57 protein-coding genes and 1 other RNA gene (1 of these 58 running past the window's edge) are annotated in these 57,671 nt (G+C 35.5%); 37 read left to right on the forward strand and 21 right to left on the reverse strand.

The window, feature by feature from the left end; translation table 11 throughout:
* The 25 genes from A3EE_RS21200 to A3EE_RS21205 form a co-directional block, all read left to right on the forward strand.
* Positions 1-941, forward strand: a 941-nt coding sequence (locus tag A3EE_RS21200; protein ID WP_211208922.1) for a c-type cytochrome, incomplete at its 5' end; no start/stop codon positions are given.
* A 195-nt stretch (positions 942-1,136) separates the two neighbouring features.
* On the forward strand, positions 1,137-1,718 hold the full coding sequence (locus A3EE_RS0105885) for a hypothetical protein (protein WP_157446903.1): 582 nt from the start codon (positions 1,137-1,139) through the stop codon (positions 1,716-1,718).
* Between the two features lie 188 nt (positions 1,719-1,906).
* On the forward strand, positions 1,907-2,419 hold the full coding sequence (locus A3EE_RS0105890; RefSeq protein ID WP_018342512.1) for a hypothetical protein: 513 nt from the start codon (positions 1,907-1,909) through the stop codon (positions 2,417-2,419).
* A gap of 213 nt (positions 2,420-2,632) precedes the next feature.
* A complete protein-coding gene (locus A3EE_RS0105895; RefSeq protein ID WP_018342513.1) occupies positions 2,633-3,511 on the forward strand; it encodes a hypothetical protein in 879 nt (292 codons plus the stop codon).
* Between the two features lie 189 nt (positions 3,512-3,700).
* Positions 3,701-4,600, forward strand: coding sequence for a hypothetical protein (locus tag A3EE_RS0105905; protein ID WP_018342514.1), 900 nt, complete (start codon positions 3,701-3,703; stop codon positions 4,598-4,600).
* Positions 4,601-4,793: 193 nt separating this feature from the next.
* On the forward strand, positions 4,794-5,396 hold the full coding sequence (locus tag A3EE_RS0105910; protein ID WP_018342515.1) for a hypothetical protein: 603 nt from the start codon (positions 4,794-4,796) through the stop codon (positions 5,394-5,396).
* 162 nt (positions 5,397-5,558) lie between these two features.
* Positions 5,559-6,005 (forward strand): hypothetical protein, encoded by a 447-nt coding sequence (locus A3EE_RS0105915; protein WP_157446904.1) that lies wholly within the window; start codon positions 5,559-5,561, stop codon positions 6,003-6,005.
* 167 nt (positions 6,006-6,172) lie between these two features.
* Complete coding sequence (locus tag A3EE_RS0105920) at positions 6,173-6,559, forward strand: hypothetical protein (RefSeq protein WP_018342517.1); 387 nt, start codon at positions 6,173-6,175, stop codon at positions 6,557-6,559.
* Between the two features lie 224 nt (positions 6,560-6,783).
* Positions 6,784-7,386, forward strand: a complete 603-nt coding sequence (locus tag A3EE_RS0105925) for a hypothetical protein (RefSeq protein ID WP_018342518.1) — start codon at positions 6,784-6,786, stop codon at positions 7,384-7,386.
* Positions 7,387-7,667: 281 nt separating this feature from the next.
* Positions 7,668-7,901: a hypothetical protein gene (locus tag A3EE_RS0105930; RefSeq protein ID WP_018342519.1), complete on the forward strand. Its 234-nt coding sequence runs from the start codon at positions 7,668-7,670 to the stop codon at positions 7,899-7,901.
* Complete coding sequence (locus A3EE_RS0105935; RefSeq protein WP_018342520.1) at positions 7,883-8,185, forward strand: type II toxin-antitoxin system RelE/ParE family toxin; 303 nt, start codon at positions 7,883-7,885, stop codon at positions 8,183-8,185. The genes A3EE_RS0105930 and A3EE_RS0105935 overlap by 19 nt, the downstream gene beginning before the upstream one ends.
* A gap of 255 nt (positions 8,186-8,440) precedes the next feature.
* Entirely contained in the window at positions 8,441-8,971 is a 531-nt protein-coding gene (locus A3EE_RS0105940; RefSeq protein WP_018342521.1) for a hypothetical protein, read from the forward strand.
* Between the two features lie 2 nt (positions 8,972-8,973).
* Positions 8,974-9,138: a hypothetical protein gene (locus tag A3EE_RS21805; protein WP_018342522.1), complete on the forward strand. Its 165-nt coding sequence runs from the start codon at positions 8,974-8,976 to the stop codon at positions 9,136-9,138.
* Positions 9,139-9,386: 248 nt separating this feature from the next.
* A complete protein-coding gene (locus tag A3EE_RS20080; RefSeq protein WP_018342523.1) occupies positions 9,387-9,743 on the forward strand; it encodes a hypothetical protein in 357 nt (118 codons plus the stop codon).
* A 105-nt stretch (positions 9,744-9,848) separates the two neighbouring features.
* Positions 9,849-10,724: a toxin-antitoxin system YwqK family antitoxin gene (locus A3EE_RS0105955; protein ID WP_018342524.1), complete on the forward strand. Its 876-nt coding sequence runs from the start codon at positions 9,849-9,851 to the stop codon at positions 10,722-10,724.
* Between the two features lie 245 nt (positions 10,725-10,969).
* The gene (locus A3EE_RS0105960; RefSeq protein ID WP_018342525.1) at positions 10,970-11,425 is read left to right on the forward strand and encodes a hypothetical protein; all 456 of its coding nucleotides are present in this window, start codon (positions 10,970-10,972) and stop codon (positions 11,423-11,425) included.
* A gap of 188 nt (positions 11,426-11,613) precedes the next feature.
* The gene (locus A3EE_RS0105965; protein ID WP_018342526.1) at positions 11,614-12,102 is read left to right on the forward strand and encodes a hypothetical protein; all 489 of its coding nucleotides are present in this window, start codon (positions 11,614-11,616) and stop codon (positions 12,100-12,102) included.
* Positions 12,103-12,270: 168 nt separating this feature from the next.
* Positions 12,271-12,648, forward strand: a complete 378-nt coding sequence (locus A3EE_RS0105970) for a nuclear transport factor 2 family protein (RefSeq protein ID WP_018342527.1) — start codon at positions 12,271-12,273, stop codon at positions 12,646-12,648.
* A 290-nt stretch (positions 12,649-12,938) separates the two neighbouring features.
* Entirely contained in the window at positions 12,939-13,337 is a 399-nt protein-coding gene (locus tag A3EE_RS0105975; protein WP_018342528.1) for a hypothetical protein, read from the forward strand.
* 73 nt (positions 13,338-13,410) lie between these two features.
* Positions 13,411-13,968, forward strand: coding sequence for a DJ-1/PfpI family protein (locus A3EE_RS0105980; protein ID WP_026209620.1), 558 nt, complete (start codon positions 13,411-13,413; stop codon positions 13,966-13,968).
* Between the two features lie 210 nt (positions 13,969-14,178).
* On the forward strand, positions 14,179-14,604 hold the full coding sequence (locus A3EE_RS20085) for a hypothetical protein (protein ID WP_026209621.1): 426 nt from the start codon (positions 14,179-14,181) through the stop codon (positions 14,602-14,604).
* 1 nt (position 14,605) lies between these two features.
* Positions 14,606-15,247, forward strand: a complete 642-nt coding sequence (locus tag A3EE_RS0105990; RefSeq protein WP_211208923.1) for a Crp/Fnr family transcriptional regulator — start codon at positions 14,606-14,608, stop codon at positions 15,245-15,247.
* A 79-nt stretch (positions 15,248-15,326) separates the two neighbouring features.
* On the forward strand, positions 15,327-15,755 hold the full coding sequence (locus A3EE_RS0105995; RefSeq protein ID WP_018342532.1) for an ester cyclase: 429 nt from the start codon (positions 15,327-15,329) through the stop codon (positions 15,753-15,755).
* A gap of 170 nt (positions 15,756-15,925) precedes the next feature.
* A complete protein-coding gene (locus tag A3EE_RS0106000) occupies positions 15,926-16,498 on the forward strand; it encodes a hypothetical protein (protein WP_018342533.1) in 573 nt (190 codons plus the stop codon).
* A 218-nt stretch (positions 16,499-16,716) separates the two neighbouring features.
* Positions 16,717-17,526 carry an SMI1/KNR4 family protein gene (locus A3EE_RS21205; protein ID WP_018342534.1) on the forward strand — a complete coding sequence of 270 codons (810 nt, stop codon included), beginning with the start codon at positions 16,717-16,719 and terminating at the stop codon, positions 17,524-17,526.
* 1,251 nt (positions 17,527-18,777) lie between these two features.
* Here the strand turns inward: A3EE_RS21205 and A3EE_RS0106015 are convergent.
* Together A3EE_RS0106015 and A3EE_RS21940 are read right to left on the reverse strand one after the other, a co-directional pair.
* On the reverse strand, positions 18,778-19,572 hold the full coding sequence (locus tag A3EE_RS0106015) for a thymidylate synthase (protein ID WP_018342536.1): 795 nt from the start codon (positions 19,570-19,572) through the stop codon (positions 18,778-18,780).
* An 85-nt stretch (positions 19,573-19,657) separates the two neighbouring features.
* Entirely contained in the window at positions 19,658-19,819 is a 162-nt protein-coding gene (locus tag A3EE_RS21940) for a hypothetical protein (protein WP_018342537.1), read from the reverse strand.
* A gap of 182 nt (positions 19,820-20,001) precedes the next feature.
* Between A3EE_RS21940 and leuS the strand changes: the two genes are divergently transcribed.
* Positions 20,002-22,767: a leucine--tRNA ligase gene (gene leuS, locus A3EE_RS0106025; protein WP_018342538.1), complete on the forward strand. Its 2,766-nt coding sequence runs from the start codon at positions 20,002-20,004 to the stop codon at positions 22,765-22,767.
* Positions 22,768-22,819: 52 nt separating this feature from the next.
* Here leuS and A3EE_RS21210 read toward each other — a convergent pair whose 3' ends face one another.
* Entirely contained in the window at positions 22,820-23,398 is a 579-nt protein-coding gene (locus tag A3EE_RS21210) for a T9SS type A sorting domain-containing protein (protein WP_018342539.1), read from the reverse strand.
* A gap of 85 nt (positions 23,399-23,483) precedes the next feature.
* Between A3EE_RS21210 and A3EE_RS0106035 the strand changes: the two genes are divergently transcribed.
* Positions 23,484-23,870, forward strand: a complete 387-nt coding sequence (locus tag A3EE_RS0106035; protein ID WP_018342540.1) for a hypothetical protein — start codon at positions 23,484-23,486, stop codon at positions 23,868-23,870.
* Positions 23,871-23,947: 77 nt separating this feature from the next.
* Here A3EE_RS0106035 and A3EE_RS0106040 read toward each other — a convergent pair whose 3' ends face one another.
* The gene (locus A3EE_RS0106040) at positions 23,948-24,373 is read right to left on the reverse strand and encodes a hypothetical protein (protein ID WP_018342541.1); all 426 of its coding nucleotides are present in this window, start codon (positions 24,371-24,373) and stop codon (positions 23,948-23,950) included.
* A gap of 226 nt (positions 24,374-24,599) precedes the next feature.
* On the opposite strand from A3EE_RS0106040, the gene A3EE_RS0106045 reads away from it, so the two are divergent.
* A complete protein-coding gene (locus A3EE_RS0106045) occupies positions 24,600-26,153 on the forward strand; it encodes a helicase HerA-like domain-containing protein (protein ID WP_018342542.1) in 1,554 nt (517 codons plus the stop codon).
* On the forward strand, positions 26,154-27,368 hold the full coding sequence (locus A3EE_RS0106050; RefSeq protein ID WP_018342543.1) for a BaiN/RdsA family NAD(P)/FAD-dependent oxidoreductase: 1,215 nt from the start codon (positions 26,154-26,156) through the stop codon (positions 27,366-27,368).
* Here A3EE_RS0106050 and A3EE_RS0106055 read toward each other — a convergent pair.
* The 6 genes from A3EE_RS0106055 to A3EE_RS0106080 form a co-directional block, all read right to left on the reverse strand.
* Positions 27,355-28,302, reverse strand: coding sequence for a hypothetical protein (locus tag A3EE_RS0106055; protein WP_157446905.1), 948 nt, complete (start codon positions 28,300-28,302; stop codon positions 27,355-27,357). The two genes, A3EE_RS0106050 and A3EE_RS0106055, sit on opposite strands and share 14 nt — an antisense overlap.
* A gap of 111 nt (positions 28,303-28,413) precedes the next feature.
* On the reverse strand, positions 28,414-30,183 hold the full coding sequence (gene cel9C / locus A3EE_RS0106060) for a calcium-dependent endoglucanase Cel9C (RefSeq protein WP_018342545.1): 1,770 nt from the start codon (positions 30,181-30,183) through the stop codon (positions 28,414-28,416).
* 101 nt (positions 30,184-30,284) lie between these two features.
* Positions 30,285-31,409 carry a CHU_1279 family cellulose-binding protein gene (locus tag A3EE_RS0106065; protein ID WP_018342546.1) on the reverse strand — a complete coding sequence of 375 codons (1,125 nt, stop codon included), beginning with the start codon at positions 31,407-31,409 and terminating at the stop codon, positions 30,285-30,287.
* 21 nt (positions 31,410-31,430) lie between these two features.
* Positions 31,431-32,570: a hypothetical protein gene (locus tag A3EE_RS0106070; RefSeq protein WP_018342547.1), complete on the reverse strand. Its 1,140-nt coding sequence runs from the start codon at positions 32,568-32,570 to the stop codon at positions 31,431-31,433.
* A 21-nt stretch (positions 32,571-32,591) separates the two neighbouring features.
* Positions 32,592-34,400 carry a CHU_1277 family cellulose-binding protein gene (locus A3EE_RS0106075; RefSeq protein ID WP_245553809.1) on the reverse strand — a complete coding sequence of 603 codons (1,809 nt, stop codon included), beginning with the start codon at positions 34,398-34,400 and terminating at the stop codon, positions 32,592-32,594.
* Positions 34,401-34,424: 24 nt separating this feature from the next.
* Complete coding sequence (locus A3EE_RS0106080; protein WP_425386819.1) at positions 34,425-36,635, reverse strand: CHU_1276 family cellulose-binding protein; 2,211 nt, start codon at positions 36,633-36,635, stop codon at positions 34,425-34,427.
* Between the two features lie 630 nt (positions 36,636-37,265).
* Here A3EE_RS0106080 and A3EE_RS0106085 point away from each other — a divergent pair.
* Positions 37,266-38,549: a citrate synthase gene (locus A3EE_RS0106085; RefSeq protein ID WP_018342550.1), complete on the forward strand. Its 1,284-nt coding sequence runs from the start codon at positions 37,266-37,268 to the stop codon at positions 38,547-38,549.
* 154 nt (positions 38,550-38,703) lie between these two features.
* Here the strand turns inward: A3EE_RS0106085 and A3EE_RS0106090 are convergent, their stop codons facing one another.
* The 6 genes from A3EE_RS0106090 to hisC form a co-directional block, all read right to left on the reverse strand.
* Positions 38,704-39,441, reverse strand: a complete 738-nt coding sequence (locus A3EE_RS0106090; RefSeq protein ID WP_018342551.1) for a prephenate dehydrogenase/arogenate dehydrogenase family protein — start codon at positions 39,439-39,441, stop codon at positions 38,704-38,706.
* Positions 39,442-39,513: 72 nt separating this feature from the next.
* Positions 39,514-40,269 (reverse strand): imidazole glycerol phosphate synthase subunit HisF, encoded by a 756-nt coding sequence (hisF, locus tag A3EE_RS0106095; protein ID WP_018342552.1) that lies wholly within the window; start codon positions 40,267-40,269, stop codon positions 39,514-39,516.
* 138 nt (positions 40,270-40,407) lie between these two features.
* On the reverse strand, positions 40,408-41,130 hold the full coding sequence (hisA, locus tag A3EE_RS0106100) for a 1-(5-phosphoribosyl)-5-[(5-phosphoribosylamino)methylideneamino]imidazole-4-carboxamide isomerase (protein ID WP_018342553.1): 723 nt from the start codon (positions 41,128-41,130) through the stop codon (positions 40,408-40,410).
* A gap of 53 nt (positions 41,131-41,183) precedes the next feature.
* Positions 41,184-41,765, reverse strand: a complete 582-nt coding sequence (gene hisH / locus A3EE_RS0106105) for an imidazole glycerol phosphate synthase subunit HisH (RefSeq protein WP_018342554.1) — start codon at positions 41,763-41,765, stop codon at positions 41,184-41,186.
* A gap of 73 nt (positions 41,766-41,838) precedes the next feature.
* The gene (gene hisB / locus A3EE_RS0106110; RefSeq protein ID WP_018342555.1) at positions 41,839-42,957 is read right to left on the reverse strand and encodes a bifunctional histidinol-phosphatase/imidazoleglycerol-phosphate dehydratase HisB; all 1,119 of its coding nucleotides are present in this window, start codon (positions 42,955-42,957) and stop codon (positions 41,839-41,841) included.
* A 22-nt stretch (positions 42,958-42,979) separates the two neighbouring features.
* Positions 42,980-44,026 carry a histidinol-phosphate transaminase gene (gene hisC, locus A3EE_RS0106115; protein ID WP_018342556.1) on the reverse strand — a complete coding sequence of 349 codons (1,047 nt, stop codon included), beginning with the start codon at positions 44,024-44,026 and terminating at the stop codon, positions 42,980-42,982.
* 150 nt (positions 44,027-44,176) lie between these two features.
* On the opposite strand from hisC, the gene A3EE_RS0106120 reads away from it, so the two are divergent.
* The 3 genes from A3EE_RS0106120 to A3EE_RS0106130 all read left to right on the forward strand — a co-directional run bounded on the left by A3EE_RS0106120 (position 44,177) and on the right by A3EE_RS0106130 (position 50,395).
* Positions 44,177-44,413, forward strand: a complete 237-nt coding sequence (locus A3EE_RS0106120) for a hypothetical protein (protein ID WP_018342557.1) — start codon at positions 44,177-44,179, stop codon at positions 44,411-44,413.
* Positions 44,414-44,493: 80 nt separating this feature from the next.
* Positions 44,494-45,351, forward strand: a complete 858-nt coding sequence (locus A3EE_RS0106125) for a hypothetical protein (protein ID WP_018342558.1) — start codon at positions 44,494-44,496, stop codon at positions 45,349-45,351.
* A gap of 130 nt (positions 45,352-45,481) precedes the next feature.
* Positions 45,482-50,395: a T9SS type B sorting domain-containing protein gene (locus A3EE_RS0106130; RefSeq protein WP_018342559.1), complete on the forward strand. Its 4,914-nt coding sequence runs from the start codon at positions 45,482-45,484 to the stop codon at positions 50,393-50,395.
* A gap of 191 nt (positions 50,396-50,586) precedes the next feature.
* Here A3EE_RS0106130 and A3EE_RS0106135 read toward each other — a convergent pair whose 3' ends face one another.
* Together A3EE_RS0106135 and A3EE_RS0106140 are read right to left on the reverse strand one after the other, a co-directional pair.
* Entirely contained in the window at positions 50,587-50,955 is a 369-nt protein-coding gene (locus A3EE_RS0106135; RefSeq protein ID WP_018342560.1) for a SpoIIAA family protein, read from the reverse strand.
* Positions 50,956-50,990: 35 nt separating this feature from the next.
* Entirely contained in the window at positions 50,991-51,776 is a 786-nt protein-coding gene (locus A3EE_RS0106140; RefSeq protein ID WP_018342561.1) for a mechanosensitive ion channel family protein, read from the reverse strand.
* A 384-nt stretch (positions 51,777-52,160) separates the two neighbouring features.
* Here A3EE_RS0106140 and A3EE_RS0106145 point away from each other — a divergent pair, with 384 nt between their 5' ends.
* Positions 52,161-53,549 (forward strand): GAF domain-containing protein, encoded by a 1,389-nt coding sequence (locus A3EE_RS0106145; protein WP_157446906.1) that lies wholly within the window; start codon positions 52,161-52,163, stop codon positions 53,547-53,549.
* A 116-nt stretch (positions 53,550-53,665) separates the two neighbouring features.
* Here A3EE_RS0106145 and A3EE_RS0106150 read toward each other — a convergent pair whose 3' ends face one another.
* The 3 genes from A3EE_RS0106150 to ssrA all read right to left on the reverse strand — a co-directional run bounded on the left by A3EE_RS0106150 (position 53,666) and on the right by ssrA (position 55,123).
* Positions 53,666-54,049 carry a hypothetical protein gene (locus A3EE_RS0106150; protein WP_018342563.1) on the reverse strand — a complete coding sequence of 128 codons (384 nt, stop codon included), beginning with the start codon at positions 54,047-54,049 and terminating at the stop codon, positions 53,666-53,668.
* 60 nt (positions 54,050-54,109) lie between these two features.
* A complete protein-coding gene (locus tag A3EE_RS0106155; protein ID WP_018342564.1) occupies positions 54,110-54,625 on the reverse strand; it encodes a hypothetical protein in 516 nt (171 codons plus the stop codon).
* 94 nt (positions 54,626-54,719) lie between these two features.
* Positions 54,720-55,123, reverse strand: a transfer-messenger RNA (tmRNA) gene (ssrA, locus tag A3EE_RS21615).
* Between the two features lie 366 nt (positions 55,124-55,489).
* Here ssrA and A3EE_RS0106160 point away from each other — a divergent pair.
* The 3 genes from A3EE_RS0106160 to A3EE_RS0106170 all read left to right on the forward strand — a co-directional run.
* On the forward strand, positions 55,490-56,635 hold the full coding sequence (locus A3EE_RS0106160; protein ID WP_018342565.1) for a DNA polymerase III subunit gamma/tau: 1,146 nt from the start codon (positions 55,490-55,492) through the stop codon (positions 56,633-56,635).
* Between the two features lie 68 nt (positions 56,636-56,703).
* Entirely contained in the window at positions 56,704-57,219 is a 516-nt protein-coding gene (locus A3EE_RS0106165; RefSeq protein WP_018342566.1) for a hypothetical protein, read from the forward strand.
* 165 nt (positions 57,220-57,384) lie between these two features.
* Positions 57,385-57,671: the 5' portion of a hypothetical protein gene (locus A3EE_RS0106170; protein WP_018342567.1), read on the forward strand. It continues 253 nt past the right edge of the window; only the first 287 of its 540 coding nucleotides appear in the window; its start codon is at positions 57,385-57,387; its stop codon lies beyond the right edge, outside the window.

Here is a 57,671-nt window from a genome sequence, read left to right on the forward strand (position 1 = left end):
AGTTAGCTGCTATTTTAAGTAACATCACACTTATGAAATTAAATCTAATACTATTTATAGTTTTAATGTTTTTAATTATAGCATTCAATTCCTTTACAAGTAGTCAAATTGATAGACGAATTACATTAACTTCTGTTGATACAACAAAGAGTTATTTGACTCTATATGGACAGTATGTTTATAATCGAGAAAAATGTTTTAATTGTCATTCATTAAATCAAACAAAAGACCCTAAAATAATAAGCTTGGATGGATTAGCTAATAAATACCCAAAGAGTTGGCATTATTGGCATTTGGTGGATCCTACTATTGTTGTTGTAAACTCAAAAATGCCTTCATTTTCCATTCTATCATATAAGATTTTTAATAAGGATTCTATAGATAAAATCATTCATGAAATTTCTCTTGAAGAATGGGATAAAGAACTTGCAGAATCAAAATTGATTAATGCTGAATTGAATTCAAATGGTATAGAGGTAAAGGAAAATTCAGAAATTATAGCATTAATTTCATATTTAGATAATATTCAAGAAAGTGAAGAATTAAAATTAATTAGAATAAAACAGCACGAGGAAACTTTAATTCAAAATAAACTCGATGACAGCTTATGGGCACGTTCAGAATTTCTAATTAATCAATCAATAAATGAAAAACATAGTTCAAAAAAAGGACAACAGGTTTTCAGTATAAATTGCACAGCTTGTCATGGAAGACAAGGCGAAGGCGGTGTTGGTCCAAATTTAACCGATAATTATTGGTTACATGGTAGTAGTAATGAAAATATTGCGAATACAATAATAAATGGTGTGCCAGATAAGGGGATGATTGGTTGGCGATATGAACTTACTCCGAATGAAGTTGGATATCTAGTATCCTTCTTAAAATCAATTAAAGGAACTAATCCTCCAAATGCAAAAATGCCACAAGGAATAATTGAATAAACACCAGCTAACAATAAGTAGCATTTATTGTAGACTTCTTTGATAATATTAATAGCGGTGCTTTCAAGTCCGCACGAAATAATTAAATTTAAAAGGTTGTGCGGGTTCGGTGTTAAGGAAATCTTGGCGCTTTCAAGACCTACAACAAATGCAACCACAAACGTTAGCGGTTATAGCAAAACGACAAATACGACCATGAAAAAACTTTTTTTATTCGGACTTATTAATCTTCTTTTAATAAGTTGTTTTTGGGATGAACCAACAAACACGACACATTTAGTAAAAGACTTTAATTTGGGTTGGTGGGCGGAACCTCGATATCAATCATTGTATTTGAATTCTAATCATAACGAATACGGTGGTGGAGTAATAATTTCTGAGACAGTATTTGCGATTGGTTTTGACGATAATTTTATTATTGCTAAACAACATCCAAATAATGATGATACAATTTCATGGAACAATATCAATGAATATAAAACTTGGAAGTTAGATAGTATTCCATCAGACACACTTGGAGAACAACAGAGTTATGTAAAAATAAATGGTGAATGGCATGGAATTAGTAATGGCAGGAATACACACCGTGACTTATTTCCGGATAAAAAAATCACATACTATTACATCGTTGACACAAGAGATTACGATACACAACAATGGAGCTCTAAAAACAAAGTTCACAAGTTTGAGAATGAGAATGATTTTAAACAAAGTAGAAAAAAACTAGGTGTACCTGATAACTTAAATTTTACTATTGTAGATAAGGAATTGGAATAAAGGAAAGCCACAAACCGCTAACAATGTATTGTTGTTAATGCAGGTTTACATTCAAGGATATTTCAGTGCATCAAACCCGCATAAATAATTTGTATATTAAAGCATGCTTTCGTTTGTTTAAGTGGAAAGATATAAGGACTAACACCTGCATCAACAAACAATACTAACCGTTATAAGCAAGTTTAAAAATGAACTTTATACCTTACGATAAAATACTTTTGACAACCAGACAAGATGTTCGTTTTGTTCAGGAAAGATTAATAGAAAAGACAGAAAATTGGCAGAATGGATATTTACGACTATATAAAAATTTGAGTGAGGGACAATATTCAGATCCAACAAAATTTGAATTAAAAAAAACTAAGAATAAATTCACATTGAGACGAATTAATGATAGGTATTCAAACAATGGTTTAAGACCTATTGTTAAAGGAAAAATTGCTAATGAAAACGGGACAACCAAGATTCATTTAACAATTAGACAGAGTTTTCAAACTATTTTATTTTTTGGTTTTTGGTGTTTCATTACATTATTTCTTAGTTTATTAAGTTTTAATACTAACAAGGGCATCTCGATAATTGTTTTTTTGTTTTTTGTAGTTGGCTATTCAATGTGCCTTTTTGGTTACAATACAGAAATAAAATATTACAAAAGGTTTCTTTTAGATACATTCAACTTTGATAATACGATAGATAAATAGATAAAATAAAACTAGCTTATAACAATACATACAATTTATAGCGGTTCGTTGGTTAGGAAACAGTAAAGCTCTTTCCTACTCCGCCAAATTCCTGCGGAATTCTGATGGCAAAAATATAATATGATTTTCCGCAGCAATTTGTCTACTCTGTTACTTTAAAGTTATTATCTTTAAATACCGCTACAAATTGCATAAACCCCGTTATAGCCAATTATGAAAAGAGTCATTTTAACCATATTTATACTTGCTAATAATATTTTGTCCTTTTCTCAAAAAAATGAAAGGCTTGAAATACCAGCGGGATTAAATGCATTTAAATTTGCCGATATTATAGAATCAAAATATGAAAATGGCAAAGTAAAAAAATCTACTCAAATCGAAATCTATGGTTTTGACGATAGAAAAAATTTAATCTACAATATCGATTCAAAAGGACTTTATTTAGAGTATAAATATGATTCTACTAATAATTTAACCGAGGAGTTTTTTTATGAAAAATTTGATTCCATAGGTAAAAGAATTCCTTCTTCAAAATGGAAATATGAATATGAAAATGGTTTGCGAAAAAAGATAATTCGATACAAATACTCTTATGGTACATGGAAATACGAAGAAACTGTAACAGACCAATACCTTTTAAATTCAATCGGACAGATTATAGAGCATAAGTACTTTGATAGCGAAAACAAAATTAAAGAAATTGTATACTCATATTATCTTGACCCATTACCAATTCATAATAAATATTTTGATTTCAATGACGAAGGAAGAATTACAAAATACTATTGCAGAAAAGAAGTTACAACAGATTCATTAGGAACCATTAAGGATTCAACTATATACAATTATGATACTGATTACAACATAATTAAACAGATAGAGTATACAACAAACAGTTCTACTCCAAGAGTGGAAACATATAAATATGACAAATCAAAAAATATAATAGAGGAAACACTATATATTGGATTTGTTAACCAATATTTCACAAAACGCCTCTTTGAATATAACAAGGAAGGGTTTGTAACCAAGTATACTTCGATAAATTCGAATGGAGATGTTAATTGGATAAGGATATATCAATACAAATAACTGGCTATAACAATGTATTGTTGTTAATGCAGGTTCGTATTCAAGGGTATTTCAGTACATCAAACCCGCATGAATAATTTGTATATTAAGGCATGCTTTTGTTTCTGTTTGTGGAAAGATATAAGCACTAACGCCTGCATCAACAAACAATACTAAACGTTGTGGGTAAGTTAGTGAAACCATTAAGCTATGACAATAATTGAATATTTAGAAAAAATAAGGTTTGATAATTTCAAGCTGTACTATCGAGAGCATAAGTATTCAGAATATACATTTATTGATAATGTTCACAAATCTGAATTGCTAAAACAATATCAACATATTGAAAACTCAATTCTGTCTTCAAATTGTGTAGTAAATAATACATTTCAACAAATTGCTACTTCATCAAATAAGGCAGAATTAATTCATGTATTCGAAGACCTTGAGCAAACTTTTTTTCCTTCTAGAAAGAATACTGTTTATAATGTAGCAATAGTCTTAGAATGTGAAAAAACTATTGTAGGAGGTATTAATATTGATATACGAAATCGAATATCCAAAAGTATTGACGAAGATGTATTATTTATTTCAAATTTAAACGTCGAAAGATTAATAGAAATTTACAATAAGTACAATTGTCAAATAACAAAATTCTACTTGCCTCCATCAATACCAATGATCGATAATTGGAGAAACTATGAATTTCCAGAGGAGTTTGGATTTAATCCAGCCTTTGGAGTTTTTGAAACACGAATTAATTCAGGTCTAATGTGTGATAACTTTGTACATGCTAGACTCGAAATTTCACCAATTAATGGTAGTGTTACTCAAGAACAAATTAAAAGGGTTTATGGAATTGAAGGTAGAAAACATAGTATTAATAATTATTTGTTAGATAACTTTTGGCTATCATATAATTCTTTAAAAGGAGATTACGAATTACCTGAACTAACTGATAAAAAACAGTTAATGTACTTTGTGAAAATGGATGGATATATTGTTCCTGAAAATGATGATGAGCCCATTACTATTTCATTTCGCACTTGGGATCAAGAGCATGGACAGACAGTTTATTTCTACAACGAAAATAGAATTGAATTCGAATAACCTACCCACAACAATAGGTAGCATTTATTGTAGGCTTCTTTGATAATATTGATAGCGGTGCTTTTAATTCCGCACGAAATAATTAATTTTAAAGGTTGTGCGGGTTCGATATTTAGGAAAGCGCAGCGCTTTTAAAGCCTAAAACAAAAGCCACCAACCCCGTTGTGCGTCACTTTATGAAACTCGAAACTGAATGAGAATTCCAACTGACATATTAGAAGTAAACAGACAGAAGCTTCTGAACGCTTTTCCGGTTGAATTAAATGAAGATGTTGAAATTGTCGTGAACTTTTTGCTTGACAAAAACTTTGACATCCATCCAACAGACGAGCAAGAATTAATATTAGATGGACACAAAATAAAAATTCCAAGGCGAGTTTATTTTGACAATCCAAAAGAAACAACGGGAGATAATTTGACAGTTAGGCAAAAAAACATTTTGGACTGTATTTATTTAAGACATCATAACGGATTTGTTAGACAACAGAGATTAGAAAGATTAATTGATAACGAAGAAGACTACTTTGTAATTCCTTATATTTTTCAACTTTTAGGAGAGTATGTAATGGAAATTTTAGAAGTTGCGGACAAGCATATTAACGATAAGACAATTAATAACTATTTGAAATTTTTTAATGAAAATCCAAAATACAGACAACAGACAGAAAGTAGAATGGTAAGTTATTGGGACATTTATTATAGAAGAGCAAAATACAAGAAATTAAACGAATATGTTGGACGACAAATATTTAACAGAATAAATAAAAGCGAACGCATAACAACAGCTTATAATTAGTGCAAGTTCGGTTTTAAGGAAACTTCAGTTCGTTACAACCGCATAAATGATTTGAATATTAAGGCATGCTTTCAGTAGTGGTGCGGAAACTGATTAGCATTAACATTTGCACCAATTACAAGCACAACCGTTAGCGTTCATTATATAAAAAAAACAGAATCTATGAAACTTATATTATTTTCAACAATGCTATTTTTATCACTTTTGTCATTCGGACAAAGTACTGTTTCTATAAAAATCAAATTAGATGAAACTTCTGTAGATAGCCTCACGAATGATTTAGTAGTTAAATTGAAATTTAAAAATGAAAATGACACTTTGACAATTAATTCTATAGGAGGGAAAATAAATATGCCTTGGATTTATAAGGATATTGTTTTTTTTGAAGTCTTTTATAAAGGATATTTTGTAAATATGACTGAGTATGCAGCTCAAGTTGAAGGAAAGTCATTGTTTAACGAACGTATTCGTAACTGGTTTATCACGATAGATAATTTTCCATATTCAGCAATTACAAAGCAGACATTTCCCAAGATTATTAAACCTGAATATTCATTTATAATCAAAACTGATAAATATTATGATTTTAATGGGATGGGGAAAAAATAACAGCACGACAACAATAGCTAGTAATTAGGGTAAGTTTAGGAAACTTCAGTACATTCAAACCGCATGAATATTTGAATTATAAGGCATGCTTTCAGTAGTGGGGAGGAAATCGTTAAGCATTAACATTTGCCCCAATTACCAGCACAAACGTTACCTGCAATTTTACGATGCATATCCCATACGAAATAAAATTAGGACACATCGCAGACTTTAAAGTAGAATATAGATTTTATTCAAAAGCTGAAGGTGGAAGAGAAACCATTCCATTCCAAGGATATCGTTCAGATTTTTGGTACGAGCATGTTGATAATGTAACTAATTCGATTTTTATGATTTGGCCAGAATTTGAAAATGAAATCGGTGAAGTTATTATTGAATCAGAAATTTTAAATGTAGGTGTAGCAAGAATGTGGGTGATTGACCCTCAAAGACGAGATTACCATAAGGATAAAATAAAGCTTGGAATGACAGGATATTTTATGGAAGCAAGTAGAAAAGTTGCAGAATGTAAAGTAATAGAAATTTTAGGTCTGCATGATAATCCTGTCACTTAATGCATTTACAGAAATAAAAACAGGTGGTAATAACAAGTAGCATTTATTGTAGGCTCCTTTGATAATATCACCAGCGGTGCATTTAAGTCCGCACAAAATGATTAATTTTAATTGTGTGCGGGTTTGGTTTTGAGGAAAGCGAAGCGCTCTTATAGCCTACAACAAACGCCACCATAAACGTTAGCGACTATATTTTCGAACAGTCTTCACTTCAAAAATTAATAATGGGATTATTTTATTTTCTGAAATTTTTCAAATCTAACAAAGTCTCGACAACAAACTTTGACTCTAACGAGTATGTTCCAGCCTTTTGGGAAGACGATTATTGTCAAGTTGAGATTGTTCCTTTTGAAAATAAAGCATTCATTTTAAAACAAACTAGACAAATTGATGAATTAGCTGGCAAATCAAAAAATAACTATGGCTTTTCAGAAATATTTAGCCGTGATGAAATGTTGACTGCCACAATATCAAAAAAAATCAGAATTGATTATTTAGAAAATACTCTAACTGCATTTCAGTTTCAAAAAGCTAAATATATTCGATACGATAAAAGCACAATTCTCAATTGTGAAACGGGAAAAACAAAAGCATTTGGGTTTTCAAACTTTACGATTTTTTTTGACACAGAAGACGAATTGGTAAAGAATATTTGGATTGATATCGGGCTTATAGTTTCTGTGAAGCAATTTGACTTAATTGAATCAGCTTTACATTCCTTAGGACAAAAATGTGGCTTGATACTAATTGATTGGAATAGTTTAAAGCTATTTGACCTTACAGACAAAACGCAAATTCAAAACTATTTGATGAGGATGTTTAAATAATACAGTCGCTAACAACAAGTAGCATTTATTGTAGACTTCTTTATTAATATTAATAGCGGTGCTTTCAAGTCCGCACGAAATAATTAAATTTAAAAGGTTGTGCGGGTTTGGTGTTAAGGAAATCTTGGCGCTTCCAAGACCTACAACAAATGCGACCAACACCGTTATGTGTCATTCAATGGATCAATCAACCTTATTTCTCTAAAAAATGATTTTTTTAGCACTTTAGTCATCTTTTTAGCATAACTTTTCGTTATATTTATAAATAAACCAAGAAATATATGACTTCTATAGACTTAAAAACCAAGCTAATAGAGATTATCAACGAGATTGAAGATGTTGAATTTCTTGAAGCTATCAAAACCATCCTAGATACGAAATCAGTAAATCACTATGCTCTTTCGGATAAGCAGAAGGAAAGTATTGAAGTAGGCAGACAGCAAATCAAAAACGGTGATTTTTTAAAAAACGATGAAGTTTTTTCCGAACTAAAAGAATGGATCAAAAAGAAGTAATTTGGTCAATAAAAGCCAAAGAAGAATTATATAATATTCTTGATTTTTACATTAACAGAAACGGCTCCCCTACTTATAGTCTGAAATTATTATCCGACTCAGAAGACATCACCCAATTGCTAAAAAGCAATCATTATTTAGGAAGACTCACTGAGAATCGAATAACTCGTGTGATAGTGAAGGACGCATATTTAATTTTTTATGAAATAGGCAAAGACTACATTGAAATTATTTCATATTGGGACAATCGACAGGATTCAGATAAAAGAATAGACAGAGAATAAGATAAGAACGCCACATAACAACAGGTAACATTTATTGTAGGCTTCTTTGATAATATTAATAGCGGTGCTTTCATCCGCCACGGCGGACCGCACAAAATGATTAATTTAAATTGTCTGCGTGTTTGGTATTGAGGAAAACTTTGGCGCTTTCAAGGCCTATAAAAAATACAACCAACACCGTTGTGCACTATACTTCGGAACCATATTTGACCATTCAAACTTGATTAATTCATTGATTTTTTGTAATTTAACTAAGTGAAAAAGACATCAGAAAAAGGGCTTGACTTCATTATTGATAAACTGACTAATTCAATTGAGAATGTCGTTACAGAGGATAGCTTCCCTACAGATATTACTTTAATTTCAAGAGAGGATTTGAAATTAATCACGAAAACCAAAGGGTGGCTTTTCAACTGGAAAGAAGAATTTAAAGAACCTGCAAGAGATATTTACAAACTTACTATTGTCAATAATCCAAAAGTAATTCAAGGATTGGTTAGTTTAGAAGTAAAGCAGGATCACGTTTATATGCATCTTGTTGAAAGTGCTCCATTCAATAAAGGCAAGAGTAAAATGTATTCAGGTGTTCCTGGAAATTTAGTGGCATTTGCTTGTAAATTATCATTTCAAAGAGGGCATGAAGGTAATGTTTCATTTCTCTCAAAAAATCAATTGATTGAACATTATCAAAACTCATTAGGTGCAAAACACTTTGGTGGTAGAATTATGATAATAGAAACTTCATCAGCTCTTAAACTGATTGATAAATACTTTAAAAATAGTTAGACATGAAAACTAAGAAAGAAAAACTGGAAGTGGATTTCATAGGCGGACAAGGAGCTTTAACCAAGTCTGAAGAAGATGCGTTGAGCGCATATTTTAAAAAGAAAAAATCGAAATCAAAAAAAATAATCATTTCTACAAATAAGAAATCCAATAACGCTACTGCTTGATTTTTATAAAGCACAGTGCACAACAATACATACAATTTATAGCGGTTCGTTTGTTAGGAAACAGTTGTGCTCTTTCATGCTCCGCCAAATTCCTGCAGAATTCTTATGGCAAAATAGAATGTAATTTTCCGCAGCAATTCGTCTACTCTGTTCCTTCAAAGTTCTTATCTTTAAAGACCGCTACAAATAGCATATTAAACGTTGTGCACAATGCCTGAAGCTATAAACCACATAGTAAAATTATAAAAATGGATTTAGAGCCTATACCCTACTTTTACGATCCGATTAATCGAAATGCAATTTTGGTTAGACCTAAAAAGCCATTTTTTGATTGGGTAAATAATGTTTTTAAAGATGATGAACCAATATCAGAATTAGAGGAATGTAACATTTATCTGATTCGAGAGATGGATAGTAATGATGCAATTCAAAAATGGTTAAAGAAGAATTTTGATAATATTTTCATAAATGAATTGAATGACTGGTACACCGAAGAAGATGTATGGCCTTCCAATAGAACCTTTAAAATGTTTTCAGAATGGTTCGACGTCGAATTACATTCGATGATTTTAGATTTAGAGAAGCTACCTATCATTAAGAATTAAGAGCTTTGTTCTTTTTGATAGATATGCAATGTGCCTAACAACAAGTAGCATTTATTTTAGGCTTCTTTAATAATTTTAAATTCGGTGCTTTCAAGTACGCACAAAATGATTAATTTTAAAAGGTTCCCGCTGAAGGGCGGGATAAATGGTGCGAGTTTGGTGTTAAGGAAACATTGGCGCTTTCAAGGCCTAAAACAAAAGCAACCACAAACGTTACCAACAATTAAAATGAAAAACTATATTCTACTTTTACTACTAGTCTTTTTTTCATGCTCGCAAGTTGCGAAACGTAAAACCATTGAAACTTTTCCCCAAGGACAGTTAAAAAAAGAAAAAGTATATCCTAATTCGGATGATACATTAACTTATACTGAAATTACTTACTTCCTGAATGGAAATGTAAAGACAGCGTTTGATTTTTATAACGGAAAATTCAATGGGAAATTGATTGAATATCATGAGAATGGCAAAATAAAATTTGAAGGACAAACTGTAATGAGTGATTTCATCGGCGTTAAACTTAATTATGACATTGATGGCAATATTTGCCAGGTAGATAGTTTATACGATAAATGTTATAATAAAAATTGTTGTTGCGATGGTGTTATAACTAAATTTTATTCGAATAGGCAAATAAAGGAAAGGTTTATTAATCGTTCTGGTTTAGTTAATGGTGATTATAAATCTTATCATTTAAACGGACAAATAGAAGTAAGTGGTCAATTTGAAAATGATAAAGAAGAAGGTCTTTTTAAGTATTGGAATGAGTCAGGCTATTTGGAGAAGGAAGTAAATTATCACAATGGATTGATTCACGGAGAAATTGTAGAGTATTATAAACATAAATATAATATACATGGCAATTATGTGAATGGTAAAGAAGAAGGAAGTTGGACTTATATTGACAGTTTAGGAAATGTTTTAAGAACTGATATATACAAGAATGGCAAATTGATAAAGCCGGGAGAAAAAATCAATTAAAAACTGGTAACAATAGGTAGCATTTATTGTAGGCTTCTTTGATAATATTAATAGCGGTGCTTTCAAGTCTGCACAAATTGATTAATTTAAAAAGGTTCCCGCTGAAGGGCGGGATAAATGGTGCGGGTTCGGTGTTAAGGAAATCTTGGCGCTTTTAAGGCCTATAACAAAAGCCACCAACACAGTTATAGGACATTTTAAAGGACGACATAGTAGGTAATTAACAAAAAAAATAATCATTAAATATGAAAAAAACGACCTTAATCTTATTGACAACATTTTTGGGGCTGTCTGCTTCAGCACAATTTGTTGCAAAAATGGAAGTTAAAGAAGACATACAAGGCATTTGCGACAAAAACGAAGTGTATGCTCTCTTCCCATCTTTTAAAGGACAAGAAGAGGCTATTTGTCCTGTGACCAAAGAAGAAATTTTGCAAAAGCTGAATACGGAAGTTTCATTTCTCAAAGACAATCCTAAGTACAAAGACACAGGAATGATAGGGTTAATAATTAATTGCAAAGGCGAAGTTGTAAAATGCAAAATGGACAACAAGACTAAAAGTGCGGAATTAGACAAACAAATTGAAATAGTTTTTAACTCTTTAGGTTCTTGGAAAGCTGGAAAATTAAATGGAAAGGAAGTAGATACATCTAAACTATTTAGCTTTAAAATAAAAAATGGAAAATTCACTTTTGACTAGACAATAAATGACCAAAGTTCGAAAAGAACAAAACGCCCTATAACACAGTTTTTGCGTTGGTGGGCGAACAGTGCGAATAAAACATTTGAGCAATTAATAAACTTTGGTGCTGGCAGACTGTTTACGGTTTCAAAAGCCTACCCTCGCAAAGCCCGAAACCGTTATAGCACATTATAAAAAATACCAGCATGAAAAATATACTTCGATACTTTTTGTTTGTACTAATAATTACAGCTTGCAGTAAAAAAAATAGCCTAAAAGAATTAGAGAAATTCCAAACTACATCTTTATTAATTACTTTAACGATTAATGACACAATCGCTGATAAAGATAATATTGATAAGAACTTTAGAATTTCTACATTCTATAAAGGAGAAAAATTATCATTTTATCCCTCAAATGAAAAAATAACTTTGCCAATTTTTGATACTATTCCTGAGTTTGATATAGAATACGAAGATTTAAGAACGGAATTTAAAGGGGATATGCCTAAATATGAAGGGAAGCATATATTTACAAAAAAGGCTAGCAAGATTAACCTGATAGTTGATACACATCCTTTTGATTCAACTTCAATTTCTAAGTTCAGAAACAGAACATTGACTCCGAAAAACTATTTTATGTTTATCGAAACAAATTCTATGGGATGGAATTGGAGAGCTTTAGAAGAAAAATAACGTGCCATAACAACAGGCAGCATTTATTGTAGGCTTCATTGATAATATTAATGGCGGCGCAATTTGGCGCTCTCAAGGCCTACAACAAAAGCTACCACAAACGTTAGCGGTCAGGTAACAATGAACATCTGGGAAGACTACAGGAGCAAAAAAATATAACAAAAATAAATGGGCGCAAGAAAACTAATTGACCCAACTTTTGCCGAGCATTTTGCGGAAGAATGGATTGCAGGTTGGAACGAACACGACATTGAAAAAATACTATCGCATTACACCGAAGACTTTTCTGTGGACACGCCATTAGCAATAAAAAGATTGCCAGAAACAAAAGGTCTTATACAAGGCAAGGACAACATCCGTGCATACTGGGGTAAAGCATTAGAAAACAATCCCAGTCTTCAATTTAGACTAATAGACATTTGTTGTGGAATAAATTGTTTGGCGATTTATTACGAAAGTTTGTCAATACAGAAGCAAGTAGTAGAAAATTTATTTTTCAATGACGAGATGAAAGTTGAAAAAGCAATAATGATGTATTCAAAATAATAAAACAAACCCAATGAGCAAGTAAAGTGTGGCGACAGAACAAACACAACGAAAAAATCGAATTGACAAATACCCGAACCGCTAACAATTTATATAAATAATAGGCGAAAAGAAAGCAAAAACAAGGGTTCTGACTCGTATCAAAGATCTTGTTCAACCGAAAGCTTGGTGCTTCGAATCGCCTACCCTTATATACTAGCCGTTTAGCGGTCAGTCTATAAGGGTATGTACGAATTAGACATTATTATACAGAATGAGGCACTTATTAAAATTAAAAAAAGTGGGCAGTTATGTCTGCAAAAAAATGGAATCCTAAAATGACTGAGTTAGAAATAAAGACAACAGAATTAAATAACTTAATTTCAAATGGGGAGACTTTGAAGGCTATTGAATTATTTTATTCGGACAATGTTTCTATGCAAGAAAACGAAGAAATACCAAGAGTAGGAAAGCGGAAATGCTGGGACAACGAACAACAAAATCTAAAAAACATAAAAGAGCTTAAATGCAAACTTCTAAATCAAGCAATCAATAACAAAGAGAATTTGGTATTTAGCGAATGGGAAATAACAATTACAGACAAAAATGATAAAAAAAATAGGCTAACAGAAGTATCGGTACAACATTGGGGCAAAGGACAAATAGAAAAAGAGAAATTTTATTACAAAGGATTTCATGCCGAAATTTGACAAAGACAGATAAATTAGTTTATGAAATATAAAGAATGAAACCCAAATAGCTAACAACAATTACTGATATTTAATGAGAGTAGCATACATAATTTTTGATAAGATTACTTGGCTAGATTTTTTTGGCATATACGACCCAATCAGTCGGTTGAAATCAATGAATTATTTGCCAAATTTAAAGTGGGATATTTGTGCATTTACAAATACTGTAGTTGATAGTTTTGGTCTTGAGGTGAGGCCGAATAAAATTAAGAATCCATTATCCGACTATGATGCAATAATAATTCCAGGTGGATTGGGAACAAGAACATTACAATATGATACTGATTTCATAAACTGGATAAAGACAGCTGAGAATGTTAAATATAAAATTTCGATTTGTACAGGAAGCTTAATTCTAGGTGCTGCAGGTTTTCTTATAGACAAACAAGCTACTACGAATTATCAAGAATATAAAGCATTAGAACAATATTGCCAATCAATCTCCACAGACAGAATCGTTGAAGATAGTAATGTTATTACATCTGGAGCAGTTTCTGCATCAATTGACCTTGGATTATATTTATGTAACAAATGGAGCGGGCATTATGCTGAGCAAGAAATTAGAAAGAAAATGGATTACAATGGATAAAGCCCAGCGCTAACAATGTATTGTTGTTAATGCAGGTTCGTATCCAAGGATATTTCAGTGCATCAAACCCGCATGAATAATTTGTATATTAAGGCATGCTTTCATTTGTGTCATTGGAAAGATATAATCACTAACGCCTGCATCAACAACAATACTAAACGTTATGCGGCATGCAATGACCGACAGATTTACATAAAAACAAACGGGATAATGAAAAATATTTTACTTATGCTTCTCCCTTTGCTTGGATTGGTACAAACCACAAAAGCAGACACAATTGATTTTTGGCATGTCTATTACAATCATACAAAAATTCAAGAATTCAATCAATATGGGACACATGAAATCAGATTAAAACTTGAAAGCCTTAAAAGTGGAGACTCAATAACTGTAAAATATTTTAGGGACACGCCATGTTCTCGCTGCGCTACTTATCTGACTGTTGAGGATGAAAAACATCATGTTTTTGTGACGAGTTCAGGCAAAGGCACCTTTAACCCAATTTCTTTTTCTATAAATAAGTTAATCGAACTTCGAAAACAAGGTTATATGCAGACTTTTGAAATATTTTATTTTGAAGGTGAGATTAAGAGTAGGTCGGATAAAATTTTAATCTTTAGAATAATACTTGAGTGAAATGCACGACCGCATAACACGGGTTTTGCGTTATGTGCAATACAGTTGGAGAACCCAAAACATGACAGATAACTCGAAAACATTGTTGTATAAAAAAATTACTGACTTGACTGAAATTTCCGTTTCAAGTCTTGACAAGTTATTTGAAATAGCTACTCAAAGACATTATAAAAAAGGGGAAACTATTTTAAAGCAAGGACAAATTTGTAAAACTATAACATTCGTTGAAAGTGGGTACTTACGGACTTTTATTGATAAAGAAGGTACAGAAATAAATACGGACTTTTCTTTTGAAGGCAGTTTCACAACTAACTTAAAAAGTTTGCGTTCCGCTTCTTCCTCTGACACTTCAATACAAGCAGGGGAAACTACAACCATCTACGAATTTGACAAAGACAGACTTTTGGAACTTTACAACTTATCAGCAGAAATAGAGTCATTCGGCAGAAAACTCTTAGAGCAACTTTTAATAGCCCAAGAAGAACACACAAACTTATTCAAAATCTATTCGCCAACGGAACGCTATCAATATTTACAGACTAACAAACCCGAAATATTGCAACGAATTAGTCTTTCTCAACTTTCATCTTATTTGGGTATTGCAAGGGAAACATTAAGCAGAATTAGAAAAAATAAAGAGTAGCCAAATTTTGTGACGATTATCACAGGTAAAATCAATTACGCAGTCTGACCTTTGTAATTCATTTAAACAAATTAAAAAGATGAATTCACAAAACAAATCAATCGTGACAAATTTTATAGAAGAAGTTTGGAATCAAAACCAATTTGAAAAAATTGACAATTACATTTCTGCCAACTTTATTGACCATTCCTTGCCACCAACTTTGCCTGCTGACAAAGACGGAATGAAACTTTGGATTATTGGAGCAGGCAAATCTTTTGAGCATAAAACCATAATTGACGACATTGTTTGCGAAGAAGATAAAGTTATGCTAAAAATGAGGATGCGACTTAAACACATTGGCGTTTGGAGAGATATTGAACCGACGCATTTTGAAATATCAACGGTTGGCTATAGGTATTACAAACTCGCTGACGGGAAAATTTTAGAACACTGGTCTTTGCTGGACGGCAACTCAATTGAAAACCAACTTAAGGAAGCCAAACACGGTTGTAAAATACAGGAATAATCGGACAAAATGCACTGCACATAACATCGGCTTGGCGTAATGGCGGGTTATGTTCTTCGTAGAAACATTTTTGCTATATTTGAAGTGTGCGCTTCGCACAAACATTTGTGGTTTAAATCCGCCACTGCACCAAGCTGCAAAACGTTAGGCACTATTTAAAAGATACGACAATGATTTGGTTCTGGGAACACGGACAACAACTTTTCATTCTATTTGCATTTCCATTAATCGGACTTGGGTTTGATTTTTGGTTGTCTGAAAAAAGGACAGTATACATATTAATCTTATCTCTTGTATTACTTACTCCCATCTTGACAGGTTATTCATACTTAGTTTCGTGGGCTTATCAATTTTTCGGACTTGTCGGATTAAGTTGCATATACTCGTTTTACTCAAGACAAATCGAAAATAAAGTGCCCAAATTTGTTTCAGCAATAATTATTTCTGGACTCCTTTTTCTAATACTTGGCTGGTTTTCTTTTATGGACGCTTTCTCCGGTTCTCAGACAGCAGAAAACGATTGGAACATTGGTCGGTATAAAATTGAATATATACGTGATCAAGGATTTGCTGGTGGACCGCTCATGAAATATCAACTGAGTGAATACGGACTTATTCCTATCTTCATAAAAGTAGTTGAAATTTCAGAAGAACGAGATACTGTTTACAATTGCGAAATTCCATTTGCGGATAGTAAAATAATTTTTAACAAGTGCAATGGGACAATAAAAAAACTTCCATAAAAACATTGGCTAGCAATACATACAATTTATAGCGGTTCGTTTGTAAGGAAATAGTAGGGCTTTTTCATACTCAGCCAAATTCCTGCGGAATTCTTATGGCAAAATAGAATATGATTTTCCGCAGGAATTTGTCTACTCTGTTACTTTAAGTTCTTATCTTTAAATACCGCTACAAATTGCATGTTAACCGTTGTAAACAATTGAATTTTAATATTATCGTGACTGAAAAAGATTTAAAAACAATTTGGCAAGTTCCCAAATATTTGCCCTACGTTCAACCAAGTTTGACCAATGATGTTATCGTAGAGGCTGAAAAACTAATTGGGTATAACCTTCCAAAAGAATATCTAGCTCTTTTAAAGATTCAAAATGGTGGCTACATACGCTTTACTATAGAGAATACAGTTCATAGACAAATATCTGGCATAGGACCTTACTTTCCTTCAATTACTGATTTTGAATGGTTAAATGATTATGATGATTTAAGTTATGATACTAAAGGCTTGTTTCCATTTGATGGAGATGGACACTGGAATATTTGTTTAGATTACAGAAAAAACAAAATTAATCCTGAAATAACATATATTGACACAGAGTCGGACTATGAAAAACTAATTGCAACGACATTTAGCGACTATCTTAATCTATTAGAAATTAATACAGAAGGTGAATATGTTATTGAAACAGATTTATCAATAGATGAATTATTAAATAAAATTTCAAAGATTACAAATAGTGAGTTTGAAGCTCCAGATATTTGGTCGCATGGCTACCCTCTCTACAGAGCAGAATTTAAAGATAGTTACGTTTTTATAAGTTCCAATAATGCCCCCACTGGATTTGTGCGCGAAGAAGATGCAAGATATGATGAATTGAAATCACATATGAATTCTACTGCATTAAGATTCCCTGAACTGTCGGAAAAAGTTTTTCTAATAAATGTTTTAGATGAAAATGAGAGAGAAATACTATTTGATAAATTGATTTCAAATGGATTGAAAATAAGAGGTCTGAGCGAATTTATATAAAAGCCCAAATCGCTAACAATACATACAACTTATAGCGGTTCTGCAAGGAAACAATAGAGTTGCATGTTAAACGTTAGCAACAATTACAAAAGTCAAAAAAAAGATGCGCTTTTCCACCCCGACAGTTGCTCTCAATCTGACAGTTTTATTTACAATAACAGTTTCACACAACAACAAAATTTAAATGAAATTCTTTACCCTTAAAAAAACACTTCAATATTTTTTACCAACGACACTTACATTATTCATGCTTATTTCAATTGAAAGAACTGTTGACACTGACAGTAGCTATGAAAAATTATACGGTCTACCATTCTCATTTATTTCAAGCAGCTTCGTCTGTACACATCATTTTGACGTTTACGTTCCAATGATGTTGATAGATTTCTTACTATATTTTATCGTAACACTTCTGTTTTTTAAAGGGCTTGAGATAATAGGATTAAAACTAAGGACACATTGGACCTTCATTACAACAGGGATTATAATAAATGTATTTTGGATTTTTGTGTTTTACTTAACAACTTTTAACAGTACTTTTAAATTGACAAATGATTTTTATATTAGGACAACAAGTAGTCGATTGCATTTTGGTACGTATCCATGGTAAATATACAGCACACTTAATGCTCGACAGTTCGCTCCATGACTGAAGAAACTGTTACTAACAGCGCACTGGAGCTATTGAGGCATTTCAGTAAGTTTAATAACAGGAGTTTGAAATTACATTTTTCTTACCGACAAATTTGATTTCGAAAAAACCAAACAGCGCCGGTGCGCAAAACGATATATGTTATCTACAGACAAAAATCAACTCCGTCTAATAAATCCTCCAGAAGTATGCCCTCTGTATCCCAACAGTATAACTTAAGCAATACATTCTTTATTTAACTACCCAATCATTACCCTATAAATACCATACAAATAGTATGAAGTATGTATGGCTTAAGTATGACGGAAGTATGGGGATAGTATGAAGTAAGTATGAGGATAGTATGAAGATAGTATGAGGTATGTATGAGCATAGTATGGATTTACCATATCACAAGCATGGGACAAGTATGCCAACAGTATGAAACCAGTATGCATATAGTATGGTACCTCTTTTAAATTATAATGGCCGCAACCCGGAACACTTATCACTGTGTTGTGACCCACAGAATGCCAAAAGCAATAAGATATATAACAAACACAGGTGCCTTCGCTTAAAGCAAAGGCACCTGTTATAATTCGTACGAATCAGCTATAATTTTATACTGCCACCGCAGCCTTAATATGCGGATGTGGATCGTAACCTTCCAACGTAAAATCTTCAAATTTAAAATCAAAGATCGACTTCACTTCCGGATTGATCTTCATTGTAGGTAACGGTCTGAAATCGCGGCTCAATTGCAAATTTGCCTGCTCAATATGATTGGAGTACAAGTGGGCATCACCCAGTGTATGTACAAAATCACCAGCCTGTAAACCGCATACCTGTGCAACCATCATCGTCAATAAGGCATACGATGCAATATTAAACGGTACACCTAAAAATACATCCGCACTGCGCTGATACAATTGACAAGACAACTTCCCATCCGCTACATAAAACTGAAAGAATGCGTGACACGGCGGCAATTTCATTTTTTCGATCTCCCCTACGTTCCATGCACTAACAATCAATCGACGTGAATCAGGATTGTTCTTGATCATATTCACCACATTTGTGATCTGATCTATATGACGGCCATCCGGCGTTGGCCAAGAGCGCCACTGATACCCGTATACAGGTCCAAGGTTGCCGTTCTCATCCGCCCATTCGTCCCAGATAGAAACGTTATTATCTTTTAAATACTTAATATTCGTATCTCCCTGTAAAAACCACAATAATTCATGCGTAATAGAGCGCATGTGCAGCTTCTTAGTCGTTAGCAAGGGAAACCCTTCCTGCAGATCAAAACGCATCTGATAGCCAAATACACTGATGGTACCTGTACCTGTCCGGTCTTCTTTTTTAACACCCTTATCCAGGATGTGCTGCATGAGGTCGTGATATTGTTTCATCTGAAGGAATTGTTATTCTACCTATAAAATTACAAAAGGCCTGTCGGTTTCCCCACAGGCCTTTTGATAAGTTATGAACAATAAATTACTGAGCTGGTGTAGCAGCTTTTTCTTTGTCTTTATTGCAACCACCACCTGATTGGCAGCAAGATTTTTTCTTTTTACCTTTTCCGCCGTCATTTACTGCTGCAGAAAGAGTACCAGCAGCTAGAGCTACGAATACAATACCAAATACAATCTTTTTCATATGAGTTAAATTAAATTGATTACTGAGTTTAATTACGTTGATAACGATTAAAAGTACATATTTAGTTCATCTATTTGCATTTATTTCGACGAATTCCCGAAATAGGTAGATTAAGTGCTCAAAATTGAAGTCGAAATAATGATAAAAAAGCGTAATTTTGAATTCTTAACACATTATTTTATATGGCTGATTATCATTTTGGAGAAGTAGAAAACAAGTGGCAAACGAAGTGGAACGCTGAAAAAACGTTCAAAGCCCAGGAAAGTTCTTCCAAACCTAAATATTATGTTTTAGATATGTTCCCCTACCCATCCGGTAGCGGACTTCATGTAGGCCATCCGCTTGGCTATATTGCCTCTGATATTATGGCGCGTTACAAGCGCATCAAAGGATACAACGTTTTGCATCCAATGGGATTTGATTCCTTTGGTTTACCTGCAGAACAATATGCCGTACAAACAGGTCAGCACCCTGCCATTACAACCGAACAGAATATTGCCAGATACATTGAGCAATTAAATAAGATCGGTTTTTCTTTCGACTGGGACAGAGAGATTCGTACCAGCGATCCTGCATACTACAAATGGACGCAGTGGATCTTTATTCAGCTATTCAATCATTGGTACAACAAAACGTCTGATAAGGCTGAACCGATCACAAACCTGATCAAACAATTTGAAACTTCGGGTAACGCTGGCATCAATGCGGCCGCTGACGAAGATGTGATTGCATTCACGGCTGCAGATTGGAAAAGCTATTCTGAAAAACAACAAAGCGATACCTTACTAAAATACCGTTTAACATATTTATCTGAAACAATGGTTAACTGGTGTCCGGGCCTGGGTACAGTATTAGCCAACGAAGAAGTTAAAGAAGGTTTGTCTGAACGGGGCGGTTTCCCGGTTGAACGCAAAAAGATGAAGCAATGGAGCATGCGCATTACTGCCTATGCAGACCGCTTGCTTAAAGGTTTGGATACGATCGATTGGCCGGAAGCAATGAAAGACATGCAGCGCTACTGGATCGGTAAGTCCTTAGGTGCTATGCTGTCATTCAAGGTAGTTGATAAAGACATGGAATTAACGGTCTTTACAACACGTGTGGATACAACCTTCGGTGTAACCTATGTATCCATCGCTCCGGAGCATGAATGGATCTCAGAATTAACTTCAGCAGAACAAAAAGCTGCGGTTGAAGAATACGTAACGAAAGCAAAGAACCGTTCGGAGCGCGACCGTATGAGCGATGTTAAAACAGTCTCTGGCTGTTTCACCGGTTCGTATGTGATCAATCCATTCAACAATGAAAAGATCCCGGTATGGATCGCAGACTATGTATTGGCGGGTTATGGTACTGGTGTTGTAATGGCGGTACCTTCTTCGGATGAACGAGATTATAAATTTGCTTCCTTCTACAACTTACCGATCATTGCGGTACAGGAAGGACCGCATACAGATATTACCAAAGAAGACTTTGATCCGAAAGCAGGAACTATGGTGAACTCCGGTTTCTTAAATGGCTTAACGGTTAAGCAGGCAATTCCGAAAGCAATTGAATTCATTGAAGAAAAGAAAATCGGTTTTGCAAAGATCAATTTCAAAATGCGTGATTCGATCTTTGGTCGTCAGCGTTATTGGGGTGAACCGATTCCGGTGTTCTATAAAAATGACATTCCGTATGTATTGAAGGAATCAGAACTTCCATTGGTGCTTCCTGCGATTGATGAATACAAACCTACAGAAACAGGTGAACCGCCGTTGGCACGTAACAAAGAGTTTGCAGATAAAGGATATGAGTTAAGCACTATGCCGGGCTGGGCTGGCTCAAGCTGGTACTTCATGCGCTACATGGATCCGCAGAATACAACAGGCTTAGCTGCTGCTGATAAAATTAAATACTGGGGACAAGTGGATCTATACATGGGCGGTGCAGAACATGCAACCGGTCACTTGTTGTATTCACGTTTCTGGAACAAGTTCTTATTTGATATGGGAATCACACCGAATGATGAGCCATTTGCAAAGCTGATCAATCAAGGGATGATTCAGGGTGTTTCGAAATTCGCCTATAGAATCAATGGTACAAATAAATTTGTTTCATCCGGATTGAAGAAAGAATACGACACCACTCCTATTCACGTTGATGTCAGCATTGTCAATAATGACATTTTAGATACAGAAGCATTTAAAAAGTGGAGACCTGATTTTGCTTCTGCAGAATTCATTTTAGAAAACAATACCTATGTATGCGGTTCTGAAGTTGAAAAGATGTCGAAGTCTAAATTCAATGTTGTTAACCCGGATGATATTGTAAACAAATACGGAGCAGATACCTTACGTATGTATGAGATGTTCTTAGGTCCATTGGAGCAATCCAAACCATGGAACACAAATGGTATTGAAGGTGTATATAAATTCTTAAACCGTTTCTGGAGATTATTCCACAATGCAACAAGTGATTTTGCGGTTAGCGATGCAGCACCAAGTGCGGAAGAATTAAAAGTATTACATAAAACACTGAAGCGTGTTGAAGAAGATATTGAGCGCTTCTCATTCAATACTCCAGTAAGTACATTCATGATCTGTGTGAATGAACTGGGAGCTCTTAAATGCAACAAGCGCAGTATTCTTGAGCCATTAACAATTGCCTTGTCTCCGTTAGCTCCGCACATCGCAGAAGAATTGTGGTCATTACTTGGTCATACAGAATCTGTTTCAACTGCGACTTACCCGGCATGGGATGAAAAATATCTTGTTGAAAGCAATCACGAATATCCGATCTCGATCAATGGTAAAATGAGAGCGAAGTTGAATTTACCTGTAGATATGCCGGCTTCAGAAGTTGAGCAGCAGGTACTGGCAAATGAGATTGTTCAGAAATGGCTTGAAGGCAAAGCACCCAAAAAGATCATTGTTATTCCGAATAAAATTGTGAACGTAGTAATGTAAATAAAAAGGTCCCGATCCCGATAGCTATCGGGATCGGGACCTTTTTTATTTACTAATTTTTTATGATTCTTCTGGTTTCAACAAGTCCGTCAGCACTTTCAATTCGAATAAAATAAATTCCCTTTTCCAGCATAGATACTGACAAGTCAATCTTATTTGATGAAAATGAACGTGACACAATCAATACGCCCGCTTCAGAATACACGTCTACTGTCTTTATTGTTTGAGCAGTTTCAATGTGAACGTAATCAATACATGGATTTGGATACAATGCATTCAGCGTTAACGTTGGCTTAACAACAGGCGTTGTTGTATTCGCTACTGTAAACGTTGAGGTCATCGAAGAATGAAAGCTACATTTATAAGCATACGATCCAGCTACTGTAATTGTATATTGAAAGGTAGACCCGGTCGTAACATTTGCGTCAAACGTTGCTGCTCCACCAGGTACACTTGTTGAGGTAACTGTATGAGTGGCTGCATCGTTATTCGTCCAGGTAATAACATCACCTATATTTAAGGCGTTTGGAATTGATTGGAATGAGAAGTTTACAATGGATACAGAAATGTTCGCTGCCTGCAACCAAAGTATCTGCAAAGAGAAGAACAAAAGAAAGAATATTTTTTTCATGATATGTCGTTATTTTATTTGTTAAAAATTATACCTTTAAAATACACAATCTCTGAAATATTACTTCACATTAATACATTATTTTATGAAAAAGGTCATTTATTCTCTTTTAACCGTGGCGCTATTCACGTTTACAACTGAAACCAACAGCGCATCACTTAGCAGCTATCCAAGCGGGATTGTAGCTACACAAATGAGTACAACCGAAATTTTCAACTATCTAAATACCAATCTGGGCTTAACATCTACACAAAAACCTGTAGTGAAAAAAGCCGTTGATGAAGCAGGAACAGAAACAACGAAATTAAATGCCGATTCTACAAAATCTGCCGATGAAGTTAAAACTGCAAAAACCAGCATAGTAAACGGTCTGGTAAAAAAACTTAGCAGCGGTATACTAAGCGATGCTCAATCTAAAAAACTTACGGGATTAACAGGTCAATTGACAACCATGTTTGCTCAATTGAAGTAGTTCAAAAGTACCACAAATAAAAAAATCCCCTCCCGATAATCGAGAGGGGATTTTTATTATACAATTTCGTATCTGAATTAGAAAGACAAGAAATCAGAAGATTCTTGCTTAAGAGCTGCATGAGTCTTATTTGCTCTCAAACCATCAACAATTTTTTTAACAAGTACACCAGCAACTGCCATACGAATACCTAATTTAATAGCTAATTCAGTACAGAAATCAATTTTCTGATCTACATTATCGTCTTCCATTACAACCATCTGTACACATTCGAATACACGGTCAAAACGCAATGAATCATTTTCAGGTGCTTTAAATTTGATAGGTTCGTCACTGCGAATAATTTCTTTTATTCTATCGTTACTTAAACCATTTTTTTCACCTAGTTCGAAAATTAATTTTTTCTCAGCAACTGAAAAATTGCCGTCTAAATTTGCTATCGCTACAAGGTTAGCAATTTGACTTTTGATCCCTTTTGTTTTTTTACTTACAAAGATTTCCATAAATAAAACTTTTCTTATTTAATGTTTACACTGCAAAGTAAATAAATCTTTTTTACTTATCTTACTAAAATATAAAATAATTTAATTCAACTATAGTTATACAACTGAATATCAATTAAATAATTTATAACAAAAATAGAATAATGCAATTAATTCTTAATTTTAACACCTCTATCCATGAATATAAATAAATTAGTATTTTTACAATAATATTCAAAATAGATTTATGTCAGATAATAAAAAGTCCTTTACTGAAGAAATTCAGACTAAATATGCCACAAAAGGTGATTTTATACTTTTAGGAAATGCCATTCTTAATGGAGAATCTGTTGAAAATACTCCGATCAAGCTTCCTCTAAAAATGTTGAATCGCCATGGTATGATTGCAGGAGCTACAGGTACAGGCAAAACTAAGACTCTCCAAACAATTGCAGAGTCTTTATCTCTAAAAGGGGTACCTACTCTTTTAATGGATATCAAAGGCGACTTAAGTGGCATTGCAGCACCAGGCACATCGAATGATAAGATTGTAGAGCGTCAGGCTAAAATTGGAGCCCCTTATGAACCTCAGGCTTTCCCTACAGAATTGTTCAGTCTATCAAAAGAAAAAGGTGTACGACTTCGTGCAACGGTTTCAGAATTCGGTCCGGTGTTGTTCTCAAAAATATTAGGATTGAATGATACACAAAGCGGCATCGTATCTCTTATTTTTAAATTCTGTGACGATGAACGTTTACCTTTATTAGACTTAGAAGATTTCAAACGCTTAATTCAATATATTACGAACGAAGGTAAAGTCCGAGTTGAAAAAGAATACGGTAAAATATCTTCAACATCTACTTCAACAATCCTTAGAAAAGTAATTGAACTTGAACAACAAGGAGCTGATTTATTCTTTGGTGAATATTCGTTTGAAGTTGAAGATTTGTTACGGAAAGATGCTTCGGGTAAGGGCTATGTATCTATTATGAAAGTAACGGACATACAAGATCGACCAAAATTATTCTCAACGTTTATGTTGAGTTTGCTTTCCGAAATTTACAGTACATTCCCTGAAGTAGGCGATCTTGAAAAACCGAAGTTGGTAATCTTTATTGATGAATCGCATTTAATCTTTAATGAAGCTTCAGAAGCATTACTCAATCAGATTGAGACAATTATAAAACTTATACGATCTAAAGGTGTAGGTATATTTTTCTGCACACAAAATCCAATGGATATCCCTGCATCTATCTTGGGACAGCTTGGACTTAAAGTACAGCATGCACTAAGAGCATTTACTGCAGTAGACCGCAAGCAAATAAAATTAACAGCAGCAAATTATCCGCTTACTGAATTCTACGACACAGAAACGCTGTTAACCTCTATGGGTATTGGTGAAGCAGCAATCACCGTATTAACTGAAAAAGGAACGCCTGCACCACTTGCGCATACATTGCTTTGTGCACCTCGTTCAAGAATGGACATTTTGACTGATAGTGAAATAGATCAAATTATTTCAAGTTCTTCTTTAACTAAAAAATACAATCAGGAAGTTGATCGTAAGAGTGCGTATGAAATTCTAAATGAAAAGTACGCGGTTAAAGAATCTGAAAATGAAGAACAAGAGGAAGAAGAAAAAACAACACGAAAATCTACCCGTGAAGAAAAAAGTACTTTTGAAGAAGCGATCAATAGTCCGATTGCAAAACAGGTTGGCCGTACATTAGTAAAAGAAATTATGCGTGGAATCCTTGGGGTATTGGGTGTATCTGCAACACAACGTAAAAGAAGACGATAAATGAATGTTGTTGTTATTGGTGGAGGTGCGGCTGGTTTTTTTAGTGCAATAACATGCGCGGCAACAAACAAAAAAACAAAGGTAACGATCGTTGAAAAAACAGATAAATTATTAGCAAAGGTCCGTATATCCGGTGGAGGCAGATGCAATGTAACAAATGCATGTGCCTCTATTGAAGAATTTGCATCCAATTATCCCCGCGGTCGTGAATTATTAATTGAAGCATTCAAGGTGTTTAATAACAAAGATACCATTGAATGGTTTAAGAAAAGAAACGTCAAATTAAAGACGGAAGCCGATGGTCGCATGTTTCCAATTACAGATAATTCGCAAACAATCATTGATTGTTTAATGCATGAAGCTGCTAAACTTAATATTGATATTAAAACAAAACATCCTGTTGAGTCTATTGAAAAAAAAGGGGGCAAGTTTCACATCCTTTCTTCAAACAGCAAAGAGATCGTAGCTGATCGGGTTATCATAGCCAGCGGCGGTTATCCGCAACTTTACCAATATGATTGGTTAAAGAAAATGGGCTTGACAATTGAAACTCCGGTGCCTTCTTTATTTACATTTAACATCCCCTCTTCTCCTCTCAAAGATCTAATGGGTATTTCGCATAATGCTGAAGTAACTATTAAGAATACATCTTATAAATATCAAGGTCCGCTTTTAATTACACATTGGGGAATTAGCGGGCCTGCCGTACTAAAACTTTCTGCCTTTGCTGCGCGTGACCTCGAAGAAAAAAAATACACCTTCGATGTTCAGATCAATTGGCTCGCAGAACAACACAGTGTTACTGAAAATGCGTTAAAAGAAATTCGTGAAGCTAACGGAAAGAAGCTGGTTCGAAATGTTATTCCTTTTAATTTACCTAAACGCTTATGGGAACAGTTTTGCAATCAAGCTGAGGTAAGAGCGTTTGAAAACTGGGCTGAATTGGGAAATAAAAAATTACAATTGCTATTTTCCTATATGAAAAAATATCCTTTGTCTGCAAAAGGAAAGACCACTTTTAAAGAGGAATTTGTGACATCAGGAGGAATTACCTTATCAAACATACATCCAGGCACGCTGGAAGCCTTATCAACAGAAGGGCTATACTTTGCAGGCGAAGCACTCAATATAGATGGAATCACAGGCGGATTTAACTTTCAAGCTGCCTGGACTACTGGATTTATATCAGGCACAAGTTGTGCTACAGCTTATTAGGTAAAATTTTAGTACGTGCCTGATAACTGTTATATAAATTATCAATCATTAAATCCAACAAACGATCGTATCCGATATAATTCTCATACGTTAATTCTTTATTGGCATTATACTGACTGATAACTGCGTCCACTTCCTGTTCAATGGATGCATACAATAAAAAGTCGTTGTACTGAATACCTTTTTTCATTTTAACTCCAGATGCTGGAACATTTGTTCCCATTGGATTGAAGCCATACATATTCATAGATATGTTGTTTATCACACCCAATCCCAACGTTCCATCATAGGTAATTTTATTCTCTATCAGCAATACAGCATCTACGTTTAATATTCGCGCGATATCTTCCAATGAATTGGCGAAATCAGCATCCAATTTATTTTTAGGTAATTTTATAAATCGAAATGAACTTGAAGAACACAAATCATAGGTAATATTTTTAGGTACATTTTTTCTGTATGTTTTTGAGTAGCGTACCTGCAACGAATCGTATGCTCGTTTTTGATCAGCAGTAAAATCAGAAGGAATGATAATTTTTGTTCCTAATGAATCAAATTGTTTTATAACAGCCTCAATAGAATAACTACTTAAAGAAGATGCTATCTTATTGCCCCGTATAGAATCGATCCATGAACTACCTTTCCAAAACTCCTCAACTGTTTTTTTAGTTACAACAATCTGATCATTCCATACATAAAACGATAGCAGTGCTACTTTTTTAGGAAAATTGTTCTGCGCGTTTAAATTTGGATAATTCCCTCTCCCATCAATAAATGGATAATATTGATTGATATCCGGGTTGTCATGGATTTTTTTCGTGATATATGAATCGGGATATAAGCTTAAATCTTCTAAAAAGATTTGAGCCTTAGTAGTATTCGCCAATAACATTAAAAATATAAAAGCGAATGATATATATATTAAGCGATTCATAACAATACGGTTTATACCTATTGATACGAAATATAGAATTGAGTAGTTGTAGCAGGGGTAATAAAAAAAGGGCTAAAAGCCCTTTTTTTATTACATGTTATCTTTGGTAAACTATTTTTTCCCTTTAGTCGCTTCAATTGAAAGCGCAAGGAACGTAAATGGAGAGTTCCAGTTGATTGCAACTTCATTGGTAGCATAACTACATTGTTCATCAATATATGACTTTGCAGGAACTTTAGTAGTGTATTTACCTGTACACGTACCGGCATCTTCCTGACCTGGGTTTGGTCCACCAGCCAACATACCTGGTACCGGTGCAACAACACCATCTGCTTCACTTGGTCTGTGGTGAGGATTCATTACTTGTTTCGTTCCAAAGCCAGAAACGTAGCAATATCCAGTACCATTACGGCCTAATAAATAATCTAAATTTGAAATCGCAGCAGTTAAGAAAACACCTTCGTTTGTTAACTTATACGCGTTCATTAACAACATTCCTTGATTCGCTGCAGTAGAGTTACTGCCCCAGTTGAAGTTACCATTGCTTAAACCCATAGCAACTAAGAACGCTGATTTGTTCGCTTGATACTTTTGAAGTTTATTAGCCAAATCAATGATCTTAGTTTTTACTAATTCTACTGTTGGCAGAAACTCTTCCGGTAAGTTATCTCTGTTTTGAATGATGCTGTATAAACCTAATGTGTTTACTTTTGCCCAGTTAGGTAATTCAAATTCTGTACGAAGTGTAAATTCTATATTCGCTTGTTCAGAATATTTAGATTGATTAGTAGCAATGAACAATTCAATAGCAGCCCACTGAAATTCATCACTCACATTACCATCATCATATGCACCTGTATTAATATCAGGATTGAATTTTTGATTCATTACACCCTGATTATAAGTAACACTTTTGTTTTTCTTAGACCAATCGTATGCAGCAATACTTGCAGCCAAACATTTATCAGCAAATGCTCTGTCTGTTTTTTTGTACACTCTGTATGCTACAGCCATAACTGCCGCGAAGTCTAATGAAGCAGCAGTTGTTTTCATGATTACATATCTACCATTTTTAGCATCTGCAGGCATAACAGAACCGTCGAAATTGGTATTAGTTAATTTATGATATACACCACCATCTTGATCTTGCATCGTAACCATCCAATCCAAATTCCAACGAATTTCATCCAGAATATCCGGGATATTATTCGTGTTTTCAGGAATGTTTAATTTCAATGTATCAAAGAATTTTGGATACTGTTCGTATAAAGCCATTAATGTATATGTACTGATACCGGAGTTTACAATGTATTTATTGTAATCACCTGCATCATACCAACCTTTAGATGAGTTGATCTTCGTTCCTTCCGGACGAGTAGCAGTAGCAGCAGAAGCATGAACAAGTACTTCATTGTCCGGATGGCCTGCAGGTCTTGCCCATTTACCAGCATATTGAGCAGGTAAATCAGTTGATGCACGTTGGTAATATAAAAAACCAAGAGATGCCTTACCGATTGTTAAGTTTATCTGATTCGAAATCTCAAATGGATAAGAATCTCCAACATTCGGAACACTGATATAATACTTCCCTACTTTAGTGAATTTTGAAAAATCAGCATCATTTGCAAATTCTTCTGAATATTCCCAAACACCTTTGGGTTTTAATACACCTGTAAATACAGTCTCGTTTGTTTGAGCATTTTTTACAAAAAACTCCTTTGCAGTAGAATCTGTAACAATTGCTATTTTTTCAGATGCAGGATAAAAACCAACCTGATTTACACGGATTTTATCCGTTGTTTTTTGAGCAAACACTGCATTTGCACAGAAAAAAACGATTGATAAAAGTCCTATTGATTTGATTTTAGATAATGAAACCATAATTTCTGGTTTAAATTAAATTGATTAATTGAATGGTGTTGTTATAAAAACAAATACGATGCCTAAAAATTAGAAAGGCATCGTATTTGTTCTGCTTTGAATTACTGATTGGTCAATTTTTTATATTGTTCATCCGTAATTACTTCAATTTCGTCTATGAAGATTTTACCTGTAAATGGCTCTCCACCTGGGTTTACAAAGAAGATCACGTCTTTCATTGATGAAGGATCTACCGTTTGATTGTCAGGATACGATTGCGCATACTTACCAGCATAATTATAGTAATAGTTTTTAAACTCACCAGACTCTTCGATTTTCATAACCAAAGGTTCTTTATTCGTGATATGACCATTTTTATCTTTAAAGTCCATACGCAAGTTTGGTACACCACCTTCAGCTCTTGCTTTCACACGAACAATTTGTGCCTTTGTGAAATCCATCGGTGTGATTGCTCTACCAAATGTTTCATATCCGGGACCTACACCTGTACATTCAAGCGACATAACATCCCCTTTTTTCTCAAGGTTAAGTTTTTCGTTTGCAACCCACCAAGAATACAATTCATCCTGGAAGTCATCAACCATACCGCCATTTGTAGCCTCAACTTTAGGCATTTCATCCGCAGATACAACTTTGATGTAGTCGATGTACAATGTACCTGTCCAGTCAGCCATACCACCATTGATGAAGATCAAGAAATCATGGATCATTTTCTCATCAACGATCTGGTTGTCCGGCCAGGATTGTCTCCACTTGCCACCAAAATCAAAATAATAATCTTTGTATTCTTTACCTAAATGAATACGCTGTTTGGGAGAGTCCGCATTTGCATCCATTTGATTGATATCCTTCATGTGAAGGATAACAGTAGGTGGTTTTTCACCTTCAGCTCTGCAACGGATTTTAATAACCGAACATTTAGAGAAATCCAATAAAGCTGTTTCAGTACCAAAACAGTCCCATTTAGAACCGATTGCATTACCTACTACTTTAAGCGTATCTCCAGTTCTTGACAATTTTGTTTGGTCATTACTAACCCACCAGCTATAGATCTCGCCGTTAAATTCGTCAAGTGTACCTTTTTGAAATTGACAGGCAGGAGTTCCGATATCCGGATCTTCTACTACCGCAATCTGGCTGTCATCATCTAATGCTTGCGACTCAAAAGTGGCGCATTGCTTAGCTGTGACTGCTAATAATATAAGTATTGAAGCTAAGAATTTCATTTCTTAATATCTTTTTGTGAATTATTTTTTTGGATCATAAGGAGCTCCATAAGTAAAGCAAGCAAAATCAATATCTGCTGAAACTCTATTGAATGGAGGACTTGATACCACACCAAACTGTACTCTGCAAACTTTTTGAGGTTCTAATTTTCTGTTACCAAAACCACCATTTGCAAAATCTTCAGAAGGCAATAGATCGCTATATTTGCAAGAAAATAACTGCCAGCCTTGATGTCTGATCGGCACTTTAAATACCCACGAATCTTCAGATGAAGGGCAGAAATGATCCGGGTTGTTAACCGGAGGCCCTGGTTTGTTTGCATAATAACCACAATTTGCCATACTACTCATGTTCATGTTGTCATCTTCGTGACATTCAAAATTCAAGTTAGCGTAAGGATAATTGCCTGCAGGTAAATTATCGATCCCTCTGATATAAACATTCAAATATATTTGATTAGGATCAGTCCATGTTACCGGGAAGAAATAACCAGCGGCAATCGCATCTTTTCTACACTGCAAACCACCTACAAAGAAACCATTTGCTTCAGCAGAAACACCTTCGATGTGCATGTATTTTATACCTTCAGGAGCTCGGATGTCAGCCGTTTGAACTTTAGAAAGCGTAGTTGCACCGATATTGAACATGTATGGGTAGTTCGAACTTCCTTCAAACGTAGAAGTATTACCTGAAGTATTGCTTACCAACATAAATGTCGGTGTAGCACTTGTATAATCTCTTCCTGCTGCCAAATTAAATGATATAGTTGCACAAGGTCCTTCTTTGCCGCTAATAATCAAATTAGCTTTGATCAATTCACCTTGTTCAAAGAAATACAAACCGTCATGATTACCAATCCAAGCTGCATTTGTTCCATCAAGAAAAGATGATGTTCCCGAAATTGTCTTGGTAGCTTTAGACGTATGCCCTTTCAATTCAATCTTCCAGGTCACTGTTTCAGAAAATGTTGCAGTGAAATAGAATGGAAGATTCAGAGAAAAGTCTGCATCTGGTAAATTTGTACTCAATGTACCACAAGTAAATCCGCTGCTCGCCGAAATATTCGTCGGTGCTTTCGAAGGACTATCTGCGTAGTCTCTTTTGCATGATGCAAAAGAGACTACGAGAAGTGATAATGATACTATTTTTAATATATTCATTTTCTTAATTTTTTATTAAAATTAGAATACCATTGTGTAATTGAAGAATATCTGATTGATCTTATAGTTTCGATTAGATGCATTATCAAATTTCACGCTTTGGCTTACACCATTAACAGTGAAGTATGTATTCTTACTGAATCTGTATCTTGCTCCGAATGAATATAGGAATTGGTTTTGATCCAAATTGAAGAAGCCTAATGCATTAATTTGATTGTATTCATCTCTTAAATAAACAATCTCATTTCCTTTAGCATTAATTGTTTTGATACCACCTAATAAATCAAGGTGTTTAACCACTTCAACTGCTAAGCCAGCATCAATCAATGTAGATTTCAAATCAACCGGTGCCGCACCAGTTCTTGTTGTTTGTTCGTAACGACCACCTAATGTTAAGACGATATTTTTTTCGTAACGAAGTAATTTATGAGCATTTAACATAACCCCACCTTTCACACCAGTGAATTTGCGTAAAGCATTGTTTGGATCACCCATTGATGTTACTTCAGTTAATAAATCCGCTATCACATCTGCTTTAACTACTTTTTCAGAGCTACCTATTGAAGCACCAAATGTAAATCCTTTACGGTTTGCTGTTGCCTGACCGTATGGAGTAATGTTATTATACGCAGGATTGTACAACATCCATGTATTCTGTAAGTTCAGATTACGAAGATTCTGATCCGATACATAATCAAGCATAGTTGCGCCTCCCATAGTCGGAGCACCTCTTTGCGTTGTGTTATTGTCCAATTGATCAAACAATCCTAATGTATTTGTACCGTGTGGACCGCCATAACCAAAATCATTGATTCTTCTTGTTTGAGCTCCAGAACTGAAGAAATCAACTCCTACACTTCTGTAGTTCGCATATACTTTCAACAATAATGGTTTGTACTTAGCAGAAATACCTAAATCATAGAATCCATTATCTTTGAATTTTTTGCCTGATTTAACAGTATCTTTTTCATTTACGCTGTATACATTATAAGATGTACCTACTTCACCATAGAAAGAGTAATCAATTTTATCTGTGAAATGATTGAATTTCCAATCACCAGTAGCAACCTGATTTCGGTTTGTTGACGCTGGAGAACTTACAGTACCTTGTGCATCAAATATATAAACGTAGTTACCGCCGATCTGGATGTTTCTGCTTTGTACAATCTCTACACGACCACCCATCATATAACGATCAGGCGTTACAGAAGGAGTATATCTTCTATTTCTTGTAGCGAAGAAACGTAGACCGATTTTTTCGATGCCGCTAGTGAAACGTAAACTCGTTTCGATGTGAGCACCTTGCAAACGCCATTTGTTTCCAAAATTGAAGTTTTCGTATTCAACTACACTTCTACGTTGAGAAAGGATATCAGATTCGTATGCGTTATAGATCTCATTTGAATTGAATAAGGTATACTTACTTAATTCAAGATCAATATCACCGATCTCATATTTAACTTTCTTTCCGATAATACCATCCAAACGAAGTTGACGGAAAATGAATTGTGATCCATCACCGTAAAAACCACCAAAGCTGTTTGACAAACGTAATGTCGCGCTAGCTCTTAATGTTTCGTTTGGTTGAGCATTTACCCCCAAATCGAAAATGGTATAACCATCTGTTGATTTTCTTGCAGAAGTTAAATCATTAGGCTGAGGGGCAGGTAATGCATTTGGGTCTGCATTTAATACATTTCCGTTTAAGTAACTTCCTGTTACTAACGCACGACCTAATCCGTTCCAATACACTACTTGAGCGTTTGAAACCATCATCGTACCAGCAGACATCGCTGCTAGTATTAGAACTTTTTTAGCAAATGTTCTCATTGTTGACATCTATACTAATATATTTTAGAAAAATATTTTTAATTCAACTGTTGTTTCCATCCCTTTGTAATTGTTAAGGGTGAAGTTTTTGTCTTTTTGACCAAACCATCTGTTTCTTATATACAGACCGGCTCTTCCTGAGAAGTCATAATCAAGACCGATACCATATCCCCAACTGAATTGGTTGATCGTAGCACCTTTATCAGCAACAGTACTTAACGTTGGATTGCTGTGAAGATCTTTTATAACATCACCAGGTTTGTAGTCTATACCATCAGCGGTAGTTCCGTATGTAGTATAAGCTTTCTCAACACGATTGTTGCCTAATACTTTCTCAATACTACCAAAGCTTACAACTGTAACTTTTGGATGTATGCTATAGAAAGCCATTAACTCTTCGTAGAATGTTCTTAAGAATGCTTTATCTGTAAATACAGGGATCGGATTGAAGTTGTCGTCTGTAACAGAGTTGTATGTGTTAAAGTTATTTAAGATCAAATCACGACCCAACATTTTCAATTTGTAACCTAAGTTCAAATTAAGAGTCTGATACATTTTCAAATAATCAACAGTTGTATCTGTTATGCCATACGATTCATATACTCTTCTATATATACTTGTATTACGTTGGTAAGGACCAGCATATTTCTGGAAATACGTAAAACGAGATGTTGTAAATGAGTTGGTCTGGTGCCAGTAAGAAATACTGTTTCCTCTATTAGAGAATAGATCTGCAACATTTTCCCACTCTTTATTGAATCCCCATGCAGCAGAAACTTTTAATTTTCCGTATGCAGCTTCATGTTTGAAATTACTTCCCCATCTGTTATTAGCCATTTGACCAATATCTGTAATAGCTCCAGGGAAAACAGTAATATCGTTGTTCGTATTAATGTTTGTTGGAGTTGCTACGGTGTGGTTGTTTGAAGTATTTAAAGATTCACTGTTTACGTTTGCAACAGATTTTCTAACAGAGTAGAATTGTGCAGAGATCGGAAATCCGAACCATGATTTAAATGCATCGATCTGGATATTGAAGCAGTGAGCTTTTAATGGATTGTTCCAGTTGTAATTCAAACCTGTTACTGAATCTGTAGTTTGTTTTTTACCAAACAATTGTTCGTAATCTCTGTTTGTAAATAGACCATCCTGGAAGCGTCCTACACCTACTTCAGTAAAAATTTTGAATTTAGTGAAATTCAAACGCGCATCAGCAGTGATTATTTGTTGTCTTACTTTAGAACCTAAATAGTGCGGGTCTGTTGTTGCAAATCTAGGATCCAATCTAAATCCTACGGCATCGTATGTACCGAACTGATCGAAGAAGTTAACCCCTATTTTATGAACACCAACCGATTTATCTACTCTAAATGCGATCATGTTTTTAGGAGTTTTTGTCAAGTAAGTCTGGAAACCACCTGAGTTATCTGACTTACCTACAATAAAGGTAAATCCGAATCCTTTAGGTAAATTCTTACCAACTAACATAAACCCTTGGGTACCTGTATTTCCCCAACGCTGATCACGGGCAATATTCTGTTCGTTATAGTAACGCGTGTAAGAACCGAAGGAGTTCCCTTCCGGTTGCCAAGGATAACGCTCAAACATATCATCGCGGTACTGATAGTTAGCTAATGTAAACGGACTTAATTTCGCCCAGTTTACACCACCACCAGCGATCAGGGTGAAGTCCCCTACTTTGGTGTTTGCATACCCTTTAAATTGCATGATACGATATACCATTGCACGACGGTTTGTAGTTTGTCCGATACCAGGCACCTGACTAGCAACACTGTCTTCACGAATGATACCCATCATCTGGTTATCAAACATGTATTCTACCTGAAACCAGGTTTTTGCAGTCGGACTACCTTCCAAACGCAACAAGAACATAGGTTCTTGATAACCTGTATAAACCTTATTCACAATATCTAAACCGTTCACCGTAAGCAATTGATCTGCTGGGGGAGCGATTGAATTATGCTGAGGCATAACCCGATATTGATTATAAGATCTAATATAACCGGAATACTTTAAACCAGTCCATCTCTTATATTGCTTCGTTCCAGATTCTTCGGTTTGAGCTGCTGTACTACTCTTTAGCATAGGCGAAAATGTAAACCATTTTTTGCTTGCTGAAGGAGCTGCAACCGGCGTATAATTCGTTACCCTTGCACTGTCGCCATCACCATGACCACTTGCAGTAACTTCGCCATAACCTAAAATTAGGAGCAATGTAAGAACTCTTACTCGCATGCTTTTAGACATATTGTTTAACTTCTTTTTAGTTTATACTAATCTCAAAGAACGAATTATGTAGTATTTCGAACTTTAAAATCTTACAAGGATACAAATTATATTTTGAAATCTCCAAGATTGCTTCAGAATTTTATAAACAAAAAATTAATTGCTTATTAATCATAACATTAAATAACAAATATCACAATTTAATAATCTCATTTTATCATTACATTACCACAATTATATTCGTTTCAAAATATAAAAATTATAAATTATTTATAATTCATTATTATAATAGTTACATGTTTCCCACATGAATAATTTTGAAAAAGTACATTTAAATGAATTCTAACAATGTAATAAAAAACGATTACTTGTATAAATTACCCTTTGTATATAACACATAATATTTTTTTAATTATACCTCATCTTAGATTAATACTGAAACAAAATTAGAGAGTTTGGTAAATCACATGCCTGCATATTTGATCTGTCAAAGAAGATTAACGTTAATTTCAAATTATAAAATAATTTCAGCTACATTATTTTATAATTTAACAATCGATATGTATTTTTAAGAGTTAAATAGTTTTATCAATCTAATTAAATACATACTATAACATCATGTCGAAGGAAGCGGAAATAATATTAGACGGTAAAAGTTACAAATTCCCTGTAATAGAAGGATCTGAAGGTGAAATGGCAATTGATATTGCGAAGTTGAGAGATTTGACTGGTTATGTAACACTTGATACGGGATACAAAAATACTGGCGCAACAAAAAGTGCCATTACATTTTTAGATGGAGAAAAAGGTATCTTAAGATATAGAGGCTATCCTATTGAGCAATTAGCTTCAAAAGCTTCGTTCCTTGAAGTTTCTTATTTATTGATCTATGGCGAATTACCAACTACTTCACAGTTAGAGATATTCAAAGATCGTATCATGAAGCACACCAACCTTCATGAGGATATCAAAAAAATATTTGATGGTTTTCCATCTTCTGCGCATCCAATGGGTGTATTGTCTTCAGCGGTAAGTTCTTTGACTGCGTATTATCCTGGTTCAATTGACCAGAATGCGAATGACGAAGAAGTTGATCTTACGATCGTTCGTTTAATGGCAAAACTTCCAACAATTGCAGCATGGTCATATAGAAATTCAAAAGGTCAGCCTTTAATGTATCCAAAACCTAAATTGGGGTACTGCGAGAATTTCCTATACATGATGTTCGGCCATCCAAATGAAGATTTTACTCTTGATCCGGTTGTTGTTGAAGCATTAAACACGTTGTTCATCCTGCATGCAGATCACGAACAAAACTGTTCAACTTCTACTGTAAGAATTGTAGGTTCTGCTCATGCAAGCTTATACTCATCTATTGCTGCAGGTATCAATGCATTATGGGGGCCATTACACGGTGGTGCAAACCAGGAAGTAATTGAAATGTTAGAAGAAATTCAAGCATCTGGAATCTCTACAAAAGATTATATCGCAAAAGTTAAAACAAAAGAAGTTCGTTTAATGGGCTTTGGTCATAGAGTTTATAAAAACTTTGATCCACGTGCAAATATCATTAAAAAAGCATGTGATGACATTCTTAATAAATTAGGTGTTAACGATCCTGCTTTGGCAATTGCAAAAGAATTAGAGCAAGCTGCTTTAAGTGATCCGTATTTTGTTGAACGTAAATTATATCCAAACGTAGATTTCTACTCTGGTATTATCTATAAAGCATTGGGCTTACGCAGCGACTTGTTTACAGTAATGTTTGCAATTGGTCGCCTACCGGGCTGGATCGCTCAATGGAAAGAACTTAGAGATGCTAAAGAACCTATCGGCAGACCAAGACAGATCTACACGGGTTATACTGAAAGAGATTACGTTAGCATTGAAAAAAGAAAATAGTTTATTTAGTTTCCAGGTACGAGTTCCCAGTTACTAGACAAAAGAATAACAAAGAAGGTCTCGGATATTTCCGAGACCTTCTTCAATTTTAGAGGTAAGCTATTGTATTTTTATAGTCTAGGAACTAGAACCTAGTAACTAGCAACTCACACAACTACCTTTTGATATGCTCCAGTCGGTCATTCAGATTTTTTAATGCATCCATGAATTCTTCCCGAACTTTTTTCGCATAAGGATTTTCCAATTCAATCGTCAAGAATAGATCCATTGAATCGCCTCCTAAATTTCTTTTTATGTCTAATAAATATTGGTATGCAGGTGTTTTTTGTTCTACATCCGGAATATCCATTTCATTTATTGAACGACCGATAAAATGCGTGAGCGCCTGTACATATGCCATTTGCTTATCGTGCGTTTCAGGCGTACGTTCAAGCACATTCAATTGCAATACATTACTTAAAAAATGTATCACTGCACGAGTCTTTTTAGAGCGAACCGGACAAACAACCATATTTAACCCCTTCACTCCGTTCTTGCCGCTTTGAGGACCAAACAAGGGATGTGTACCAAGTATATCAACCGATGCAGGAAGATGCTGAAGCATTAATGAAATAGGCTTCACTTTTACAGATGATACATCTATAACCAATGCTCCCTGAATTAAATATTCTTTAATATCAATTAAAACAGATTCCAAAAACTGCACAGGTACAGCAAGGATCACAATGTCCTTAGATGCCGTTTCCTTTAATGTTCCCCAGGTCACATCTTTCTCCGAAGCAATATGAGATAGGTCTGTCAGGTCATGAACCGTAACAGAAATATATGGCTGCAAATGCTTTACCATAAACTGACCAAAGCCCCCAAAACCTATTATTCCAAGTGTGCGCATAATTTCTTTTTAATATGTATGACCGATTTTTATCGGTTTAAAAATAATCCTTTTATAAAGATAAATAAAATATTAAAGACGCATGTGAATTCCCTCTCTAGACAAATATTGCTTCAATTCAGGAATTCCTATTTCTTTAAAATGGAAAATGCTTGCAGCCAATGCTGCATCTGCTTTGCCGTGCGTAAACACATCCGTAAAATGTTCCATAGTACCTGCGCCGCCGGAAGCAATGATCGGAAGGGAAACATGCGTAGAAATATATGCAGTCAAATCGTTTGCAAAGCCGGACTTCGTTCCATCTTTATCCATAGATGTAAGCAGCAACTCTCCTGCTCCACGCTCCTGCATTTCTTTCGCCCATTCAATGGTGTCTAACGTTGTTGGCTTGGTACCACCATGTGAATGCACCAGATTCTTACCCTCTACATTACGTGTATCAATTGCTACAACAATACATTGATTGCCGAACTCTCTTGATAACTGATCGATCAATGCGGGATTTTTAATGGCAGAAGAATTGACCGAAACTTTATCTGCTCCGGCATTCAAACATGCAGAAACATCTTCAATGGATCCTATACCACCGCCAATTGTAAATGGAATATTTATGTTTTGTGCAACACGTTTAACCAATTCAACAAGTGTCTTTCTCTTTTCTAATGTTGCTGTAATATCCAAAAACACCAGTTCATCTGCACCTTGCTGTGAATACAATGCGCCTAATTCTACCGGATCGCCGGCATCTCTTAAATTTAAGAAGTTAACCCCTTTTACAGTTTTACCATCTTTAACATCCAGGCAAGGTATAATGCGTTTTGTAAGCACGTTTTAAGTAATAAGTTTTAAGTAATACGTTTTAAGGAGTACTGAGTATAGAGTACAAAGTACAAAGATGAAGAACTTCAATATCTTTCAGGAAATCACCAAATGGTTGGTCGAAAAAAGACACAACCTCGGCTTTCATTAAGCATTGAATTGAGCTAATTGTTTTAAGGTAATTCTACCTTCGTAAAAAGCTTTACCAACAATAACTCCGTATATATTCATCGCATTCAATTTTTCAATATCCGAAAATTCAGCAACACCGCCGCTTGCAATCCAATTGATCTGTTTGAATTCTTCGCCCAATTGTTTATATAAGTCAAACGATGGACCTTGAAGAAGACCGTCCTTAGCGACATCCGTGCAAATTGAATATGAAATACCAAAAGGTATAAACTGATTCATCAATTGCTGAATGCTTAGATCAGAAGTTTCCTGCCAGCCATGTACCGCAATCATTCCTGATTTGGTATCTGCACCTAAGATAATTTTCTCTGTACCGAACTGAGTCAGCCAATGCTGTACTTTGCCAGGATCCTTTACAGCAATACTTCCAGCAGTAATTTGATTTGCGCCAGAATCAAATGCGATTTTCAAATCTTCATCAGATTGTAAGCCTCCTCCAAAATCAACTGCTAATTTTGTTGCAGCTGTTATATTCCTAAGTACCTGATGATTTACAATCTGTTTTTTCTTTGCGCCATCTAAATCAACTAAATGCAAACGCTGTATACCTGCATCTTCAAACATTTTAGCAACTTCAACCGGATTGGAATGGTATTCTTTTTTCTGATTGTAATCGCCTTGTGTTAATCGAACACACTTACCATCTATTATATCTATTGCAGGAATTATCTGTATCATTCTATGCTAAAGGCGAAAAGCTTAAAGCTAAACGCGTGTTTTGTATGTAATTATTATAATTCAATAAAGTTGCGAAGAATCTGTTCTCCCACTTCGCTGCTTTTTTCAGGGTGAAATTGTACGGCATAGAAATTATCTTTCTGCAATGCACATGCATACGGAAGAATATAATTTGTTGTACCTATCTGAAAGGGATTTGCTTCTACATAGTAACTGTGTACAAAGTATACATAGCTTCCTTCATCTATTCCTTTAAACAAGGGGCTTTTGAGATCTGTAATTGTATTCCACCCAATTTGCGGAACCTTATCTAATGGAGGAAACTTTTTAACTTTCGCAGGAATAATTCCTAAGCAATCTGTATTGTTTTCTTCAGAGTGTTCGCACAATAACTGCTGACCGATACAGATACCGAATACGGGCTGCTTCAAATCCTTAATAACTTTATCCAAGCCTTTATTGCGAAGGTAGTTCATCGCATTGGATGCTTCGCCTTGTCCAGGGAAAAGAACTTTATCTGCAGAACGCAATTCATCTACATCATCCGTCAATATAGGTTCAATACCTAAACGGTTTAATGCATAGATTACGGATTGAATATTACCTGCATTATATTTTACTATAGCTAATTTCATTTCTAAGTAATACGTTTTAAGTAATAAGTATTAAGAACACGATTCTAATTCCAATTACTTAATGAATTTTATTCTATAATACTCCCTTGGTACTTGGTATACGTGTATTGGCAGGATCTTTACGAATGGCAGCTTTGATTGCTTTTGCCAATCCTTTGAAGGTTGCTTCAATTTTATGATGCTCGTTATCTCCTTCAACTTTGATATTCAGATTGCATTTTGCTGTATCGGAAAATGATTTAAAGAAATGATAAAACATTTCCGTAGGCATATCTCCTATTTTTTCTCTTTTATATTCTGCTTCCCACACCAGCCAGCTTCTTCCAGAGAAATCAATAGCAACCTGCGCCAGCGATTCATCCATAGGCAATAAGAAGCCATAACGATCAATGCCACGCTTCGTACCTAAAGCAAGTGTGAATGCTTCTCCTAAGGCCAACGCTGTATCTTCAATGGTATGGTGTTCATCTATATGTAAATCACCTTTTACATCAATATTCAAATCGATACCGGAGTGTTTGCACAATTGATCCAGCATATGATCAAAAAAGCCAAGTCCGGTATTCATAACACCTTTTCCTTCGCCATCGAGATCCAAATAAATGTTTATATCCGTTTCATTCGTTTTGCGGTTCACACGGGCAATACGTTCAGACTTAATAAGGAACTTATAAATTTCCATCCAGTCGTCCGTTGCAAGCGCATATTTCAATTCGCCTAAGCCCCAATCTGAAGCTTTTGTGGAAGGTGTGATGTAAATTGCTTTCGTTCCTAAGTTCTTTGCTAACTGTACATCCGTAACACGATCACCGATTACAAAACTATTTTCCAGATCGTATCTCCCATCCATATACTCTGTAAGCATGCCAATGCCGGGCTTACGTGTAGGTAGGTTATCTTTAGGAAACGAACGATCTACGTGAATACGTTTAAAAACAATGCCTTCTCCTTCCAAAATCTTCAACATTTTATTCTGTGCAGGCCAGAATGTTTCTTCCGGAAATGAGTTTGTTCCAAGACCATCCTGATTGGTAACCATTACCAATTCATAATCCGATTCGATTGCTATTTTAGAAAGAGCAGTTAACACTCTAGGCAAAAACTCTAATTTCTCTAACGAATCAATTTGCTCGTCAGCAGGTTCTTTGATGATGGTTCCATCCCGATCAATAAATAATGCTTTCTTTTTCATGTCTCTATCTATATAAATGGAATTAAAACTTCTTTAATACTTCAATAACTTTTTTATTCTCCTCTTCTGTACCAACGGTTATACGAACACAACCTTCACACAAAATTATTTTAGAACGATCTCTTGTAATTACCATGTGTTCAACTAAAAAGTCGTACACCTTTTTACCATCTAACGTACGCATTAAAATAAAATTCGCGTCAGAAGGATATAACTCTAAACAAACAGGGAGCTTACTTAATTCTGTACGAAGCCATTCGCGTTGTGCCAGGATCTGATGCACCATCTTATCTTTAACAGAAACATTTTTTAATGCTTCCAATGCACATTCCTGAGTTAACAGGTTGATGTTGTAGGGAGGTTTTATTTTATTTAAAACGTCAATGATTTCTTTTGAAGCAAAGGCGGTACCTAAGCGTAATGCCGCCATACCCCATGCTTTGGAGAATGTTTGCAGCACAACCAGATTTGGATATTGTGCCAGCAATGGAACAAAACCCTTCGTGTCTGCAAAATCAATGTATGCTTCATCCACCACAACAATCCCTGAAAAAGAAGTTAAAATTGCTTTCACTTTTTCTTCACTCATTAAATTTCCTGTAGGATTGTTCGGCGAACATATGAAGATGATTTTTGTATGCGCTTTTACTGCAGCCAGTATTGCATCCACATTCAAATCGAATTCTTTTGTCAACGGCACTGCTATAAGCTCAACATCGTTAATACCTGCACTTACTTCATACATGCCATATGTAGGCGGCAATATAAGAATGCTATCTTTACCAGGCTGACAGGTAGCACGAATTAATAAATCAATAGGCTCATCACTGCCATTGCCAAAAAAGATATTTTGGGCAGGTATATGTTTGACAGCCGACAATGCATCTTTTACATCCCGCTGCAGTGGATCCGGGTAACGGTTTACATGTTTTTCAATCGCTGATCCATATGGGTTTTCATTGGCATCCAAAAAAATGCCTTCTGTACCCTTATATTCATCTCTAGCCGAAGAATACGGCTTTGCTTTCTTAATATTATCTCTTAAAACTGAATCTAATGAAAATGCCATTCCTGAATAAATATAATAAGCTATAAAAATACGAAATTTATAGCTTGCAGACACTCAGAAGGCTAAATGAAATTAGATTTTTGTATAAAAAAAGCCATTTTATATTTATATTTGTTAGTAGTTCTATAAGCAACCCAAGTTAAAAAAGCCATGAAAGTTCGTAATAACTGGCAAATTGAGTGTCATCACTCACCTGAAACCATTGACCGTATCCTTTTACCTATCCGTAAAAGAGGTTTATCTGTAATCAGTTTAAGCTATAAGCAAGCTGAAGGTACAGATGCAACATGTAACATTGAGTTTGAAACTGAAGAAAACGATGTTGAACGTGTATACAAAAATATGCTGCGTATTCAGGATATAAAATCGGTCAATAAAATAAGTTAATTCACCCTATTCATATTGAATACCAAAGAGACTGTATTATGTATATAAGACAGTCTCTTTATTTATAAACACATTCATAGATGCCTGCAAAACGAACACGTCGACTAATTATAAGTACACTCGCTGTACTAGTCATCAGTATTGGGATATATATATTCATTTTTAAAAATCGTGTATCAAATATCTATGAAGGAACGATAGAGCCAACACCTTTTGAGAATATTGTGCTGGAAAAAGATACAGCCTTGAAAAGTTCGTTTCCTGAAAAAAATCTACCTGCTGATTCATCTTCTGTAAAGCAGTATATAAACCCTGCTTCTCCCCGAACACAGTCATCAAAAAATCAGTGGTCAGACATATCAACTACAACAAGTAAAACTTCTCAAGACAGCCCTGAAAAAGTAACCGCTGCGGCTACAGCTGCTGCAAGAAAAGGTAGAGAAATAAAAGCAAGTGAGATTCCCTTACTGCATCCATACAGCTCACGAGTACGCTTAACAACTTTTTTTAGCAAATTCAAAGAAGGAGATTATATATCAGGTCTTGAGTTTGCAAATCTATACAGACGGGATCCCTCTATCGGCAAAGTTGCCAAAGGAACAATCTGCAACTTCATAGAAAAGAACATTGATCGACTTACAAGAGTCAACAATTCATTTGTAATACAAACTACTGATGCAAATGGGGTTCATATGAAATTTAAAATACCATTTGTAGAAGACCTTCAGGTCAATATCAAAAACGGAGCACAAGTCATTATTGGAGAAACCTTTACATCTAAGGCTCCAGGCTTTAATAAATCCATCTTATTACCCATTCAATTGCAATCTATTGATATCGTAAACAATGGAGAGCAGTTTCCAACCAACGGATATATAAGTGGAGATTATTACTTCATTGATTATTCAAAAACTAAAATGGCATATAAGCTCAAATAAACGCTATTATTTGAGCATCTTGTCAACATTGCTGTTACCTTTCCTACTCTTTAAAGTATATATTAAAGTATACTATACTCAAATGAACCGTATCATTTGAGGCTCGTCTCCCCATATTGCTATTTATAACATGCGCATTGTATTTGGCTTTATCTTACTGTTACTAGGATCTATTACTGCTACTGCACAGGAACTTGTAGTGAATGGGGGTGCAGAAGACTTTATTTGGGTTGGCTGGCATCAGGCAAATCCATCTGACACATGGAAATTCACTAAACCAGGTTCTGATAACGTAAGACCCCCTCATGGAGGTACTTTTTTAATGTACCCGTATCGAGGAGTGAGTACAACTTCTGAATTATATCAAGACATAGATATTTCTGCAAATGCTGCAGCTATAGACGCAGGTACAGCCAGCTATAGCTTTTCCGGATGGAGACGAGGTTTTAAGAATACCTCTCCATTCAGTGCCGACATGGACCGTTCTCAAATAATTGTAGAATACAGAGATGCTTCAGGAACTGTACTTGGTTCTTTCGATACAGGAAGTGCTGTATTCAGTTCATGGACACAAAGCACCGATACCCGTTTTGCTCCTATCGGCACAAGAAGCATACGTATTCGTTTAATCAGTGTACAAGTTTCAGGTTCAGAAAATGATGGATATTACGATGATATATCCTTGGTATACAATGCGCCAACATGCACACCTCCTGCCAGTGTTTTGTTAACTCCAAATGCAACTACATCTTATTGTCTTGGCAGCAGTGTTGTTATATCAGGTAGTGCAACGCCAACAAATTTAAATTACTATTATACCTGGTACAAAAACGGTATAGCAATTACAACACCGAGTACCACGTATGCTCCTTTCTCAAAAATCACTTCAATCGCTAGCGATGCAGCTACGTACACGTTACGTGTTGAAGATGGAAATGCAGGTAGTGCAACATGTTACAAAGAATCCAGCGTAACAATTATACTTGATCCGCCTAACATTGCCGGCACCATCAGTTCGAATCGAGAGATCTGTACTGCCACTGCACCGGTTGCATTAACCGGAACTGCTGCTACAGGCGGTACAGCAACAAAGTATTACAAATGGCAGCAGTCGACGACTTCAGCAACCGGTCCGTGGACAACCGCTCAGGCATACACCATTGGTGCCACAGGGTATACACCCGGTACCTTGTCAGCAACAACTTATTTCAGGAGAATGGATTCATCGGGTACTTGTGCGGGTGTTCCGACTAACACCATCACCATTACAGTTGATGCTCAAGCAATAGCAGGAACAATCAGCTCAAACACTGAAACATGTGCCAATACAATACCTGCCCCATTTACAGGCACGACAAGTACAGGTGGCACGGCAACAAAATATTATAAATGGGAACGTTCTACAGGTACTTCAGTAGGCCCATGGGTGACTGTTCAAGCATTCAATACCACAGCAACGGGATACACTCCTACCACATCTGTTGCACTGCTGGCGTACTACAGAAGAACAGACTCATCCGGCACTTGTGCAAATGTACCAACAAACGTCATTACTATTAAAACCAAAAATCCTCCACCTTTAGATCCGATCACGTCATTGGTAAGAGACACCTTATGCGTAGGAGAAAATTTCCAATTGGCTCCGCATATACAAGGCCCGGGCTTTCCTGTTTCATTCAACGGAGGATTTTATTACTCATGGAGGAAAATACAAGGTACAACATCTACAGTTGTTGTACCAAGCAGCTTACTAATGAGCAGCTACCCTACATCAGCAACGCCTGCTGCAGTGGCCGATTCAGGAACATACTATTTTATCGCCCAGGATGGACCGGGAATTTCACAATGTAAAGACTCTGTCAAAATTGTTATTCGTATCAATCAGGCACCTACTACAAAGGCTCTTATACAAAGTAATCAGGAATTTTGTGTGGGAAGTACAGCTTCGCAATTAATAGAATCAAGTCCTGCTGCAGGTATTTTTGGAAATCCGGTATACCATCAATGGTATACAACAACCGACACTACAGGTACGCCAACACTTTCTAAACTATCTGCTGCAACAGGTACTACCTATAATCCGGGTACACCTGCTACTACAAAATATTACGTGCGTACAGACTCTGTAAAATATTGTGCCGTTTTTAAAACAAACTTTTTAAAAATCAGAGTAAATAATAAACCCGTATTGGATAGCATCCGCGCTACCGTAAATGATACCTTGTGTGTAAATTTTGGTGATCAGTTTCAACTCAAAGGATACGTAGACAGTTTAATTGCCGGCAAACAATCTCTTAACGGTGGATTTTATTTTACATGGAAACAACTTCGAAAACCAGCCACAACAGCCGTTGTTGTTAGCGCTACAGGAAAATATACCGACTACCCTGCAATCAGCAGAGCTGCAGTAGAAGCAGATTCAGGTACGTATTACTTGATTGTTCAGGATGGCCCAAATGCAAAAGAATGTCTGGATTCTATTTCATTAAAAATGGTTGTGTCCAACAACTGTATTGCTGTAACATGTACAAAACCTGACTTTGTTTCGATCAAAGTAGCAGCAACCAGTAGCGCTACGTTGTGTTCCGGAAATACCTTAGTATTACAGAAAGACGTTATTACATTGCCTTCTACTCTACCTACATTTGGATATACGTATTCGTGGGTACGCACCAATACACTCGGCACTGTTGTTGTGCAGCCAGCATCTACAACCTATCAGGATCTTATTATTAATTCGGTATCGTTAATTGATAGCGGACGTTATCAATTGATTGTTAAAGACGGAACAACTACACCAATGGTGTGCTCAGAAAGCTCTCTGCCAATTTCAGTAGTCGTTTATAAACCTGTTACAGCTGCACACATTGGCAATGACACTACGATCTGTATTGGCAATGCAGTATTGCCATTTATAGAAGTAACAAGCAATACAGGCGGTTCCGGAATCTATACATACCAATGGCAATCGTCATCCGACAACATTACATTTACAAATATCAGTAGTCAGACAAATGCAACTTATCATTCACCAAACATTTTCACTCCGACCTATTTCAGACGTATTGATAAATCAAGTACCTGTGCAGCAATAATCAGTGATACGATCTCTGTTGCTACAAGTGCAGGAGTCAACCCAGGAACGATTGTTTTCTCTACAACACCCATCTGCTATAATACAGCTCCGTTATCTCCTATAGCAAATACAGCAAATGCTTCCGGTGGCACAGGCGGCAGCGGTTCAGAAACTTATCAATGGCAAAAATCTTCGGATAACATTCATTGGACAAACATTGCAGGAGCAACATCAGTGAATTATCAGGAAACCAATCCACTGACAGACACAACTTACTACCGGCGCAAAGTTGGCATGGGGCCAGGCAACTGCGACACTTCTTATACAGTATCAACTGCTATAAATGTATATGAGCAGTTCACAACAGGAAGCATTGGCAGTGACCAGTCTATTTGCAGCGGAACATCAACAACCGTTTCAGAAATAACCCCGGCAACAGGCTACAATCTAATATATCGATGGGTACAATCCATTAACAATGGTATAACATGGGCCTTAGCACCAGGGCCATGGACGACACAAACACTTACCACTCCTATCTTAACAGATACCATATGGTACAAACGTGTTGCATTTACCAGCTGCGCACACGACTCTTCAAACATTGTAAAAATCAATGTAGATACCTTAAGTCATCCGCATGCATCCATCAACGATGGATTAACATGCCAATCAGCAAACATACAATTAACTGCTGTTGCAACGAATGCAGGTATAGCGCCTAGCTATGCATGGCAGAAAGCAGCATCTGTAAGCGGGCCGTGGACTCCGATTCCGGCTGCCACTACAGCGAATTATGTTATTAATAATCCACAACCGATTGATAGCGGAACGGTGTACAAAGTAATTGTTACCTCATCGGATGTATGTAACGTTGGTCCGGATGACACGACCGTTGTATTGCGCGTTCAAAAAAGTGTGCAACCAAGCGTTTCCATTTCTGCAAATCCTTCAGGCATTGTATGCGATACACTTCGATCTATAACATATACAGCAGTATCTACAGGTGGAGGAACAGCACCAACCTATCAATGGTATAATGGAATCGTAAATACAGCAATTCCAGGAGCAACAAACACAACCTATACATATCCTACTTCTCCTGCTGATGGAGATAAGGTATTTGTCACAATGACGTCCAATGCAAACTGCGCAACTACAGCAACAGTAACATCAACAACATATACATTAAAAATGTTAATTCCGCTCATTGTTCTTACAAATGCGGATACAGTTGTATGTATACCGAACACCGTGCCCCTAACGACAACAAATACATCATCTTCCGGTTCAACGTTTCAATGGTATAAAGACGGCATAGCTATATCCGGTGCTACAAATAAAAATTATACCGTTTCTGCTTCAGACTTTCCTGGTGGTATATTTAATATGACAGAATCAATTGCAACATGCACATCACTTTCAATAAATTCCACACGTGTTACGATTATTCAACCTCCGGTTGTTTCTGCTGGAAATGATATGACCGTCCAAAAAAACAGTGTTATTACCCTGCAAGGAAGTGTAAGTGGATCTACAAACTATTCATGGATCCCATCAACAGGCTTAAGCAATGCAGCCATATTAAATCCGGATGCAACGATTACGCATACCATCACCTATACACTAAGCGCACTGGACCCAACAGGTACCTGTAGTGCGCAAAGCAGTGTAACAATCAAAGTTGAAGATGCAGTTATCATACCAAATGTCATTACACCAAATGGCGATGGTGCCAATGATACATGGATGATCGAAAATATTCAAGATTATCCGAATGCTACATTTACAATCTATAACCGTTGGGGCAATATTGTCTGGAAAGCAAGCGGCAATGCATTTCAATGGGACGGCACAAATTACAGGAATGGAGAATTATTAGCGGACGGAACCTATTTTTATATAATCGATCTACAAAACAGTTCTTATCCGGAGCCGTACACAGGCTATGTGCAGCTTATTAAATAAATAATTATGAGTTATGAATTATAAATTATGAATACCATTAAAAGAACATAATTTATAATACGAAAATAAAAAAGTGAAGGTCTTAATGCTAGTATTAAGACCTTCACTTTTTTATTTTCGTGGGTTGTTGACCGCTGGCACAACCTTTAGCTTTGACTCGTGATTAGGCTAGAGTTGAACAACGTTAACAATTAATTCTGTCCGGATACCCAATCAATCGCCTCTTGCTGATCTTTGTGTTCAAAAGCTTTAAATTCTCCCGGCATCAATACACTGAATACATCCGTAAACATTTTCACTCCATGTTCATCCGATACAATTGCAGCACGATTCCACTTCGTTAAATGTTTCACTCCCATAACAGCATCTTTGAACCAAGCGCCGGCAGTAAAATTCTTTACGGAAGTATCCAGTATAAGCATGTAATTCAGTTCATCTGTTTTTGTAACTAGTTCTTTCACTTTAGGCATTACATCTTCTTCGAAATCGGATTCTGTAACTTCGTTTGAAGCTTTAAAACCAACCATATTGGCTGGTAAATTTTGAATGTAGGTGATCATAGTTTTATTTTTTAGTTGAATTCAATAGGAATAATTTATTTCACAGCAGCTTCTTTTAAATGTTGAAGAATGCGCTGCTGAACCGCATTCTTCACTTGATAATACGACATGGCATTCACCCATAATTCTACGATGATAACGTAACCGTCAATATCCAGAGAAGACACGCCGATATTGGGCTTCGGATCCGGAAGAATATCTTGGGAATCCTGAATGGCATGATTGATCACTCCCTCTATGTTATTGATGTCAGACGTATATGGAAATTTCATCAGCAGATCCAAACGCCGCTGCCCTTGCTGGCTCAGGTTTACAATGATCTCATTTGATAATTTACTATTCGGAATCACTACTGTTTTATTATCCAGAGTTGTGATTACAGTAAAAAAAATCTGAATGGATTCTACGATCCCATCCTGCCCTTGTGCAACAATATTATCTCCTAACTTAAATGGTTTTAACAATAAGATCAATACGCCCCCTGCAAAATTCTGAAGTGTACCCGACAAGGCCAGACCAATAGCCACACCAAACGAAGCAAGACCTGCTGCAAACAAGGTCATTTGGATTCCCATAATCTGCATCACCAACAGCAAGAGCGTAATGTGCAAGGCGGCTATAACCAGGCTCTGAATAAAAGGAGCTAATGAAGAATGAACATCTTTTTTTCTTAAAACAGAGATGAGCCACTTCTTTATTATTTTAATGATCCAGAATCCACCAAATAAAATTACAAAGGCGAAAATAATTCTAGGCCCATTATTTATGATCCACTGAACAGCTTCCTGAAAAACTTCATCAACGTCTACATGTATTTTCATTATGGGGATTACTTAGGGGATTACTTAACTGAATAATGCAAAAGTTACGTAAACACCTACCAGCAATGCAAGGCCATATGGGAAACATGTAACAAATAGATTTTATTCTGATATCTGTAAAAAACAACCGTTCGAAGTGAAGGCATTTCATATAAATTAAATAAAAAAATGAATTTATCGAATGATCAAAATCTTCAGGAAGTAGTCCGCATAAAAAAAGTATATCCAACTTTATATGTAAAAACACGTTTAACCCTTATTAAAGGTGTTTTTTTACCCTTTTACTGAATCTGAACAACTGAGAACGATCATCAGATAAATAGTGTGGAATGATTATATTTATTCTGCCTCTTAATGTATTAATTTTTATTAATGGAGTTTAAAATGGACATCATACGGACAGAAAACAAAAAGGCGTACATCTATTCTGCCTACTTTTTAATAGGAACAGGCTTACTGGTTGGACTCAATAGTTTTTTCCTACATCAACCGACAAGTCGATTTTTAGGTGCATCTTTTTCACTACTATCACTTGTTTGCTTGATCTTTATTTACAGAGATAAACTATATATTTCTAAAATGCTTTGGGGGATCGGAACACCTATCCTCATTGTTATTGCTCCTGTTTTTTCAGTGGTAGAAAAGAGCAGCATTGTATTAAGTTATGGATATGCCTTAGTTGGAGCGTCCTTATTTGTGATTAATTCGTTCCATTTACCAAACGAAAAAAAATCTATGTGGATATGCATCCTGGTATTCATGGCCAGTATCGCATGTTATGATAAAATAATCATCCTGAATAGCATACCTTCGCTGAACTACTCCATCATAACAGACAATTACCTGCATTTCAAAGTATATCAGATCTTTCATTTTATTTCATTGGTCTATCTGATGTTGCTGATCAAGAAAAATAAAGTAGACATAGAAACTAAGCTGAGCAATCAGGTACATTCATTGAAAAAATTCACCCGGAACATCCTTTCCCTTTCAAGAAACAAAAACGTATACAGCGAAGTTATTTCAGAAGCGTTCAAAGAAATAACAACATTTGCTATTGAAAACATCAACGTATCCAGAATAAGTATCTGGGAATATCAGGAAGAGCATAATGGCATAGAGTGCATTATATGTTACGATAGCATAAAGAAAGAATATACAACCGGAGATGTTTTATTAGCCGAAAAGTATCCGGTCTATTTTTCTCATTTATTGAAAAAAGAATCCATCATAGCGTACGATGCAGAAGAAAATGAAGCGACAAAAGAATTTACTGCCGACTATTTAATTCCCAACAACATCAAATCCATGATGGATATCCCATTTTTTATTGATGGTAAGTTTAAAGGAATTTTATGTTTTGAACAACAGATTGAAAAAAGAAACTGGAGCGAGATCGACATCCTTTTTGCGCAAACAATAGCGATGTACACAAGTATTGTCTATTACTGCATCTACAGAAAGAATCAAACCATTTTATTAAGCAGCATCAATGAAAAGATCATAAGTGAAAACGATACGCTTTTAAATGACCTCGATTGGAAAAACAAGAACATAACAGAAATAAGAACTTTTCTGAACGACTTATCTTTTAAAAACTCACATGATCTAAGAGGACCTCTCAGCCGAATATTGGGATTGCTTCATTTATATTATTCGGATACCCACATCGAAAACAAAGAATTATATATTGAATACATTTCAAAATCGGCTCATGAAATGGATCAGATCATTCGGGGTATTACAGAGGAGATCAATAGCAGGAATGTGTGAGGAGTTGGCTTAGTGGGTTGTTGGCCGTTGGCGCAACAACGAGTTGATGCGTGGTTAGGTAAGAAGTGGTGAACGACAACAGCAGCAATAAGGGTTTTCACCAAGAGCGCAAAAGGTTAAATAAAATAATAAAATATCATAAAAAGTAAAAAAGCTATACCAAGTATTATAACCATTCGAATATCAAGAGAAACTTTATCCAACAAAGGCAACTTAGATGTTAAATGGTTTAATTTCATTAAAAATTCAGGGGTCTTAACAGGATTTTCTTTATAACCGTATTGTTCTAAATATCTTTCAGTACGCTCAAAATATTCTTGCTTCACTTTCACTTTTACTCCATCATAAATATTTGTTTGGAATGGATTTGTTTGTATCAGAAATTCACCATCTAAAATATATTCATAAAACTCTTCATCTAAAATACTTTTTACTATTTCCAATTCCCTTGGTGTAGTACAAGTAAAAAGCGTACGATATTCTTCCGAATTATTCTCCATAAATTAATTAGTTGATTATTGCTTGTTTTGAAGAGTAAACATTAACATTTATAAAGAATTTTATTCTAAAGTTCTCCGACTACTTTTTTCTATAAAACAAATTGTCCATTTATTGAAAAATAAAAACAAGCCTATACTTATTAAAATTAATCCTGAAGCTATAACATATACCATCAAATTATCTCCTGCAAATAAGTCAACGAAAGAATTGATCGGCATAGTAATATGCATTGAATCTAATATATCAAATCGATATAAAAAAAACGCAGTGATAAAAATAGTAATTGCATTAAGCCAGAATATTTTTTTCTTAATACAAATCATCAGTGATATTAAAAATGAAATCAATAAACCTATCAAACCTCCACTTTTATGCACTAATAAATAATAGGATAATCTTGTTGCAGATATCTGACCATTTTCTATATACTTAACAACTTCTTCTTTACTACTAATCTCAAACAATTCGAAATCATACAATAACGCAAAACGTTCTGCTCCCAATAGTATAAATACTGAAGCTAACAAATGAATGAGTATTAATCGATAATTGATTTTAAGGATGAAGTTGTTCATGTTTCTTATTTAAATCTATATTATTACAATTTGATAAGGAAAGCAAATACAAACAAAAACCCCAACCAGCTTCTACTGATTGGGGTTTCTAATTCTGTGGAGTCGGAGAGATTCGAACTCTCGTCCAGAGAAGGCCACTATCGAATCTTCTACATGCTTAGCCGACTGTTGATTTTCGAGTTGTAGCAGGTCACCGGCACCCAACTATAACCTTAGTTACTTAATTTCGCAAATCATCCGCAACTTACGATTCGCTAGTTCTACTGTTCGACACTTCTATCCACCTCCCGTAGAACGTAAGAAGTGAGAAGTGTGGCCGGGTGCTCTTCTTAAGAGCTCCACTCAACGCTTTATATTACAAACTGAGTTTGTAATTAAGCAGCCATGGCGTAAGAATCTTCGCCAATTATGTTTTAGAACTATCTTTTAAGGCTCTCATCCCATGAGCCTGCATGCTTACACACGTAATCACTCAACCTGTCAATTCCTGTCGACCCCAATTTCCGTGTTAAGGGATATAAATGTACGCTTTTTTAACAGAAGTTGTAAATTTTAAGTTCGGAGTTTAATCGAGTGGTCAGTGGTCGGTTGTCAGTGGTCAGGAAAAATTGTCTGAACCACTGATTAACCTGATTAAAATGATTTTATGATATGTACTTAGTATGTTTTGTGTCTTAATAAATGACACTTTTATTTTTTATCAGGTTAATCAAATAAATCAGCTTAATCATCGGTTCAGACAAAGGAGAATGTCAGATAAAACATCTTTGATTATTAACCCATTACAAAATAAACCAAATACTTTTGAACGTTCCTGTGTAAAACTTTTCGGTTCCAATTCTATACTTTTAGTAAATTAGCAGAATGGATAATTTCATTGTTTCAGCACGTAAATATAGACCGGCAATGTTTGACAGCGTTGTCGGACAAAGTCATATTACTACGACTCTGAAGAATGCGATTAAAAACAATCACCTGGCGCAGGCATTTTTATTCTGCGGTCCTAGAGGGGTTGGTAAAACTACCAATGCGCGTATCCTTGCAAAGACCATCAACTGTACGAATATTACAGCAGATACAGAAGCTTGCGACCAATGCGAATCGTGCAAGAGTTTTAACAACAATGCCTCGTTTAACATTCAGGAACTTGATGCTGCATCCAACAACTCGGTAGATGATATCCGTAACCTTGTTGAACAGGTGCGCTATCCTCCGCAATCCGGAAAATATAAAATCTACATCATAGATGAGGTCCACATGCTTTCTACGGCTGCGTTCAACGCATTCCTGAAGACATTGGAGGAGCCACCTGCTTATGCGATTTTCATTTTAGCGACTACGGAAAAACATAAGATCATTCCAACGATCTTGTCGCGTTGTCAGATCTTCGACTTCAACCGTATTCAGATAAAAGATATTGCAGATCATTTGGCAAGCATTGCTGTAAAAGAAAACATCAAAGCAGAAAAAGAAGCCTTACACCTGATCGCTCAGAAAGCAGACGGCGCCTTGCGTGACGCGCTTTCCATGTTCGATTTGATCGTTACCTTCTCTTCTGACAATACCATTACTTACAAATGTGCGATTGACAACCTGCACATTTTAGATTACGATTATTATTTCAAAATCACCGACATGCTGAATACACAGGATGTTGCGAATACCTTATTAACGTTCGACGAAATTCTTCGTCAGGGTTTTGATGGACATAATTTCATCATTGGTCTGAGCGAACATTTACGCAACCTGATGGTGTGTAAAGACAAAGCAACAATTGCTTTGTTAGAAGTTTCGGAAGAAATTAAGAAGCGTTATGAGCAACAAGCCGCTGCTGTAAGCATCAGTTTTTTGATGTCGGGATTAAATATTGGTAATCAATGCGACCTTCATTACAAAGGAAGTAAAAACCAACGTCTACACGTTGAGTTGGCATTGATGAAGATGGCTTTCATAAATCAGGCTATTACGGCTACGGATTTACTGGAAGATCTAAAAAAAAAAGTAGACTAAAACGTGAAGCTGCAGGAATTGCAGCAACAACGTCTACCGAAGAAGCTCCCGCAATCAAACCTTTGACATTGGGCACCAAGCCTGTGAGTACGCCTTCTACTGTTCGTATTCCTACTTTGGGTCAGATCAAAGAAAACATCAACAAGCCGGCTGAAGACAAAACAGCGGCAGTTTTAAATCCGACACAAACAGCAGAGCCTGCTGCTGCACAACAAAATTTCACACTCGAACAACTTACCAAGGTTTGGACTGCCTATGCTGAAAATATTAAAAGCAAAGGACAGATCAATCACCACATGGTACTAACCAGCACAACTCTTGATCTGCAGGAAGACTTCGGCATTCACATAACAGTTGGCAACGAAGTGCAAATGGATCAGCTGGAAGAAATTAAAGTCGAGTTCCTCTCCTACTTACGTCAGTCGTTGAAGAACACAGCCATTCGTATACACGCGAAAATCGGTTATGTAGCACCTAAGGAAAAGAAATTTTTCACGGATGATGATAAGCTAAAAATTCTGATGGAAGATTATCCGTTGGTGATCGAACTTAGAAAAAAATTCGGATTGGAAATAAATTATTGATTTAAAAATATTTGTCTGGCATGAACAGCTATTCGCCGTTGTTGGTGTTCCTACCAGAGTTGACTTCAACTAATGAACAGAGGAAAACGCAGGCCACCAACAACAGCAAAATTGATTTCTTTCATAGTAAACTAAGAAACCGGCACAATACATTCCCATACAGTAATGACACCGTTGACAAAAAAAATTGTAAAAAGATTATTGATCACACTTGGTGTAGCAGCCATAGTAGCGGCAATACAATTCACCACCTATAATACCATCGCGAAAGATAAACTTAGTAAAACAACGATTCAGAATCTGATCGTGAACGACAACTTCGGATCCGACTCCATTATTATAAGCTCTGCAAGTTCGGTTATCGGAAACATGCAGCAACGCATCACTCCCTACCCACTCCATTTTTCTTCTAAAGAAAATCGAAAACTTCTAAAAAAGAAACTTCAGGCGTT

This window comes from Cytophaga aurantiaca DSM 3654 (genome assembly GCF_000379725.1).
Classification (GTDB): domain Bacteria; phylum Bacteroidota; class Bacteroidia; order Cytophagales; family Cytophagaceae; genus Cytophaga; species Cytophaga aurantiaca.

Coding starts and splice junctions, on each gene's coding strand:
- A3EE_RS0106120 (WP_018342557.1), top strand. CDS start 44,177: ATGAAAGTTCGTAATAACTGGCAAATTGAGTGTCATCACTCACCTGAA.
- hisC (WP_018342556.1), bottom strand. CDS start 44,026: ATGGCATTTTCATTAGATTCAGTTTTAAGAGATAATATTAAGAAAGCA.
- A3EE_RS0106150 (WP_018342563.1), bottom strand. CDS start 54,049: ATGGAGAATAATTCGGAAGAATATCGTACGCTTTTTACTTGTACTACA.
- A3EE_RS0106070 (WP_018342547.1), bottom strand. CDS start 32,570: ATGAATATATTAAAAATAGTATCATTATCACTTCTCGTAGTCTCTTTT.
- A3EE_RS0106075 (WP_245553809.1), bottom strand. CDS start 34,400: ATGAGAACATTTGCTAAAAAAGTTCTAATACTAGCAGCGATGTCTGCT.
- A3EE_RS20085 (WP_026209621.1), top strand. CDS start 14,179: ATGAAAAATATTTTACTTATGCTTCTCCCTTTGCTTGGATTGGTACAA.
- A3EE_RS0106160 (WP_018342565.1), top strand. CDS start 55,490: ATGGATAATTTCATTGTTTCAGCACGTAAATATAGACCGGCAATGTTT.
- A3EE_RS0105895 (WP_018342513.1), top strand. CDS start 2,633: ATGAAAAGAGTCATTTTAACCATATTTATACTTGCTAATAATATTTTG.
- A3EE_RS0106135 (WP_018342560.1), bottom strand. CDS start 50,955: ATGATCACCTACATTCAAAATTTACCAGCCAATATGGTTGGTTTTAAA.
- A3EE_RS0106040 (WP_018342541.1), bottom strand. CDS start 24,373: ATGGAAATCTTTGTAAGTAAAAAAACAAAAGGGATCAAAAGTCAAATT.
- A3EE_RS0106035 (WP_018342540.1), top strand. CDS start 23,484: ATGAAAAAGGTCATTTATTCTCTTTTAACCGTGGCGCTATTCACGTTT.
- A3EE_RS21940 (WP_018342537.1), bottom strand. CDS start 19,819: ATGAAAAAGATTGTATTTGGTATTGTATTCGTAGCTCTAGCTGCTGGT.
- hisB (WP_018342555.1), bottom strand. CDS start 42,957: ATGAAAAAGAAAGCATTATTTATTGATCGGGATGGAACCATCATCAAA.
- A3EE_RS0105910 (WP_018342515.1), top strand. CDS start 4,794: ATGAGAATTCCAACTGACATATTAGAAGTAAACAGACAGAAGCTTCTG.
- A3EE_RS0105915 (WP_157446904.1), top strand. CDS start 5,559: ATGAAACTTATATTATTTTCAACAATGCTATTTTTATCACTTTTGTCA.
- A3EE_RS0106045 (WP_018342542.1), top strand. CDS start 24,600: ATGTCAGATAATAAAAAGTCCTTTACTGAAGAAATTCAGACTAAATAT.
- A3EE_RS0105980 (WP_026209620.1), top strand. CDS start 13,411: ATGAGAGTAGCATACATAATTTTTGATAAGATTACTTGGCTAGATTTT.
- A3EE_RS0106015 (WP_018342536.1), bottom strand. CDS start 19,572: ATGAAACAATATCACGACCTCATGCAGCACATCCTGGATAAGGGTGTT.
- A3EE_RS0106050 (WP_018342543.1), top strand. CDS start 26,154: ATGAATGTTGTTGTTATTGGTGGAGGTGCGGCTGGTTTTTTTAGTGCA.
- A3EE_RS0105955 (WP_018342524.1), top strand. CDS start 9,849: ATGATTAATTTTAAAAGGTTCCCGCTGAAGGGCGGGATAAATGGTGCG.
- hisA (WP_018342553.1), bottom strand. CDS start 41,130: ATGATACAGATAATTCCTGCAATAGATATAATAGATGGTAAGTGTGTT.
- A3EE_RS0105890 (WP_018342512.1), top strand. CDS start 1,907: ATGAACTTTATACCTTACGATAAAATACTTTTGACAACCAGACAAGAT.
- A3EE_RS0105920 (WP_018342517.1), top strand. CDS start 6,173: ATGCATATCCCATACGAAATAAAATTAGGACACATCGCAGACTTTAAA.
- hisH (WP_018342554.1), bottom strand. CDS start 41,765: ATGAAATTAGCTATAGTAAAATATAATGCAGGTAATATTCAATCCGTA.
- leuS (WP_018342538.1), top strand. CDS start 20,002: ATGGCTGATTATCATTTTGGAGAAGTAGAAAACAAGTGGCAAACGAAG.
- A3EE_RS0106065 (WP_018342546.1), bottom strand. CDS start 31,409: ATGAAATTCTTAGCTTCAATACTTATATTATTAGCAGTCACAGCTAAG.
- cel9C (WP_018342545.1), bottom strand. CDS start 30,183: ATGGTTTCATTATCTAAAATCAAATCAATAGGACTTTTATCAATCGTT.
- A3EE_RS0106155 (WP_018342564.1), bottom strand. CDS start 54,625: ATGAACAACTTCATCCTTAAAATCAATTATCGATTAATACTCATTCAT.
- A3EE_RS0105970 (WP_018342527.1), top strand. CDS start 12,271: ATGGGCGCAAGAAAACTAATTGACCCAACTTTTGCCGAGCATTTTGCG.
- A3EE_RS0105925 (WP_018342518.1), top strand. CDS start 6,784: ATGGGATTATTTTATTTTCTGAAATTTTTCAAATCTAACAAAGTCTCG.
- A3EE_RS21210 (WP_018342539.1), bottom strand. CDS start 23,398: ATGAAAAAAATATTCTTTCTTTTGTTCTTCTCTTTGCAGATACTTTGG.
- A3EE_RS0106085 (WP_018342550.1), top strand. CDS start 37,266: ATGTCGAAGGAAGCGGAAATAATATTAGACGGTAAAAGTTACAAATTC.
- A3EE_RS0105965 (WP_018342526.1), top strand. CDS start 11,614: ATGAAAAATATACTTCGATACTTTTTGTTTGTACTAATAATTACAGCT.
- A3EE_RS0106000 (WP_018342533.1), top strand. CDS start 15,926: ATGATTTGGTTCTGGGAACACGGACAACAACTTTTCATTCTATTTGCA.
- A3EE_RS21805 (WP_018342522.1), top strand. CDS start 8,974: ATGAAAACTAAGAAAGAAAAACTGGAAGTGGATTTCATAGGCGGACAA.
- A3EE_RS0105935 (WP_018342520.1), top strand. CDS start 7,883: ATGGATCAAAAAGAAGTAATTTGGTCAATAAAAGCCAAAGAAGAATTA.
- A3EE_RS0106090 (WP_018342551.1), bottom strand. CDS start 39,441: ATGCGCACACTTGGAATAATAGGTTTTGGGGGCTTTGGTCAGTTTATG.
- A3EE_RS0105960 (WP_018342525.1), top strand. CDS start 10,970: ATGAAAAAAACGACCTTAATCTTATTGACAACATTTTTGGGGCTGTCT.
- A3EE_RS0105995 (WP_018342532.1), top strand. CDS start 15,327: ATGAATTCACAAAACAAATCAATCGTGACAAATTTTATAGAAGAAGTT.
- A3EE_RS0106055 (WP_157446905.1), bottom strand. CDS start 28,302: ATGAATCGCTTAATATATATATCATTCGCTTTTATATTTTTAATGTTA.
- A3EE_RS20080 (WP_018342523.1), top strand. CDS start 9,387: ATGGATTTAGAGCCTATACCCTACTTTTACGATCCGATTAATCGAAAT.
- A3EE_RS0105905 (WP_018342514.1), top strand. CDS start 3,701: ATGACAATAATTGAATATTTAGAAAAAATAAGGTTTGATAATTTCAAG.
- A3EE_RS0106125 (WP_018342558.1), top strand. CDS start 44,494: ATGCCTGCAAAACGAACACGTCGACTAATTATAAGTACACTCGCTGTA.
- A3EE_RS0105990 (WP_211208923.1), top strand. CDS start 14,606: ATGCACGACCGCATAACACGGGTTTTGCGTTATGTGCAATACAGTTGG.
- A3EE_RS0105885 (WP_157446903.1), top strand. CDS start 1,137: ATGAAAAAACTTTTTTTATTCGGACTTATTAATCTTCTTTTAATAAGT.
- A3EE_RS0105975 (WP_018342528.1), top strand. CDS start 12,939: ATGTCTGCAAAAAAATGGAATCCTAAAATGACTGAGTTAGAAATAAAG.
- A3EE_RS0106145 (WP_157446906.1), top strand. CDS start 52,161: ATGGACATCATACGGACAGAAAACAAAAAGGCGTACATCTATTCTGCC.
- A3EE_RS0106130 (WP_018342559.1), top strand. CDS start 45,482: ATGCGCATTGTATTTGGCTTTATCTTACTGTTACTAGGATCTATTACT.
- A3EE_RS0106140 (WP_018342561.1), bottom strand. CDS start 51,776: ATGAAAATACATGTAGACGTTGATGAAGTTTTTCAGGAAGCTGTTCAG.
- A3EE_RS0105930 (WP_018342519.1), top strand. CDS start 7,668: ATGACTTCTATAGACTTAAAAACCAAGCTAATAGAGATTATCAACGAG.